The 57671-nt window shown below is 50.7% G+C and carries 52 protein-coding genes, 1 other RNA gene, 5 pseudogenes and 1 riboswitch (1 of these 59 running past the window's edge); of the genes and pseudogenes, 19 read left to right on the forward strand and 39 right to left on the reverse strand.

The features are described 5' to 3' along the window. Window positions 1-409: 409 nt before the first annotated feature. Window positions 410-1538 (reverse strand): annotated as a pseudogene (locus IEW48_RS07620) (UPF0236 family transposase-like protein). Window positions 1539-1750: 212 nt separating this feature from the next. Next, window positions 1751-2032 (reverse strand): type 2 periplasmic-binding domain-containing protein, encoded by a 282-nt coding sequence (locus tag IEW48_RS07625; RefSeq protein WP_188623281.1) that lies wholly within the window; start codon window positions 2030-2032, stop codon window positions 1751-1753. A 375-nt stretch (window positions 2033-2407) separates the two neighbouring features. Here IEW48_RS07625 and IEW48_RS07630 point away from each other — a divergent pair, with 375 nt between their 5' ends. The 8 genes and pseudogenes from IEW48_RS07630 to bioB all read left to right on the forward strand — a co-directional run bounded on the left by IEW48_RS07630 (window position 2408) and on the right by bioB (window position 7900). After that, window positions 2408-2917, forward strand: a complete 510-nt coding sequence (locus IEW48_RS07630; RefSeq protein ID WP_188623282.1) for a hypothetical protein — start codon at window positions 2408-2410, stop codon at window positions 2915-2917. 45 nt (window positions 2918-2962) lie between these two features. Then, window positions 2963-3661: pseudogene (bioW, locus tag IEW48_RS07635) on the forward strand (6-carboxyhexanoate--CoA ligase); the annotation flags it as partial. Window positions 3662-3664: 3 nt separating this feature from the next. Beyond that, window positions 3665-4008, forward strand: a pseudogene (locus tag IEW48_RS07640) (aminotransferase class III-fold pyridoxal phosphate-dependent enzyme); the annotation flags it as partial. 26 nt (window positions 4009-4034) lie between these two features. Then, window positions 4035-4610 (forward strand): annotated as a pseudogene (locus IEW48_RS07645) (RNA-guided endonuclease InsQ/TnpB family protein); the annotation flags it as partial. 121 nt (window positions 4611-4731) lie between these two features. Next, a pseudogene (locus IEW48_RS07650) lies at window positions 4732-5055 on the forward strand (aminotransferase class III-fold pyridoxal phosphate-dependent enzyme); the annotation flags it as partial. Between the two features lie 34 nt (window positions 5056-5089). Then, entirely contained in the window at window positions 5090-6151 is a 1062-nt protein-coding gene (gene bioF / locus IEW48_RS07655) for an 8-amino-7-oxononanoate synthase (protein WP_229703988.1), read from the forward strand. Further along, window positions 6151-6846 carry a dethiobiotin synthase gene (gene bioD, locus IEW48_RS07660; RefSeq protein WP_188623283.1) on the forward strand — a complete coding sequence of 232 codons (696 nt, stop codon included), beginning with the start codon at window positions 6151-6153 and terminating at the stop codon, window positions 6844-6846. Before bioF ends, bioD begins: the two co-directional genes overlap by 1 nt. A 22-nt stretch (window positions 6847-6868) precedes the next feature. Beyond that, window positions 6869-7900 carry a biotin synthase BioB gene (gene bioB, locus IEW48_RS07665; RefSeq protein WP_229703983.1) on the forward strand — a complete coding sequence of 344 codons (1032 nt, stop codon included), beginning with the start codon at window positions 6869-6871 and terminating at the stop codon, window positions 7898-7900. Here bioB and IEW48_RS07670 read toward each other — a convergent pair. From IEW48_RS07670 to IEW48_RS07800, 27 genes are all read right to left on the reverse strand, one after another. After that, window positions 7867-8433 (reverse strand): Uma2 family endonuclease, encoded by a 567-nt coding sequence (locus IEW48_RS07670; protein ID WP_188623284.1) that lies wholly within the window; start codon window positions 8431-8433, stop codon window positions 7867-7869. The genes bioB and IEW48_RS07670 overlap by 34 nt on opposite strands. A gap of 73 nt (window positions 8434-8506) precedes the next feature. Beyond that, window positions 8507-9304, reverse strand: a complete 798-nt coding sequence (locus tag IEW48_RS07675) for an AIR synthase related protein (RefSeq protein WP_229703984.1) — start codon at window positions 9302-9304, stop codon at window positions 8507-8509. A gap of 40 nt (window positions 9305-9344) precedes the next feature. Continuing rightward, window positions 9345-10388: an ABC transporter substrate-binding protein gene (locus tag IEW48_RS07680; protein WP_188623285.1), complete on the reverse strand. Its 1044-nt coding sequence runs from the start codon at window positions 10386-10388 to the stop codon at window positions 9345-9347. Window positions 10389-10505: 117 nt separating this feature from the next. Further along, window positions 10506-11114 carry an urease accessory protein UreH gene (locus IEW48_RS07685; RefSeq protein ID WP_188623286.1) on the reverse strand — a complete coding sequence of 203 codons (609 nt, stop codon included), beginning with the start codon at window positions 11112-11114 and terminating at the stop codon, window positions 10506-10508. 18 nt (window positions 11115-11132) lie between these two features. Further along, window positions 11133-11918 carry a heme ABC transporter ATP-binding protein gene (locus IEW48_RS07690; protein WP_188623287.1) on the reverse strand — a complete coding sequence of 262 codons (786 nt, stop codon included), beginning with the start codon at window positions 11916-11918 and terminating at the stop codon, window positions 11133-11135. Next, window positions 11915-13096 carry a FecCD family ABC transporter permease gene (locus IEW48_RS07695; protein ID WP_229703985.1) on the reverse strand — a complete coding sequence of 394 codons (1182 nt, stop codon included), beginning with the start codon at window positions 13094-13096 and terminating at the stop codon, window positions 11915-11917. Before IEW48_RS07695 ends, IEW48_RS07690 begins: the two co-directional genes overlap by 4 nt. Continuing rightward, window positions 13050-13901, reverse strand: a complete 852-nt coding sequence (gene cobA / locus IEW48_RS07700; RefSeq protein ID WP_188623288.1) for a uroporphyrinogen-III C-methyltransferase — start codon at window positions 13899-13901, stop codon at window positions 13050-13052. The genes IEW48_RS07695 and cobA overlap by 47 nt, the downstream gene beginning before the upstream one ends. A 23-nt stretch (window positions 13902-13924) precedes the next feature. After that, complete coding sequence (locus tag IEW48_RS07705) at window positions 13925-14686, reverse strand: precorrin-2 dehydrogenase/sirohydrochlorin ferrochelatase family protein (protein ID WP_188623289.1); 762 nt, start codon at window positions 14684-14686, stop codon at window positions 13925-13927. Further along, entirely contained in the window at window positions 14683-15552 is an 870-nt protein-coding gene (locus IEW48_RS07710; protein WP_188623290.1) for a nicotinate-nucleotide--dimethylbenzimidazole phosphoribosyltransferase, read from the reverse strand. Before IEW48_RS07710 ends, IEW48_RS07705 begins: the two co-directional genes overlap by 4 nt. Further along, window positions 15537-17180: a cobyric acid synthase gene (locus IEW48_RS07715; protein WP_188623291.1), complete on the reverse strand. Its 1644-nt coding sequence runs from the start codon at window positions 17178-17180 to the stop codon at window positions 15537-15539. The genes IEW48_RS07710 and IEW48_RS07715 overlap by 16 nt, the downstream gene beginning before the upstream one ends. Next, window positions 17173-18546, reverse strand: coding sequence for a cobyrinic acid a,c-diamide synthase CobB (locus IEW48_RS07720; RefSeq protein ID WP_188623292.1), 1374 nt, complete (start codon window positions 18544-18546; stop codon window positions 17173-17175). Before IEW48_RS07720 ends, IEW48_RS07715 begins: the two co-directional genes overlap by 8 nt. 41 nt (window positions 18547-18587) lie before the next feature. Beyond that, window positions 18588-19676, reverse strand: coding sequence for a cobalt-precorrin 5A hydrolase (locus IEW48_RS07725; protein ID WP_188623337.1), 1089 nt, complete (start codon window positions 19674-19676; stop codon window positions 18588-18590). A 50-nt stretch (window positions 19677-19726) separates the two neighbouring features. Further along, complete coding sequence (cobM, locus tag IEW48_RS07730) at window positions 19727-20503, reverse strand: precorrin-4 C(11)-methyltransferase (RefSeq protein WP_188623293.1); 777 nt, start codon at window positions 20501-20503, stop codon at window positions 19727-19729. Next, window positions 20500-21210 carry a precorrin-2 C(20)-methyltransferase gene (gene cobI / locus IEW48_RS07735; protein WP_188623294.1) on the reverse strand — a complete coding sequence of 237 codons (711 nt, stop codon included), beginning with the start codon at window positions 21208-21210 and terminating at the stop codon, window positions 20500-20502. The genes cobM and cobI overlap by 4 nt, the downstream gene beginning before the upstream one ends. After that, a complete protein-coding gene (gene cbiE, locus IEW48_RS07740; RefSeq protein ID WP_188623295.1) occupies window positions 21207-22421 on the reverse strand; it encodes a precorrin-6y C5,15-methyltransferase (decarboxylating) subunit CbiE in 1215 nt (404 codons plus the stop codon). The genes cobI and cbiE overlap by 4 nt, the downstream gene beginning before the upstream one ends. Next, window positions 22405-23484 carry a cobalt-precorrin-5B (C(1))-methyltransferase gene (locus IEW48_RS07745; RefSeq protein ID WP_188623338.1) on the reverse strand — a complete coding sequence of 360 codons (1080 nt, stop codon included), beginning with the start codon at window positions 23482-23484 and terminating at the stop codon, window positions 22405-22407. The genes cbiE and IEW48_RS07745 overlap by 17 nt, the downstream gene beginning before the upstream one ends. 64 nt (window positions 23485-23548) lie before the next feature. Next, window positions 23549-24202, reverse strand: coding sequence for a precorrin-8X methylmutase (locus IEW48_RS07750; protein WP_188623296.1), 654 nt, complete (start codon window positions 24200-24202; stop codon window positions 23549-23551). An 83-nt stretch (window positions 24203-24285) separates the two neighbouring features. Further along, complete coding sequence (cobK, locus tag IEW48_RS07755) at window positions 24286-25065, reverse strand: precorrin-6A reductase (RefSeq protein ID WP_188623339.1); 780 nt, start codon at window positions 25063-25065, stop codon at window positions 24286-24288. Between the two features lie 60 nt (window positions 25066-25125). After that, window positions 25126-26007, reverse strand: coding sequence for a sirohydrochlorin chelatase (locus tag IEW48_RS07760; protein WP_188623297.1), 882 nt, complete (start codon window positions 26005-26007; stop codon window positions 25126-25128). 22 nt (window positions 26008-26029) lie between these two features. Then, window positions 26030-27703 carry a precorrin-3B C(17)-methyltransferase gene (gene cobJ / locus IEW48_RS07765; protein WP_188623298.1) on the reverse strand — a complete coding sequence of 558 codons (1674 nt, stop codon included), beginning with the start codon at window positions 27701-27703 and terminating at the stop codon, window positions 26030-26032. Between the two features lie 245 nt (window positions 27704-27948). Further along, window positions 27949-28142, reverse strand: a riboswitch (cobalamin riboswitch). A 248-nt stretch (window positions 28143-28390) separates the two neighbouring features. Beyond that, a complete protein-coding gene (locus tag IEW48_RS07770) occupies window positions 28391-28546 on the reverse strand; it encodes a DUF1540 domain-containing protein (RefSeq protein WP_188623299.1) in 156 nt (51 codons plus the stop codon). A gap of 195 nt (window positions 28547-28741) precedes the next feature. Further along, entirely contained in the window at window positions 28742-30526 is a 1785-nt protein-coding gene (locus IEW48_RS07775; RefSeq protein ID WP_188623300.1) for an acyl-CoA dehydrogenase FadE, read from the reverse strand. A gap of 30 nt (window positions 30527-30556) precedes the next feature. Continuing rightward, window positions 30557-31738 carry an acetyl-CoA C-acetyltransferase gene (locus tag IEW48_RS07780; protein ID WP_188623301.1) on the reverse strand — a complete coding sequence of 394 codons (1182 nt, stop codon included), beginning with the start codon at window positions 31736-31738 and terminating at the stop codon, window positions 30557-30559. Between the two features lie 52 nt (window positions 31739-31790). After that, complete coding sequence (locus tag IEW48_RS07785; protein WP_188623302.1) at window positions 31791-34190, reverse strand: 3-hydroxyacyl-CoA dehydrogenase/enoyl-CoA hydratase family protein; 2400 nt, start codon at window positions 34188-34190, stop codon at window positions 31791-31793. A 624-nt stretch (window positions 34191-34814) separates the two neighbouring features. Further along, complete coding sequence (locus IEW48_RS07790) at window positions 34815-36815, reverse strand: S9 family peptidase (protein WP_188623303.1); 2001 nt, start codon at window positions 36813-36815, stop codon at window positions 34815-34817. A 212-nt stretch (window positions 36816-37027) separates the two neighbouring features. Then, complete coding sequence (locus IEW48_RS07795) at window positions 37028-37165, reverse strand: EYxxD motif small membrane protein (protein WP_188623304.1); 138 nt, start codon at window positions 37163-37165, stop codon at window positions 37028-37030. A 65-nt stretch (window positions 37166-37230) separates the two neighbouring features. After that, entirely contained in the window at window positions 37231-37512 is a 282-nt protein-coding gene (locus IEW48_RS07800; RefSeq protein ID WP_007506482.1) for a YgaP family membrane protein, read from the reverse strand. Between the two features lie 190 nt (window positions 37513-37702). Here IEW48_RS07800 and hemE point away from each other — a divergent pair, with 190 nt between their 5' ends. The 3 genes from hemE to hemY are packed head-to-tail and all read left to right on the forward strand — an operon-like array spanning window position 37703 to window position 41183. Beyond that, window positions 37703-38767, forward strand: a complete 1065-nt coding sequence (gene hemE, locus IEW48_RS07805; RefSeq protein ID WP_188623305.1) for a uroporphyrinogen decarboxylase — start codon at window positions 37703-37705, stop codon at window positions 38765-38767. Window positions 38768-38802: 35 nt separating this feature from the next. Further along, window positions 38803-39753, forward strand: a complete 951-nt coding sequence (gene hemH / locus IEW48_RS07810; protein WP_188623306.1) for a ferrochelatase — start codon at window positions 38803-38805, stop codon at window positions 39751-39753. A 5-nt stretch (window positions 39754-39758) separates the two neighbouring features. Beyond that, window positions 39759-41183 (forward strand): protoporphyrinogen oxidase, encoded by a 1425-nt coding sequence (gene hemY, locus IEW48_RS07815; RefSeq protein ID WP_188623340.1) that lies wholly within the window; start codon window positions 39759-39761, stop codon window positions 41181-41183. Here the strand turns inward: hemY and IEW48_RS07820 are convergent. Beyond that, entirely contained in the window at window positions 41173-41985 is an 813-nt protein-coding gene (locus tag IEW48_RS07820; protein ID WP_188623307.1) for an OmpA family protein, read from the reverse strand. The two genes, hemY and IEW48_RS07820, sit on opposite strands and share 11 nt — an antisense overlap. Further along, window positions 41982-42794, reverse strand: a complete 813-nt coding sequence (locus IEW48_RS07825) for a MotA/TolQ/ExbB proton channel family protein (protein WP_188623308.1) — start codon at window positions 42792-42794, stop codon at window positions 41982-41984. Before IEW48_RS07825 ends, IEW48_RS07820 begins: the two co-directional genes overlap by 4 nt. 232 nt (window positions 42795-43026) lie before the next feature. On the opposite strand from IEW48_RS07825, the gene hemQ reads away from it, so the two are divergent. From hemQ to IEW48_RS07840, 3 genes are all read left to right on the forward strand, one after another. Continuing rightward, window positions 43027-43776 carry a hydrogen peroxide-dependent heme synthase gene (hemQ, locus tag IEW48_RS07830; RefSeq protein ID WP_188623309.1) on the forward strand — a complete coding sequence of 250 codons (750 nt, stop codon included), beginning with the start codon at window positions 43027-43029 and terminating at the stop codon, window positions 43774-43776. 263 nt (window positions 43777-44039) lie between these two features. Beyond that, window positions 44040-45218, forward strand: a complete 1179-nt coding sequence (locus IEW48_RS07835; RefSeq protein WP_188623310.1) for a KamA family radical SAM protein — start codon at window positions 44040-44042, stop codon at window positions 45216-45218. A gap of 191 nt (window positions 45219-45409) precedes the next feature. Further along, window positions 45410-45781, forward strand: coding sequence for a DUF2512 family protein (locus tag IEW48_RS07840; protein WP_188623311.1), 372 nt, complete (start codon window positions 45410-45412; stop codon window positions 45779-45781). A 101-nt stretch (window positions 45782-45882) separates the two neighbouring features. Here IEW48_RS07840 and IEW48_RS07845 read toward each other — a convergent pair whose 3' ends face one another. Both IEW48_RS07845 and pheA read right to left on the reverse strand, forming a co-directional pair. Beyond that, window positions 45883-47010, reverse strand: a complete 1128-nt coding sequence (locus IEW48_RS07845; RefSeq protein WP_188623312.1) for a mechanosensitive ion channel family protein — start codon at window positions 47008-47010, stop codon at window positions 45883-45885. A gap of 74 nt (window positions 47011-47084) precedes the next feature. After that, complete coding sequence (gene pheA / locus IEW48_RS07850; RefSeq protein WP_229703986.1) at window positions 47085-48005, reverse strand: prephenate dehydratase; 921 nt, start codon at window positions 48003-48005, stop codon at window positions 47085-47087. Between the two features lie 211 nt (window positions 48006-48216). Here pheA and IEW48_RS07855 point away from each other — a divergent pair, with 211 nt between their 5' ends. Beyond that, window positions 48217-48762, forward strand: coding sequence for a stalk domain-containing protein (locus tag IEW48_RS07855; RefSeq protein ID WP_188623314.1), 546 nt, complete (start codon window positions 48217-48219; stop codon window positions 48760-48762). Between the two features lie 80 nt (window positions 48763-48842). Continuing rightward, on the forward strand, window positions 48843-50291 hold the full coding sequence (locus tag IEW48_RS07860; RefSeq protein WP_188623315.1) for a carbon starvation CstA family protein: 1449 nt from the start codon (window positions 48843-48845) through the stop codon (window positions 50289-50291). Between the two features lie 317 nt (window positions 50292-50608). Here IEW48_RS07860 and ssrA read toward each other — a convergent pair. Together ssrA and smpB are read right to left on the reverse strand one after the other, a co-directional pair. After that, window positions 50609-50964, reverse strand: a transfer-messenger RNA (tmRNA) gene (gene ssrA / locus IEW48_RS07865). A gap of 149 nt (window positions 50965-51113) precedes the next feature. Beyond that, window positions 51114-51578, reverse strand: coding sequence for an SsrA-binding protein SmpB (smpB, locus tag IEW48_RS07870; protein ID WP_188623316.1), 465 nt, complete (start codon window positions 51576-51578; stop codon window positions 51114-51116). Window positions 51579-51816: 238 nt separating this feature from the next. On the opposite strand from smpB, the gene IEW48_RS07875 reads away from it, so the two are divergent. Next, a complete protein-coding gene (locus IEW48_RS07875; RefSeq protein ID WP_229703987.1) occupies window positions 51817-52176 on the forward strand; it encodes a c-type cytochrome in 360 nt (119 codons plus the stop codon). An 87-nt stretch (window positions 52177-52263) separates the two neighbouring features. On the opposite strand, the gene rnr is transcribed toward IEW48_RS07875, so the two are convergent. From rnr to secG, 4 genes are all read right to left on the reverse strand, one after another. Then, window positions 52264-54495 carry a ribonuclease R gene (gene rnr, locus IEW48_RS07880; RefSeq protein WP_188623317.1) on the reverse strand — a complete coding sequence of 744 codons (2232 nt, stop codon included), beginning with the start codon at window positions 54493-54495 and terminating at the stop codon, window positions 52264-52266. A gap of 47 nt (window positions 54496-54542) precedes the next feature. Further along, window positions 54543-55310: an alpha/beta hydrolase gene (locus IEW48_RS07885; RefSeq protein ID WP_229703989.1), complete on the reverse strand. Its 768-nt coding sequence runs from the start codon at window positions 55308-55310 to the stop codon at window positions 54543-54545. A 41-nt stretch (window positions 55311-55351) separates the two neighbouring features. Beyond that, entirely contained in the window at window positions 55352-56047 is a 696-nt protein-coding gene (locus IEW48_RS07890; RefSeq protein WP_188623319.1) for an alpha/beta hydrolase, read from the reverse strand. Window positions 56048-56166: 119 nt separating this feature from the next. Continuing rightward, window positions 56167-56400, reverse strand: coding sequence for a preprotein translocase subunit SecG (gene secG / locus IEW48_RS07895; RefSeq protein ID WP_188623320.1), 234 nt, complete (start codon window positions 56398-56400; stop codon window positions 56167-56169). A gap of 277 nt (window positions 56401-56677) precedes the next feature. Here secG and IEW48_RS07900 point away from each other — a divergent pair, with 277 nt between their 5' ends. Both IEW48_RS07900 and IEW48_RS07905 read left to right on the forward strand, forming a co-directional pair. Continuing rightward, window positions 56678-57238 (forward strand): FAD-dependent oxidoreductase, encoded by a 561-nt coding sequence (locus IEW48_RS07900; protein WP_188623321.1) that lies wholly within the window; start codon window positions 56678-56680, stop codon window positions 57236-57238. Window positions 57239-57452: 214 nt separating this feature from the next. After that, window positions 57453-57671 carry the beginning of a thioredoxin family protein gene (locus IEW48_RS07905; protein ID WP_188623322.1) on the forward strand. Its footprint extends 345 nt past the window's final position, so only the first 219 of its 564 coding nucleotides appear in the window; it begins with the start codon at window positions 57453-57455; its stop codon lies beyond the right edge, outside the window.

Raw genomic sequence — 57671 nt, forward strand, 5'->3', positions numbered from 1 at the left:
TTTTGTGTACAATTCATCTGAAGTCCTCCTTGGTATGGTGAGTGATGTGGTTGACACCCCTGCATCATACCAAGAGGGCTTTTTTTGATCAAGTCCCCGGAAAAGCTCCTAACGGGAATGCTCCTTTCACCAAACTTCTTTGATAATAATGGAAGTATGAAGCCGAATGGCAAGAAACCCACTAAATTCCCAACTAGATCCTCAACTTTTCTAAATTAAGTCAACCCCCTAAAATATATTGATATAAATTATAACAACATTTTGGGCAAGGCACAAAAATCAGCATTATAGTTGTGTGAGTCAAGTCATCGTGGGCACCTTTCCAAAATGACTTGAAAAAGTTTTGCCCCTCTCTCGCTTGGTAGCGCTTTCGTTTATCATCCTTTCATTTGCGATTCGTGTTTTTCCTTTAATTTCCTCTTATCAATCCTTTCAATGCCCTCCCTGTCGGACTGCTTTGCATCGGACCCAACAACAAGCGGATCGTCCCGTCTATACACCCTTTCGACTGTCGTTTCACTTCTTGCAACCACTGGCGGATCGTAGTGTTTACAAACGGAAAGTTTTGGCTCGTGTCCCCTTTCAGATTCGTCAAGGGACGTCCTTCCTTGGATTTCATGATTGTTTTTAGCATGGCTCGTACGCCCCGGACACTCCAACTATATCCTCCCCGTTTGGTCCGTTTGGCCATGATGCGCATTTGCGCCTCTGCGCTTCCCATCGGCCTCATTTTGCTCGTGTCTATACCTGCTTTGCGCAATTTGTCCCGGTCATCTCTCAAATGTTCCCGATAATGTTCCAAAAACGCCCGGTACTTTCTCCATTCCTCCCGCCACTCTTCCGCAATCTGCGTTTCCGGAACGGCCGCCAGGGTCTCCAGCAACGTATCGGCATCGAACGAAGCCAATGACTTTCGAATCGCTTTCCATACTTTCGGCAAATGTCCCACATACCGCCTTAGCTCCCGAACGACATGAAACCGGTCCAATGTATAGATGCAACGGGTAAAGTATGAAGTACATTTCCCGATCCAGTCCGCTCCGTCCCCCTTCGCTTTCCCATCCCTCATGCACCACTGCTATACGATTTTCCATCCCGCGGCGTCGCTCTCGTTGCAGTTTGGTATACAGTCCGTCCACTTCCACGAACAATACCCGGACGGGACGCCGTTCCCCTTCCGAAGGTTCTGCACGTTCAGCCTGCACGATGAGTTTGTCCCGACCCTCATATTGCATCATCCGATCCAGCAAAAAGACATGCTTCCCTGTCTTCCGGTCCAGGTACAACCGCCGTTTGAACCGAACTGTGCCAAACAATGTATCGATACTGATCTCCCGTTGGTCTTTGAGGCGAAAACGAGCGGTATCCCGTTGTTCCATGATCCAATCGTCCAGCGCCTCCAAAATCCGGCGCATCCCCTCTGAAAACTGCTCCTGCAATTTCCGAAACAATAAGCCTTCGAGATCTTTTATTGTGGGGATTTTCGTGGTAAGCTTTTGCATAGGGCCTTCTCCTTTCTTGGTGTTGGTTTTTCTCATTTAACACTCTACCAAGGAGAAGAGCCCTTTTTCTATATCCAACGATCATCATTTTAATTCATTTACTCATTCTTCCCTCTGCCCACAAACATTTTACTCTTACCATTATAGTTTAACAAACCTTTACAAAAAAGAGCTGTCCCCACGTCAGTGCATAGTGGGTACAGCCCTTCCACATTATCATAATAGGGTGTAGCCGCAGTCTATTCTCCTTACTCAGCCGCTTGTCTGGCCTGCTCAATCTGTTCAGCGTAACGGTCCAGCGTGCTCTTCACATCCTGACCGTCAATGACAATATCCTGATAAGCATCCAGGATCGCCCGCTCCACTTCAGGCCAATAGGGCACGTTGCCCCGGGGATCAGCATTTTCCAAGGCTTCACTAATCGCTTCAAAATAAGGTTTTTTCCACTCTTCCACTTCACCGTATGCATCGGAACGCACCGGCGGCCAGGCCAAATGGCGGACCAGTTTTTCTTGCACTTCTTTAGACATGAGATACTTAGCAAATTCAATGGCCAGTTCCTTGTTTGGCTCCCTTTCGGGATACCGATCACTTCACCGCCCAGTGCATGGGACATGCCGGCCGGACCGCTCCAACCGCTGTAAGCCTTAATTTCTTCTTTTCCTCCTTGTTCCACAATCACGTTGATGCCAGTGGTGTCCAACAACCTCCAGGGCTACACCCAAGGGAAGAGCTTCCCTTGCGGGGCAGTCTTTTTTTGTCGTTAAAAAATGACAAAAGTCGACATAAACACCCTCTTGACACCACTTGGCCCATGTTGGATATAATTGGCTTATAATGTTAACTTTTTAATTTATATGGTTAACATTTAGAACGCACAGAAACACTGAAAGCAGGATGTCACCATGAAAAAACTCACAGCTTACGATGTAGCCCAAATGGCCCTGCTGGCCAGCATGATTGCTGTCACCGGATCATTTAAACTGCCCACTGGCGTCCCCGGAGCAGAATTTCAGCTTTCGGCACCCTTGGCGGTTGCTATTGCAGCCGTGTTCGGCTTCTGGCGGTACATTACAGCAGGGATCATTGCCAGCTTTATTTTAATGCTGCTCGGTATTCATAACTTCATTAATTTTGAAATTTCAATGGTTTTCCGTCTGGTGGCCGGGGGGTTGGTGGCCATCCTAGGCCCCTCCCTTCCCGTCCTGTTGATGGCCGGCCCCGCCGGAACAGCTGCTGCCCGCTGGGTACTGGCCCTCACCCTGGGCATTGACGCATGGCCCCTCCTTATGGCTGCCCTGACCGGTATGGTGTACACCATGCTGCTTGTCTGGCCCCTCTATAAAACGTTACAGCGGGTCAAAACCATCGTGGAGGCACAATATGGCAAACACAAACACTCCCACTCTGTATAGCATTCGCATGCGTGCAGCCCAAGGGGGCCCCATGAACAGGGTGGCAAACACATTTCCGGGGGTGAAAGGCTGGTCCAGAGCCCAGATGTGAACCAGGCCGTGCTAGAGTTAATGGACAAAGCCAGCAATCACAGCAGAGGTCCGTTTGATTTTCTAAACCTGATTGTTGAAGCGATCCCATGGGAAGCGTTAAAGCTGCTTCCCCCGCTCCCCGTTCAAACGGAACAGGTTGCCTCCGTTGAGGCGGGAAGAGACTTAGCGCTTACTCTGGTGGGCAAGTGCGGTGTGTCTCCGGCAGCCGGCAAGATCGGGTTACAACTGATCCAGTCCATGGGCCATGTGCGGGGGGCGGTCGTGCTCGATGCCCATACAGGGGAACGGCTGGATGACCGGGGAGAAAGGGGAGTCCGCGTCTCCCGCCTCGATTGGCGGCCTGGGAGTTATGAACGCTGGCTAGACCAGCATTCTGGCCTGACCAATCCCAGAACAAAAGAAGCTTTGGCCTTAGCCACCAAAGTAAGCGCCGCTCCAGGTGCCGTGGCTGAGCTGTGCTGGTCCGATGCCCCCGATTACGTGACCGGCTATGTGGCCGCACCTCACTTAGGCTATTGCCGGATTACCAGGCTTAAATCTCCCGGTGAGGAGCATGGCGGGCGAGTCTTCTTTATTCATCGCTCTGTTGACCTGGATGCTTATCTGACTTTCCTGGAACAAACACCCGTTTGGATTGGTTGGGAGGATTGAGAGATGTTTGATCATCAAGCATTGATTGAAAAAAGTAAACAGTATTTGTGGCTGCCTTTTACCCAAATGAAAGATTACGACCAGCATCCGCTGATTATTGCCAGCGGTGAAAGGGTCCGCCTGACTGACACGCAAGGCAATCCTATTATGACGGCTTTTCATCTGTGTGGCTCAATGTGCACGGACACCGCAAAGCAGAACTGGATGAAGCGATCAGAAAGCAGCTTGAGCTCATTGCTCACTCTACTTTGCTGGGCATGATCAATGTCCCTGCCACCCTGCTGGCCGAAAAACTGGTGGACATCACCCCGCCAGGCCTGACGAGAGTCTTCTATTCGGACAGCGGTATGAACACCAACCGGTGCCAAAAGAAATAGAAAACGTTGTTGGGCTCGATTTTTCCATGAATACGCTGTATGTCGATAGCGAGGGTAAGAGAGCCAATTATCCTCGATTCTATCGGCAAGCCTTGGAAAAACTGGCCCGAGCCCAACGGGTGCTGTCACGCCGCAGGAAAGGTTCCAACCGTTGGCACAAACAGCGGCTGAAAGTCGCCCAGTTGCACGAAAAGATTGCCAACCAACGTCAGGACTTTTTGCACAAGACTTCACGACAATTGGCCAACCGGTATGATGCCGTGATGATTGAAGACCTCAACATGAAGGGGATGTCTCAAGCCCTCCATTTCGGTCAAAGCGTCCACGACAACGGCTGGGGCCTGTTCACTACTTTCCTTCAATACAAGTTAGCAGAACAGGGAAAGAAGCTGATCAAAATCGACAAATGGTTCCCCTCATCCAAAACGTGTTCATGTTGTGGTCGAGTGAAGGTGTCTCTATCGCTTTCCGAACGTCTATTTCGTTGTGCATGCGGTTTTGTGGCAGACAGAGACACCAACGCCGCCATCAATATCAAAAAGGAAGGTCTGAAACAGTTAGGGACTGCCTGACTGGATCTCGAACCGTGGGGCACACGGGGATCGCTCGGTCAACTTCCCATCATGAGATGGGATTACCCGAGAAGCCCCCACCTCTAAGCGTTAGCGTAGGTGGTGGGAGTATGTCACAGTCCCTTATCCTTACGTTTACCGTCATCCCAGCCGGGATAGAGAACAGTGCAAGCAGGACTGCTTACAAGCGCTGCATCACGTTTTGAAAGAACACCACCAGCAAGTGGCAGCTCTGATTGTGGAGCCCATGATTCAAGGGGCGGGCGGGATGATCACCATGCCTCCTGGATTTTTGAGCGAAGTGGCCCGCTTGTGCCGTGAATTTGATGTCCTGCTCATTTGTGATGAAGTGGCCACCGGCTTTGGACGCACCGGGCGGATGTTTGCCTGTGAACATGAAGCTGTCCGGCCCGACATTATGACCGTAGCCAAAGGGATTACCGGGTGCAGAGCCCGAGATAGTAGTCGAAGGAAAAAAGCTGTTACTTCTCTCCACTAACAATTATTTAGGCCTGGCGACCCATCCCCGGGTAAAAGCCAAAGCCATCGAAGCAGTCCAACACTTTGGCACAGGCAGCGGTGGTTCCCGTTTGATTACAGGCAATCTCCGCTTGCATGAAGAACTGGAACAAACAATCGCGGCCTGGAAAGGCACTGAGGCGGCCCGGCTGTTCAGCTGCGGTTACTTGGCCAACGTCGGGACCATTTCTGCCCTGGCTGGAAAGGGCGATCTCGTTCTCAGTGACGAGTTGAATCATGCCAGCATGATCGATGGCTGCCGTTTAAGCAAGGCTTCCACCATGGTCTACCGCCATGTGGACATGGACGACCTGCGCCACAAGTTGCGTGACACCCGGGGACAATACCGGCGCACCTTGATTGTAACGGACGGCGTATTCAGCATGGATGGCAACATTGCCCCGCTTCCTGAGCTGGTCTCCCTGGCTGAACAATATGGAGCGTGGCTGATGGTGGATGATGCCCATGGCACCGGCGTGCTGGGAGACACTGGTGCGGGCAGCGTGGAACACTTCGGCTTAAGCGGAAGGGTGCATTTGTCGGTGGGCACCCTGTCCAAAGCCTGTGGGGCAGAGGGCGGTTATGTGGCCGGGTCTCAAACGGTTATCGAATACCTGCTGAACCGGGCTCGCTCTTTCATTTTCCAAACCGCCTTGTCCCCTGGGGTAGTGGCAGCCAGCCTGGAGGCGATCCACATCATTCGTACTGAGCCGGTCCTCCGTCACCAGTTGCTGTCCAATGCCCGCTATCTGCGCGAAGGACTTAAGTCTTATGGCTTCAGGCTGATTGAAGGGGAGACCCCCATTATTGCCGTGTTAATCGGTGAGGCCAAAACCGCTGTCCGGTTCAGCCGAAGACTGGAAGAAGCTGGGGTGTATGCTCCGGCGATCCGGCCACCCACCGTTCCGGAAGGGATGAGCCGCATCCGCTGTACCGTCATGGCCACCCACACCACGGCGCAACTAGACTTTGCTTTGGCTCAGTTTAAACAAGTAGGGCAAGAATTGGGAGTGATCAGCTGATGACAAGAGGGTTCTTTTTTACCGGCACAGACACCGGGGTGGGCAAAACCTTCGTGGCTGCAGCACTTGCCGCTTACCTGAAACAACAGGGGCAGGATGTGGGCGTCTTTAAACCCATGATGAGCGGCATCCAGCGGGAACATCCTCACAGTGACGCTTTTCTGCTTAAAACCATGTCGGGGGATACCAACCCTGTGGAGCAGATTAATCCCTTTCAGTTTGACGAACCCCTCGCACCCTACCTGGCTGCCAAAAGGGCCCAGCGGGAAGTCAGCTTCGTCCAACTGATAGAAGCGTGGCATCAGGTACGTGACAGCCATGCGTTTTTCCTGGTGGAAGGGGCAGGTGGCCTGGCAGTTCCCATGGGTCCCAATTATCTGGTGGCCGATGTGGCCAAACTAATAGATTTGCCCTTGATTGTAGTGGCTCGTCCTAACCTGGGTACCATCAATCACACCCTGCTAACCCTTCATTTTGCTCAAAGCAAAGGGCTTGCTGTGGCTGGCGTGATTTTTAACGGATATGATCCCGAGGCTGGAGACTTAGCCCAAGATACCAACCCATCCCTATTAGAAGAATGGTCAGATGTGCCGGTTTTGGGCATCATTCCCCGTACTGAACACCATTCAGCACAAGCGCTGGCCGCGTTGGTTGCAGAGTGCATTGATGTGGAAGAGCTGTATGCATACTGCTAATACTGTAAAGGAGGCGTGTGGATTGTCAACTTTTTCACAAGCACGGGTTAATGTGTGGGAAGTATATGCTGATAAAGCTTTGCGGGGTGAAGTTTTAACCAAAGATGAAGCGTTTCATATCCTCGGTGCACCAGATGAAGAACTTCTGCCCCTGTTGCAAGCCGCTTACCGGGTCCGTTATCACTACTATGGCAATAAAGTGAAACTCAATATGATCATTAATGCCAAAAGCGGTTTATGTCCTGAGGACTGTGGCTACTGTTCCCAATCCATTGTGTCCAAAGCGCCCATCGAAAAATATCCCTTATTGGATAAAGAAACCCTGATTGAAGGGGCACGGGAAGCGGTAAGACGCAAAGCGGGAACCTATTGTATTGTGGCCAGCGGCCGCGGTGCAACGGACAAGGAGATTGAGCAAGTGGCCGAAGCTGTGAAAACCATCAAGCAGGAAATGCCGCTTAAAATCTGCTGTTGTTTGGGTATTATCTCAGAAGAGCAGGCCCAAAAGCTCCGTGAAGCCGGGGTGGAACGCTACAACCACAACTTAAATACCAGTGCCAGCCATTACAGTCACATCACCACCACGCACACCTACGAAGACCGGGTGCGCACGGTACAGCATGTGAAGCAGGCAGGCATCTCCCCCTGCTCAGGCTGCATCATTGGGATGGGGGAAACCTGGGATGATGTGTATCACCTGGCCCTCAGCCTGAGGGAATTAGATGCAGATTCCATACCTGTCAACTTTTTGCACGCCATTCCGGGGACGCCGCTGGAGAATATGGATGAGTTAAATCCGCGCTACTGTTTGAAAGTACTCGCCCTGTTCCGTTTTATCAACCCTTCTAAAGAGATTCGAATTTCCGGAGGACGGGAAGTCAACCTGCGCTCCCTGCAAGCGCTCGGTCTCTATCCGGCCAATGCCATCTTTGTGGGCGATTATTTAACCACGGAAGGCCAAACAGCCCGGGCTGACCATCAGATGATCGAGGACCTGGGCTTTGAAATCGAGTTAATGCATTATTCTCTAAATATGTCTTCTAATTCTACTTGAAATCCCTTTAGTATTTCTGACTCAACAGTTCCTATTTCTTTCAATATATCCTTTTGTTGATAATGCCCTTTTTCATCTAGGACGTAAATTTGAACTGCGTTTAACATAGGATTGATAATCCAATATTCCTTTACACCGTATTGCATATACAAATTCATTTTAGTCACTAAATCATTTGATTGATTAGATGGACTTAGAATTTCAATAATTAAATCGGGAACTCCAACAAACTTATTTTCTTGTAAGCCTTGCTTATCACAAATGACGGATAAATCAGGCACTAATATTTTAGTTCCCTCTATGCCATCCTTTTTGAGTTCAATGTCATAAGGAGCACTAAATACTTCACAATTGGTGCCTTCTAAAAAATTAAACAATTTTGCTTGTAATCTTCCCGATACTCTTTGATGTTTCGTGGAAGGTGATGGTGTCATCAAAACAATGCCGTCTACGTATTCCAACAAATCGTTTGTTTCCTCTCTCATTTTATAAAATTCTTCGAGACTTATTTTGCTTTTTTGAGGCAAATTCATAGCAACACCACCTTTGCTTACAAGTTTGTTAAGAACATTATACCACGAAACATCTATATATCATTTTTGCTCGTTAGGCCAGTTGGCCTATCACGGTTAACGGTGCCTTTAATTGCCGCTGGAGACGGCCGATCGCCTCTTCTGCCGCTGAAAAAATGACACAAGTGGACGGACCGGCCGATTTCTCAAGATCAAGGGTGGTCCGACCCTTTTGAACTTTCAGTTGAGAAGCGAGTCCGGCACTATTGGCCAGTTCCTGCGCTTCATACAAGATTCCTTTGGAACCAACCGGCAGGATATCATGAACGTCGGGTTGCTGACGCAATATATACAGTTCCTCAATGGACAATATCTGAGGATCATCCAGGCGGACGTCATCATCAGGCGCACTTTTGGGCCAGCCGGCACAAGCCACCCAGTCACCCTGACGTGTAGAGCCCGGAAAAAACCGGGCTTTTTCTGCTTTGCCCAGCACGGTAATACCTACACCAGTTTGTACGGTAGGCACATTCTCCTCTGTACTGCCGGTAAACTGCACGTCCACGTCAAGCCCGGCCTGTTTGGCGTACGCTTTCAATCCTTGGACAATCTCCCTTCCTGCCGGATCCCATTCCACACTGAGCGTGTTGACCACGAGTACAGGGGCAGCACCAGCAGAAATAAGCTCGAACAAAGGCACCCGCAGGGCAAACGCACCGACAACAGCACCGTCTGCCTTTACCTTGTCATGCGGTTTACTGCCAATGCCCCCCACCGAATCACAGGCAACCACCATCACCTCCTGCTCGTTCAGCTCCATGACCGTTAAATCTCTCACTTGGAACATTGTCGAATGTTTGCCCATCCCCACCATGGCTATGCATCCCTCCACACCAAGCGCTGCTCAGATTGTGTTTTTATGTTTTTCTGCTTTATTCTGCCTTCTCCGGATAAAACCCTTTGATCAGTATTTCCAATGCTAAAGGAGCCCGGATGCCTTCGGCAGCAGCCGATAAGGGAACGACGACGAACCGTTCATGCTGGATGGCTGGTACATTGTCCAGCGCTGGATGCCGCAGCAGGAAATCTATTTTTTGTTCAGCCGTCATCTCCCCGTAATCAACAACGACGATGACCTCAGGTGATCGTTCGACTACCTCTTCCCAGTTAACGGACCCCCAATTTTTGTCCAAATCAGCAAAAATGTTTTCTCCCCCAGCTAAGCGAATCAGGGTATTCATATAATTTTGTCCCACGGTAAAAGCCTGATCTTCCCCACTGTCGTAGACAAAGACCCGGATTGGCTCATCCACCTTCCCAATCTGTTCCTGCAAGAGGGCAATATCTGTTTCCATCTGGGCAATCAGCTCCTCAGCCCGCTCTTCCACTCCAAAAATACGGCCGATGTTACGGATATCCTGGTACACATCCTCAATCGTCGGTCCCACGATCGTAGAAGAGTGATGCAAGTAAGCCGTCACACCGAAGGCTTCTAACTCCTCTACGGAACCAACCCCATTTTCACTAAAGGCGCTCTGCCATCCCGCATAAGCAAAATCCGGTTCAACCGAGAGAAACACCTCTTGGGATGGATATCGATCAGCCAGGACAGGGATCTGCTCGTAAGCTTCCTGAAACTGTGGCAAAATCTCATCATCCAAATAGGCGGTGCCCACCATCACCTCTTCCAGTCCCAAAGCCAGCATCACTTCGGTTACATGCTGGTTCAGAGTAACAGCCCTTTGCGGGGGCTTATCAAAGCTGAGTGTGCGTCCGTTATTTTCAATCGTGACCGGCTGGTACCCGCTGGCACCAGCGGGATCAGTCTGCGTCTCCTCACCAGAGGCCTCTCCTTCCGCCACAGTACCGTTCTCTGCCGGTGAGCTGCTGGCCTGTTCAGAGCTGCAGGCAGTCAGCACAAAGACAACTATCATGATAACGATAAGAAGAAGATGGCATTTGGGCAAACGGAACATGTTCTTACCCCTTTCTTCCAGAGCATGTATTTTGGTTTCTTCCAGAGCATGTATTTTGGATTGTTCCCTCACTGGCCAAACCGTTCTGGCTTGTTTGTTTAATATTCAGTCAGGAATCTAGAAGAAAAATAATATGAACCCAAAAGTAATGCTGACCAGTCCCACCCCATAAACCAGACGCCGTTGGAAGAGATCTGATTTGCTTAGTCGCATCGGAAGCGACAAAATCAGGGCAATGACATACATACCTAATACAGACCCAGCACCAAACAGCAGCAGAAAGGACAAACCTTGTCCCACATGTTCAATTTGACTTAACATTAACAGCATCAGAGCGGCACTGCCGGCCAGGCCATGCACCATGCCTGTCAACAGTGAACGATGATAGCCCCGCTTTACTTCCGCTTGCCGTGCAGTAAACTGTCCTTTCCGGGCATCACGGACCGCAGAGATACCCAGATAAATGAGTACCACAGCCACCACCCATTCAAAATAGACGTCATACTGTTCTGAGACGGAAAGATCAAGCAGCAAGACCGCCAGCCCGATGAGCAAAATAGTGATGGTATGGCCAACTCCCCAATAAACGCCGGCAATTCCTGCTTTCCACACATTTTTGTGTCGAGAAGCAATAGTGGAGACTGCAATGACATGGTCGGGATCTAAAGCATGTCTTAAACCAATCACTAATCCAAGCCAAAGTATGGTCCACATGCCAAGTTCCATATTGTTGTCCTCCTTCAATTACTTATGGTTTCTTCCCCTTGTCTCCGTGGGGAAAAACGTAATCACAGGCTTGTTGAATACAGGATGAGGGCGCACTTCGGCCTGCACCTGAAAGACCTCCGCCAAAAGGGATGGGGTGAGGACCTCTTCCGGCGTCCCGTCAGCTACTAGGTGCCCCTCTTTCATCACCAGCAAACGGTCACAATACATGGCGGCCAGATTGAGATCATGCAAGGCGGCCAATACAGTGACTTCCAAGCTTTTGACCAGCTCCAAAATATGCAACTGATGGTGAATGTCTAGATGGTTCGTCGGCTCATCCAAGATCAGATAGTCGGCACCTTGGGCCAAGGCCCGGGCAATCTGCACCCGCTGTTTCTCCCCCCCTGACAAGCCGCTGTAAGGTTCATCCAGCTTATCCTGCAAACCAACCTGTTGTAAGGCCTGTTGCACCATTTCCTCATCAGCGGGAGTATCCGGTTCCAACAAACGCTTATGGGGGAAGCGCCCCATATGGACAATTTCCCGCACTTTGAATTCAAACAGAAGGGGAGCTTCCTGGCTGACAACGGCCATCTTCTTGGCTGTCTCTTTAAGTGGTATACGGCTTAGGGCCTCACCCTCCAATGTGACCAGACCGGCCTGGGGCTTAAGCACACGGTAAATCGTTTTGAGCAGCGTAGATTTGCCGCTTCCGTTTGGTCCTACTAAGCCGACAAACTCTCCTTTGTTGACCGAAGCGGTCACTTGCTGAATAATGGTCTTACCCCCTACCGCTGTCGACAACTCCTCCAGCTTGATCATCCCTGTTCACTTCCCCCAAAGCTATATTGGCGGCTGCGCAAAAGCCAAATGAAAAACGGCCCGCCACACAGTGCAGTGACAATCCCGATCGGCAGCTCTTCCGGAGCCAGGATCATGCGGGCAAACACATCGGCCCAAATCAGAAAGATGGCACCTGCCAAAGCGCTGAAGGGCAACACCAGGCGATGGTCCGCTCCCACCACCAGACGAACCATATGTGGAATCATCAAGCCGACAAAGCCGATTGCTCCGCTGACAGCAACGAGCACTCCAGTGATCAAAGCGGTGACCATAATCAGGATTTTACGAAAACGGTGCACATCCACCCCCAGTGTGGTGGCTGCTTCATCGCCCATTAATAGCGCATTCAGGGTTCTGTACTGGATCAGCAGGTAGAACAAGCCAGCGGCGATGGCCAGAGCAGGAATCGTCAAGTACTCCCACCTGGCCCCAGCCAGGCTGCCCATCATCCAGAACAGGGCGGAGCGGATGGCTTCCTCGCGTGGGGCTGTCATGACGATAAAACTAGTCAGCGCTGAGAGCACCATGGAAATAGCAATGCCGGCCAGAAGCAAGCGGACAATGGAAATGCGGCCGCCTACCTGGGCGATAAAAAACACCAGCATGACAGAGAGCAAGGCCCCGCCAAAGGCAGCCAACGCCAGCGCATATTGGCCCAACAAACCGAATGCCCCGGCTACAATGACAGTTGTTGCGCCCACTGAAGCACCCGAGGAGACTCCCAAAATATACGGGTCAGCCAGGGAATTGCGCACAAGGGCCTGGATCGCAACGCCCACTGTGGCCAAACCGGCGCCAACCAAACAAGCCAAAAGCACCCTGGGTAAGCGGATGTCCCAGACAATATGGCCGTGGGCCGTGCTCCAATCAGCCGTAACCGCTCCCCCAATCCAAGGCAGGTTAGCCAGAATAATCTGCCACACCGTGAGGGGCGGCACAGAGACCGGACCAATCATAACGGCCACTGTCAGGGAGATGACAAAGGTAAGGCCCAACAGAGCCAGTCCTACAACCAGTTTAAACCGCTGTGTTTGATCCCGCTGAAACAAGGGGCGGTTAAAACCTGTTGCCAACGTTATTTTCTTGTTTTGTTCCGTGTTTCCCATTGTTTCAGCCATGCTGCCCACCACCGGATAAGGGAGCCAAAGCTGCAGCATGAAACTCCATACTCTTCGCCAGCCTGTCCCTGATGCGAACCACTTCCCCCACCACGATGACGGCCGGAGAACCGATCCTGCTGTCTTGCACCTGCTGTTCAATTGTCTCCAATGTACCGGTGACTAACTTTTGCCTGGGTGTCGTCGCCCACTGGATCACCGCCACCGGGGTGTCTGGCGCCCTTCCATGGTGAAGCAAAGCATGGCAAATCTCCGACAAACGGTTCATACCCATATAAAACACCAGGGTATCGATTCCTCTGGCCAGCGCAGCCCAGGTCCGTTCACACTCTGCACCATCCTGCCTTCCTTCTGGTGTGCCCGTTTCTTTCGAGTGTGCACAGAAGTCACCTTTTTCCCCGGCATGACCGGTCACCACAGCAAACGAAGAGGCATAGGCCCGGTGCGTGAGGGGGATGCCCGCCGCTGCTGCTGCCCCGGCAGCTGCTGTCACCCCTGGTACAATTTCAAAGGGAACAGCGTGGGCAGCCAGCCATTCAGCCTCTTCCCCCACCCGTCCAAAGACCGAGGGATCGCCTCCCTTTAAGCGGGTGACCACTTTGCCTTCCCGTGCCTTCTCCACCAGCAATTGATTGATCCGTTCCTGGCGCAACGTGTGTTGCCGGGGAGACTTGCCGCAAAAAATCAGCTCTGCTTGGGGAGAGGCATAAGCTAAGAGCTCAGGGCTGGCCAAGCGGTCGTAGATGATCACGTCAGCCTCTTGAATGCATTCCAACCCCCGCACGGTAATAAGCTTGGGGTGGCCAGGTCCTGCTCCGACAAGATATACTTTGCCCGTTCCCATCTGCTCACTCCTTCCTGATCACTTTAAATCTCATCCTCGCTTTGCTGCTGCCCAGATTGCTTCAGAGCAGGGTCAGAGTCACCATCTTGTCCGGCTTCCCTCTCCACTTCTGCTGTAGCACTTCCGGCACCACGACCGGCAGGACTTCCGGCCGCTGTACTTAACAGGCGGCGGTAACGTGCTGACCGTTCTTTCTGTTTACCCTCTCTGGTTAAGCGCAGAAAAACAGGATCCAAAAGGGCAGCAAACAACCTTTGCCTCTGTTTTTGATCCGGCACATGCTGCAATATCTCCAAGCGGCACTGGGCCAGAAAATCGACATAGTCGGCATAGACCTCATCATAGCGTTCAGCCAATTCTGCAGTAATCTGCTTGGCCAATCCCGGACTGGCACCCGAAGTGGAGACACTGATGGAGAGCTTTCCCTGCCGCAATGTCGTAGGAACAACAAAATCACTTAAGTCAGGGCGGTCCACGATATTGATCCACTGGTACGGTTCCAAGGCGTTGTAAACCGCTAAGTTCACCTGGGGATCATTGGTGGCGGCTATCACCAACCGGGCCCCCCGTATATCCCCAGGTTCAAACCGCTTGTCCAGCCACCTGATTTTCCCGTGCCCGGCCCATTCTTGAAGACGAGGGGCCAGATCCGGGCTGACCACCGTCACTTGAGCCCCAGCCTCCAACAGCTTGCCCACTTTCCTGGCCGCTACCGTCCCGCCCCCAACCACCACAACGGGCAGCCCTGCAATGTTTAAAATGACGGGATATCCCGGTTGACTCACCGTTCTCCCCCTTCCGTCACGCCAGCTTCCTGAAAGGTGGCCATTTCCCCGATCATGCGGCAGGCTGCTTCAACAAGGGGGAACGCCACAGCCGCTCCGCTCCCTTCGCCCAGCCGCATGCCTAAATCGAGTAACGGCTCTTTGTCCAATAAGCTGAGGGCAACCTGATGTCCCGGTTCTTGGGAACGATGGCCGGCCAACAGGACATCACTGACACGGGGACACAATTTGACCGCTAACAGGGCAGCTACTGTACAGATAAACCCGTCCGCAATCACGGGGATGCGGTGCTTGGCTGCAGCCAGCATGGCGCTCGATGCGGTGGTGTTGCCAATCCCCATTTCACCTACAATCAGACTTTTAATCCCGCGTTTAATCAGCGCCTCGGCCCGCTCAATGCCCGCTTCAATTGCAGCCACCGCTTCCTCCTGGGACATCGCTGGTTCCTTTAAAAAATTGGCTGTGCCATAACGCACTTTGCGCGAAACCAATCCTGAAGCCTCAAGAGGCTGGGCCACGCCCACATCCACCACTTCAAGCAAAGCACCAATCTGGCGGGCAAATACATTAATAGCGGCTCCCCCTTGCAGAAAGTTACGGACCATTTGTGCCGTCACTTCCTGCGGATAGGCGGACACCCCTTCTTCAGCAACCCCGTGGTCAGCAGCGAAGACAATGATTCCCGGCGGAGACACCCGGGGCTTCACCTGGCCAGTGATGGTGGCCAGCTGCACAGCAATGGCTTCCAGCCGGCCCAGACTGCCCTTAGGCTTTGTTAATGTGTCCAGATAACGGGCTGCCTCCTGACCCACCTGGTGGTCAACGGACGGTATGCTCAGGCAGTAGTGATTCAGGCTTGCTTGCATTGTCCGTTTCTCCTTGTGTGATAGCTTTGCATCAACGCTTCTATCCGTTCCACCTGCACATGTTTTTTAACTTCGTCAGCGAGCACATCAAAGGCTTGTTCACGCAGGCTCAAGTAGGAGACACGCTCGCTGAGCGGTGCCCATCCTTTTTTGAGCCGCAAATGGTCTAACAAGGCCCAGCGGAAGGCATCATTATGGAAAATGCCATGAAAATAGGTTCCCATCACCGCACCGTCAGCTGTGATGAGGCCGTCCGTCCATGGGGCACTTCTGCAGGGGACAGCTTGTGCTGAGATCACCTTTTGACCTTCCCCATCCTTCCCGGTGCAGCCACTCCTGTGCTCCACTTGAATCAAGGGTGAAACATGTCCCTGTTGGGCAAACACCTGGGACTGGCCCATGTGAATCTCATAGCCGCTGACCGCAAACGTTTGCCTGCCAAAGGTTAACCGCCCCCTTGAGCGGACGGTGGTTTTGGTCCGGGTCAGGCGGGTGACAAGGGGTAAGAGGCCCAAACCTTCCGCTTCTTGCAGGTCAGTCTCCACGTGATCGGGATCGGCAATGGAGCGGCCCAGTATCTGGTACCCGCCGCAAATGCCAAACACCACACTTTTTCCCTCGCCGACCAGTTGCTTGATCCTGTTGGCCAGACCTGACTTTTTGACAAAAAGTAAATCTTCAATGGTGTTTTTGCTGCCAGGCAAAATGATCAAATCCGGTTGCCCCAGCTCCCGGGCCGCCGTCACATACCGAACCTGGCAGTCTGTTTCCGCCATGAACGGATCCAGGTCTGTAAAATTGCTGATCATGGGCAGCTTGACTACCGCAATATCCAAAACGTTGTCCTGCTTGTGGTCCGGTTTAAAACGACTGAGCACCACCGAATCCTCTGCCTCAATCCATAACCCGTGAATATACGGCAGCACCCCCAGCACCGGCTTGCCCGTATAGCCTTCAAACCAGTCCAGTCCCGGCTTGAGCAAGCTGAGATCGCCCCGGAACTTATTAATAATCACCCCGATGACCCGTTCCCGGTCTTCCGGTTCCAAAAGTTGGAGGGTCCCGACCAGATTGGCAAACACCCCGCCACGCTCAATGTCAGCCACTAAAATCACTGGCGCATCGGCCATCCTGGCCACCCGCATATTGACCAGCTCCCGGTCATTCAGGTTAATTTCAGCCGGGCTTCCTGCTCCTTCAATGACAATGCGCTCATACTGCCGGGCCAGCCGGGCATACGCTTCTTGGATCACGGCCAGGCCCTGTTCAAAAAACGAGGTGCGATACTCCCCCGCCTTCATATTCTTGAACGGCCGGCCATGGACCACGATCTGAGCTTCCGCTTCCCTGGAAGGCTTGATTAGAATGGGATTCATGTCGGTGGTGGCAGTCACCCCCGCCGCCTCTGCCTGCACCCCCTGGGCACGCCCAATTTCCTTGCCGTCCACGGTGACATAAGAATTGAGGGCCATGTTTTGGGATTTAAAGGGAGCCGTCCGGTACCCCTGCCGGGCAAACAGGCGGCAGAAGGCCGTGACCAGGACGCTTTTGCCCACATCAGAACCCGTCCCCTGAAACATCAAAGGCAGGGCCGTGCCGCGGGAAACGTTTTTTGAACGGCTAGCCATGGTTTTGCCACTCCAGACAAGCCTGGATCCAGCGCTCCACCAAATCTGGAGCTGAAGCAAAGTGCAGATGGGTATACCCGGCAATCAGCCCCTTGTACTGAACCCCTTCTGCCTTCGTCCCCCTCAATCCGGATGTGCGATAAGCCGCCGGAAAGTCTCCTTGCGGTTCATAAACGGAGTAATGAAACTCGTGCCCCTTGGCTGTGGCGCCAGCTGGAAGCAGGTAATTGCCTTCCTCTCCCTTAACCTCCCTGTATCCTAAAGCAGCCAGCTTGTCCTGCATTTTCACCTTGCCCGGGATGATGCCCACCATGTCATGGACTTCCCCCTCGGTGGTTTCAATGGCCTCCGTCAAGTACATAAACCCGCCGCATTCGGCCAGGGCGGGAATGCCCCTTTCAATCGCCTCCTTAACGGATGCTTTGGCCTGTGTTTGCCCGGCCAGCTCCGCGGCAAACTCTTCCGGAAACCCTCCTCCGATATATAAACCGGCACTGCCAGCGGGTACCGGCTCTCCCGCCAAGGGAGAGAAAAAGGCCAGCTTTGCTCCATAAGCCTCCAGCAATTCCAGATTTTCGGGATAATAGAAGTTAAACGCCGCATCCCGGGCTACAGCGATTTGAACCTGCGCCTTTCGCTTCGGTTGAAACAAGCTTGCATCTGCACCAATCAGGGGTTCAGCATCAGCCAAGGCCAGCACCTGCTCCAGATCAACAGTCCGGGACACCCACCCGGCCAGCTGGTCAAAAAAGGCGTCCAGCTCGCCCCGCTCAATGGCCGGCACTAAGCCTAAGTGCCTTTCCGGAATGTGCAAGTCACTGTTCCGCTCCAGATAGCCGGTCACCGGAATGCCACATTCTTGCTCAATGGCTTTTTTCACCAGACGGAAATGGCCAATACTTCCCACTTTGTTAGCCACAACTCCCGCAATGTTGACCGCAGGTTCCAAAGCCTGAAAACCTTTTACAATGGCTGCCGCGCTGCGGGCCATACTGTGACAATTGACCACCAAAAGCACCGGACTTTCCGTAATCAAACTGATCTCCGCCGTACTGCCCCGGTTATTCAACGGGCTTTTGCCATCATAAAAGCCCATGACACCTTCAATAATAGAGATGTCGGCTCCTTCACTTCCCCTGTTCAGAATGGCCTTGACGACCGCTTCGTTAAACATCCAGCTGTCCAGGTTGCGGGAGGGACGTCCCGTCACAGCGGTGTGGTAGGTGGGGTCAATATAGTCCGGGCCACACTTAAACCCTTGGACGGTATATCCTTTTTTTCTCAACGCCGCCATCAAGCCCAGGGTCAAAGTGGTTTTGCCCACCCCGCTGCCTGTTCCGGCAATGACGATTCTCTTTTCTGTCACCTCTGATCCTCCTATCTTCCTATCCGGCTCTTATCTTCACTTCAGGAATGGCGGAGACGGCCAACGGAGATGGTCACATTGCCCGATTTTTTCTTCACCAGATCCAACTGGTTGACACCAGTGTACACTTTGACCGCCGGTTCACTGACGCCATATGCTCCGGTGTACTTGTACACCGCCTCTGAAGGTTGTTCAATAGGAACTGAGTTCAATGTCTGCGGACTGTAGGTGACAAACTCCCAGCCGTATTTTTCCACAACCGCTAAGAGCCCCGGCTCATCCTTTTTTAAATCGATGGTGCATAAGGCTTTCACACTTTTAATGGAAAACTTCAATTCTGCCAGCGTTTCCTTAATGACAGATTCGATTTCTTCCGCGCTGGTCCCTCTGTTACACCCCACGCCTAAGACGATCACTTTGGGCCGGTACAACACCCCGTTCTCCAAAATGACCTCTTCATCCGGGCTGAGCATACGGTGTGTCACCACCAGGGCCGCTTGCGGGTTCATGTCCAAGGCTTCGCTGATGGAATCAAACACGTGAATGTTGGACGGCAAAGGACGTTCATACGTCCACCAGTTCCGCTCCCCTGATTCTTGCACCACCGCCACCTGCTCTTCATTCACCACCGCTGCGCTGACCGGCGTCAGCTTCTCGGGCGATTCCCATTCCCAGCCAAACTGGCGCCCAAACAGATCCACAGCAATGGTTTGTTGCACATCGGACGCGGTGGTCACCACCGGGGTCGCTCCCAGACAAGACGCCACCTCCCGGGTCAGGGCGTTGGCTCCCCCCAGATGCCCGGAAAGCACACTGATGGCAAACTGGCCTTTATCATCGACAACAACAACCGCCGGGTCCGTTTTTTTGTCCTTCAATAGTGGCGCAATCATCCGCACCACGGCGCCCAGGGAAATGATTAATACTAGGCCTCTGTAGGTTTGGAATAAAGCGGGCAAGAGCAGGCGGACACTGCCGTCAAACAGCTGGATGCCTTTTTCCCCTTCGTCCCCCTGTTCAAATTTGGACATGTAATACACATCGGTTTGGGGCATGAGCTTGCCCAGTTCTCTGGCCATGCCCACGCCGTGCTTGGTAATGGCCACGACAGCAAAAACCCCTTTGGCCATGATATTGGGGTCTCTGCCTTCTTTAAGCTGAATCACCGTCTGCCCGTTCATCACTGTTTCACCCCCTGACGGTATCCGTGTGTAAAGGCGGGATCGTACAGCTTGGACCGGTAAGCGGCCAGTCTCTCGTGATCAGGCTCTAAAGCCCAGCCTGCTAAAATCATGGCCTGAGAACGAACCCCGGCCCGGCGCATTGCTTCCGGCAAATCTCGCAAGTTGGTGCGTATCACTTTTTGGTCGGGCCAGCTGGCTTTGTACACCACAGCGACCGGTGTCTCATCACGCCAGCCCGCCTCCTTTAACTCTTGAACCACCTTTTTTGCTAATGTGGCACTGAGAAAGAGCGCCAGGGTGCAGTGATGACGGGCCAAATCCTTTAATTTCTCCCGCTCGGGCATGGGCGTCCGGCCTTCTGTCCGGGTCAAAATGACCGTTTGGGTCAGTTCAGGGATGGTCAGCTCTGCCCCTAACGCTGCGGCTGCCGCAAATACCGAGCTGACTCCGGGAATGATTTCATAGGGAATGCCGTTCTGTTTCAAGCGGATGATCTGCTCCATGACCGCTCCGAACACGGCAGGATCCCCGGTGTGGATGCGGGCCACGACTTTCCCCTGCCGTACAGCGTCAATCATCATAGCCATCATCTCTTCCAAGGTTAGACCAGCGCTTTTAATCACTTCCGCTTCCGGTTTGGCCTCGGCTATCAAGCGCTCACTCACCAGAGAGTCGGTATACATGACCACATCGGCACGGCGTAAAATGTTTAAGCCTTTAACCGTAATCAGTTCCGGATCTCCAGGCCCGGCGCCAATAATGTACACTTTCACCTTTTTCTCACCACCATGAGCGTTAAATACTCCAGTTCCAGCCCGTCTAATCTGTCCACATCCCAAATGACCTCTTCGTCTGAGGTCACTTTGGTCACCACGGAAGCATTGCGGCGCAGGTCAAGTTCATCCAGCACAGACAAGAGCAAATCCAGTACCTTGGCCACTTTCAAGAAAACCACACAATCGTTCTCCTCCAGCACCTTGCGCATTGCTTCCCGGTCATGTGTGGCAGGGACGATGGCCACCCGCTCATCCCCATCGGCCAAATCGATCCCCAATCGCGCGGCGGCGCCATTGATGGAGGAGATGCCAGGCACCGCTTGGATCTTCACTTCAGGATACTGTTCTTGCATCACCCGTTTCATATGAATAAACGTGCTGTACAGCAGGGGATCCCCTTCGGTGACAAAAGCCACATCTTGCCCCCGCCGGAGATATTCCCACAGGGTGGCTGTAGTGTTGTTCCACTCCCGTTCCAGGATGTTTTGGTCTTTGGTCATGGGAAAGACCAGGCCCACCTGCTCCTTTTCCCCAGCTGGAATGAACGCTTCAGCAATCCGGTGGGCGTAGCTTTTGCTTCCTTTTCTTTTTTTGGGATAGGCAATCACGGGCACCTGCTGCAAAATGCGAAAAGCTTTAACGGTAATCAGTTCCGGATCGCCCGGTCCCACTCCGACACCATACAACGTCCCTACCTTGTTCATGTCTTGTCGCTCCCTTCCCTGTAAGCCCGGAGAATAAACACTGGATTAAGGGCTTCAAAGCGGTTCATGTTAAGGATCGGTTTGCTCCTGGACACTTGCACCTGTGTCACCTGGGTGGCAAACCCCAGTGCTTTAAAGACAGACAAGGCTTGGGACAAGGTTTCAATGGTGGCGGCATTCAACACGATCGTTCCGTCAGGTTTGAGCCGGCTGGCACAGGTGTTCAGCAAAACGTCCAAATTGCCCCCTGTTCCCCCGATGAAAATGGCGTCGGGATCGGGAAAATCCTCTAACCCTTCGGGTGCCTTGCCATGTTTTAAAACAAAATCGGTCCGGAAGGTCAACATGTTGCGCCGGCACAGTTCCAGATCGCCTTCATTTTTTTCAATGGCATAGACGGCACCTTCACGGGCCAGCCGAGCTGCCTCAATGGCCACGGATCCCGTGCAGGTGCCAATGTCCCACACCACACTGTCCGTTCTTAAAGCTAACTGGGCTAAGCTGAGCACACGCACTTCCTTCTTTGTAATCAGGCCTTTATCGGGTTTGCGCTGGGCAAAAGCTTCATCATCGATGCCCAGCGGCCATTGGGGCGAAGAACCTGACCGCTTTAAAACCACAACATTAAGAGGAGAAAACGTTTGCTCCATCATCTCGTCCAATGTGTACCAGCCTGTGCGTTCTTCTTCTCCACCTAAGTTTTCGGCGACAAACGCTTTGTACTCGGTCATGCCAAACTTTTTGAGATAGGCGCCAATCGCCCGCGGACTGTTGGTCTCATCCGTCAGCAACACCACTTTGTGGCGTCCGTCAATCCGCTGGGCCAGACCGGTCAGCGGACGGCCGTGCACACTGTGGATATAAGCATCTTGCCAGCTTTCACCCATACGTGCAAAAGCCAGTTGCAACGAGCTGAGGTTGGGATACACTTCAACGGGCATGTGTTTGGCCAGATAGCCCCCAATGCCGTAGAACAATGGATCTCCAGAGGCTAATACCACCGTGGGACGGGTTTCTTCCTTCAAGCGCTGGACCACGTCTTTCAACCCGCCGGCAATCTCCACTTTTTCTCCTTGGTAATCTGGAAAAAACGCTAAATGCCGCTTTCCCCCAACCAGGACCTGACTCTCTTCAATCCAGCGTTCATATTGGGGAAGCAAACTCCGCCTGCCGTCATCCCCAATGCCGATCACCTTAATGGCACCTGTCATTGATAACCGCCCTTCCTAGCAAAACACCTTTAAAGGTAAAAATGACCGTTTCCAACTCAATCCCTCCGTCAACCTCTTTTAATCCGGCACGGCAACAAGCCTGGCACAGCTTTTCAAAAAAGCGGGAGTACCCAAGTTCATGCATCAGATTGCCCACTTCGGCAGCTGTATTAGCCTGTCGCACAGTTTCAACCACCTCTGCCGGGGCCCCGCTTTCTTCCGCCAGTTCAGCTAAAAAATTGAAGTCAACCGGAGCACTCTTGGAATGGACCATCATCACGCCCTGGGCGGCTTTGGAAAATTTACCCATCATTCCGGCCAGGGAGACGCGCCCAATCCCTTGCCGTTTGCATTGCTTAAGGGCAAAACCGACAAAGTCCCCCATTTCGATAAACGCCTCCTCAGGCAGATCAGGATATAACCCCATGGCGTGTTTTTCACTGCGCCCTCCCGTGGTTAACACCAAGTGATCACATCCGTTGGTGCGGGCTACTTTGATGGCCTGGGCCACACTGGCTTTGTATGCGGCGGTGGAAAAGGGAACCACAATGCCCCGCGTCCCTAAAATGGAGATGCCGCCGATGATCCCCAGGCGGGGATTTAAAGTTTTTTCCGCGATTTTTTCCCCTTCGGGAACCGAAATCACCACTTTGACTCCCCGGGAAACGCCGTGTTGCTCCAACACCTCCCGCACCGTGTCCATGATCATTTTGCGGGGCACCGGATTAATCGCCGCCTCCCCCACTGGAACAGGCAAGCCTGGTTTGGTGACTCTGCCCACACCTTGACCGCCGTCCAGCACAATCCCCGGCTCAGCCAGCCAGCTGACTGTGGCCTCAATCAGGGCCCCATGCGTCACATCCGGATCATCCCCGGCATCTTTAATCGTTCCGGCCGTCGCCTGCTGGGGCGAAAAGTGGCAGTGGGCCATCTGAAAGGTGGTCTCTTGGCCGATGGGCAGCCGAATCGTCGCTTCCTGTTGATATTGTTGGGTCAACAAAGCGGTTAAAGCGGCCTTGGCCGCTGCCGTGGCACACGCTCCGGTGGTGTAGCCGCAGCGCATCTTTTTTTCTTGAGCGCCGTTTTCCTGTTTGTCGCTTTCTTGTCCTTTGGTTGCCGGGGCCAAGTTACTCAACCACCTGTCCGGCCAAGAGGGACAGGGCATTCACAGCGGCCACTGTGACCGTGCTGCCACCCTTGCGGCCAATATTGGTGATGTAGGGAATGTCCAGTTTGGCCAGCTCGGCTTTAGACTCCGCTGCAGACACAAACCCGACAGGCAGGCCAACAATGAGTCCCGGTTTGGCTTCTCCCGCCTTAACCAGCCGTATTAATTCCAACAGCGCCGTGGGCGCATTGCCGATGGCAAAGATGCCGCCTTCTGCTTCTTTCACCGCTTTGCGCATGGCCATGATGGCCCGGGTGACATTATGCCGTTTGGCTTCTTCAGCCACATCGGGATCGGAAATATAGACATGGACGCTGCTGCCGTATTTCTCCAAACGGGGCTTATTAATCCCCACTTGAACCATCTGCACATCGGCCACCACCGGCCGGCCCTGGCGGATGGCGCGCACCCCGGCTTCCACTGCCTGAGGATGAAAGACGAGGCTTTTGCCCAGCTCAAAATCGGCTGAGGCATGGACAATGCGCTGTACAACGGCGAATTCGGCTTCTGAATAGTCATGGTCCCCAAACTCTTCCCTGATGATCTCAAAACTTTTACTTTCAATTTCCTGTGGTTGTATGGTGACCGGTTTAAAGCCGCTTGAAAATTCCACGTTCCTCCAACCTCCTATATGTTTTTACCAGCTCAAAATACGAAGCACGGGAACAAATTCATTTGCCGTCAACTGATCAACGTTTATACCTCAACAGGCTGGACATCTAACTGTTTCAGGTGCTGCAAAACTTCCCCGTAGGTGTGATAGCACACTCCATAGTCCACTTTGGGGCGTTTGATCATAATCACCTCTATCCCTTTTTCAAGGGCAGCCTCCACCTTTTCATCCACCGCTCCCGCCTTGCCGCTTTCCTTGGTGACCATCACATTGACGTCATAATGGTCATACAAGGCTAGGTTTAACGCTTTGGAAAAGGGCCCCTGCATGGCCACGATGTGCCGCTGTTCGATGCCCAGCTGTTCACACTTTTCCATATTTTCCTTGCGGGGCAGCAAACGGACCACAAGCGTTACCTCAGGAATCCCCAGCAGCCGGCGGGCAAAGATATCCACTGTTTTGCTCCCGGTGGTGAGCATGATAACCCCCTTTTTTTGAGCGGCTGCTTCAGCGGCTTGTTTGTAATTATCAACCCAGATAATATGAGGATGCTCAAAGTGTTGCTGCTCCCGCTCATAACGTATATAGGGAATGTTGGCTTTTCTCGCCGCCTGGACAGCATTTTGTGAGGCTTGCTCGGCATAGGGATGGCTGCCGTCCACCACAACCCGGCAGCCGTGGCCTTTTATCACTTTGACCATCTCTTCTGCCGTCAGACGGCCAACATGCACCTCGAGCCCCGCTTCACTCAGCCTTTTGGCGGCATTGCCGGTCACCACCGAAGTTAAGACCCGGTACCCTGCCGCCTTGATAGCCAAGGCCAATTCCCGTGCATCACTCGTGCCAGCCAGCATGAAAATCAAGCGCCATCTCTCCCTTCCCAAACAAGTTCCTCCCCGTGGTGTCTGTCACCTGCCGCGGCTTCAACCTTGTTCGTGATGATGATGGTGGTGATGATGATGACCCATATGTTCCAGGGCATAGAGACGATACTGACAATGATCACAGTTCATCCGCGCCTGACCTGCAAATGCTTCCTGAACCCGGTCCAGTACAATGGACTGTAACTGCTCATGATAACCAAAATAGGGGACCATACGAATCTGGCAATCAGGATGCTGTGCGCTGAAACGCTCAACCAGCCGGACCATGCGCTTGATGAGCACACCAGTAAAGAGAAAATAGGGAAGCACTACTATCCGTTTGGCGCCAAGCTGCACGCAGCGCTCAAGGCCCTCCTCCACCAAGGGCTCAGTCACGCCCATAAACGCGGTCTCTACCCATTTCACATTCACCTTTTCCCACAGCAGACGGGCCAGCTTGTACAGTTCACTGTTGGCATCTGGATCGGAACTTCCCCGGCCCACCACAAGGACCGCGGTTTCTTGATCCGTTTTGCTGTCTTCCTCTTCTGTTAACCCGAACCCACTTTCCTCCAATCTGGACAGCAAAATATCCACCGTGTGCGGATGCTGGCCCAGCGGCCGCCCATAGTGAAAGGTGACCTCAGGATATTTGCGGCGGGCTTCATCCAGTTCATGGGGAATATGCAGCTTAGAATGACCGGCAGGCAGCAAAATGATGGGGATTACGGCAATTTCTTGCGCGCCGTCCGCCACACATTGCTCAATGCCCTCCGTAATGGTAGGGGAGGCAAACTCCAGATAACAGAGGTGAACAAAATATTCCCCTAAACGGGGCTTAAGCATGTCCACAAACACGGCCGCTTCCCGGTTGCCTTCAGGATCTTTGCTGCCATGCCCCACAAACAGGACCGCTTTGCGACTTTCTTCCAACCGGTTCATCCGGTTCCCCTCCTTATGTTGTTTAATCTCCGCAAGCCACCGGCTCCACCGTGATTGGCGGCCGCATATCTTGATATTTAAAACCCTCAATTTCTTTGACACGCTTGAAAAACTTATGGAACCGCTCATTGGGATGTCCTTCTTCAGCATAGAAACGGACGATGCGCTCAATCAGGTCAACCAGCTCTTCAGGGGGGATGCCCTCCGCCACAGGCTGTCCCGGATGCGCTGTGCGGCTGATGTTCTTTCCGCCTAAAAACAGGTCGAAACGTCCTTTGCGGTAAACAATGCCGATGTCATCGTTCACTGCTCCGTAGCAGGCCATGCCGCAGCCGTTAAACCCGATTTTTAAGGTTTTGGGGACCGGCAGGCCTCCCAGACGCTTGTGCAGCTCTTCCACATAGGGAATGGAGTCAAACTTTTCCCCGTCGCAAAAGTCACAGGCTTTGATTTGCACCACATCACCCACAGGTTCCACCAACAAACCAACATTTTTTAATTGGTTCACCACCTGCTCCGGATCGCTGGTGGGGATTTCCACCAGCAGCTGGTGGTGGCGGCTGTAGCGGATGGACCCTTTGTCACCAACCACCTCAGCCAACTTGTGCAATTGTTCAGGCTTAAATTGTTTATTGGCCAGGCCAGGGCTGACCGCTGCTTCAAAAATTTCCTCCATTTGCCCATTAAGGGCACCCTGATTGAAAATGGCGTTCCCTTCCGGAATAGTGACGCTCCCTTCCCGTTGGGCCTCGAGTCTTTGCCACGCTTCCATCGCCCACTGGTAAGGCGTTTTCTCTGGTGCTTGTTCACCTGCTTTCTTTTCTGCTGACTTTGTTTCAGGCGCTTTTGCTTGTGCTGGCTTTTCCGGCCCATTTAACGCCCACGGTTCCGCTTCCGGGCGCAGCCGCTCATGGGGAGCAAGCAGCTGTTTTTCCCGGTCCAGCGTGTATTTGCGCTGGTAGCCCCGCGGCGTAATCATTTTTCCGTCGTAGACAAAGGTGGTGGAATTGCCGATAATCACCGTGGTCAGCATGCCAATCTCGTACTCCAGCATCTCCTTCAAGGTGGTCAGCACCACATGTTGCCGCTGGCGATAGGCACTTTTGACCAAGCCCACCGGTGTGTCCGGTGAACGATGGGCCAGCAAAATCTGCTGGGCCTCCACGATTTGGCGGGTCCGCCGTCCGCTTTTGGGATTGTACAAAGCGATGACGAAATCGGCCATGGCCGCCGCTTCAATCCGCTTTTTGATCAACTCCCACGGGGTCAAATGGTCACTGAGGCTGATCGTGCAGGCATCGTGCATCACCGGGGCCCCCAACAGGGAGGCGCAAGAATTAATGGCCGAAATTCCCGGAATGATTTCCACCGGCACGCCTGTTTCTTCCCGCCATCCTTTGGCGATCAGCACTTCATACACCAGTCCGGCCATTCCGTACAAGCCGGCGTCACCGCTGGAGATCACCGCCACTTTCTTCCCTTCTTCCGCTTTTTTAACAGCGGCCTGGGCCCGGGACACTTCCTCTGTCATGCCTGTACTGATAATCTCCTGACCATTGAGAAACGGGCGGATCAAGTCCACATACGTTTTGTAACCGACAATCACGTCGCTTTCTTCTAAAGCTTCCTTGGCCCGGTAAGTCATGTGCTTGACATCCCCCGGACCGAATCCCACAACCATGATTTTGCCCGACATCGCGCTTCCCTCCATGCTTAAAACTTCCTCTCCCATTGACGGATAAAGACGAAAAGCAAATAAAAATGACACCCTTCCCACGCGGAAAGGGTGCCGTTGAAAAGGAACGCTGAGTCAAGTTTTTCCTCACTTGGCCTAAGTATGCCTATACGCATATAGAAGCCCACACGCATATAGGACCCCCACAACGCCTGTAGAGGCGCCAAGGCCTTATTCCCCATCAACTCTCCTATCCTCGTAGGAAGTTGACCAGTGCAGCAGAGGCAGGTCTCCTGACTTATGGTTCATCGATCCCCATCTCCCTTCCCAGGTGAATAACCCAGTGGTTTCATGATGGGTCTCTCCCCAAATACAGTGGCGGGACCGTGCCGGATTCTCACCGGACTTCCCTTTTAAGCCCATTGGACAACCCATGGGCACCTCTGCCGATCCTCTATTCAGTTGTCGTGAATATGACGAATATCCCGGGTATGTTCATCCGGGCAGTTTTAGAGCAGGTGTATGCAATTTTCTTAATTTCTATTAAACAAAAAATGTTCCCCTCTGACAAGCCCTATTTTTCAATATGAACCAGTTTCATAAAAAAAGCGGGCCATAACAAAGAGATGGCCCGCTCTTAAAGATGTTTAAACAGGGGATGAACGGCAAGATTGGACGTCATGTGTTAAAAAGTAATCTCAGCCCGGCTTAAACCTCAGGCTCAAAGGTTTTACAATCGGTTTCTTTTTGGTCAGCAGCCTGGTTGCCAGTGTGGCTGACAATATAAATGGCGTCTGCGGCACATTTGTTTCCTTTTTCCCAATATTTGCAGTTGCTCACTTCACAAAACACATCTCTGGCCATTCAATTCACCTCCCCGTTCCCTTAATTTAATCCTTACCCTTGAAAAAGATACTTGCCATTTTATACACACTAAAAGGTTCTCTCTGCCATGCTTTTTTAAGAACCATACTAAAAAAACGACCGGACACTCTGTTCCGGCCGTTAGACAAAAGAGGAGATTAATGTCGCACACATAAGCTTAAACAGCCCTATTGCTTAAACCACATATTTTTCGGCTTCAATAATACGGTTGGCAATACGCCGTTTGATTTCAATGGTATTGATCGGATTGTGTCGGGTCAGTTTTTTCACAATGGCCAGCATGGTACGCAGGGTGTCCCCTTCTTCCATGGCAGCCAGACTCTCCCTGGCGATCCCTTCCAGGCGCTGCAGGGCTTCCTGGACATAGACGCGGGTATAATCCAGTTTTTGTTGTTCCTTAGCTTCGCCATTTTTAAGCACGGCTTTTTCCGTTCTCAGGATGGCACTTTCCATGGCGTAAATTTCAATGACCATGTCAGCGATGTGGGCCAACAGTTCCTGCTCTTTTTCCAGCTCTTGCTGATACTTTTGCACGCCGGTGCCGGCTACCATCAGGAACAGTTTTTTGGCCATCTCCAGATGCTGTTTTTCTTTAGCCAGCAGTTCATTTTCATCCGGCTCCTGGGGCATCAACATCATCAGCTCTTCCTGCAGGCCGCTGGCTTTGGACAAAAGATCCAGCTCCCCTTTCATCACTTTGCGCATCAGCGTGGCCGGAATGAGCAAACGGTTAATTTCATTGGTGCCCTCAAAGATACGATTAATACGGGAATCACGGTAGGCATTCTCCACCTCGTACTCGCTCATATAGCCGTAACCGCCGTGGATCTGCACTGCTTCATCCACCACATAGTCGAGGGCTTCCGAGCCGTATACTTTGTTAATGGAGCATTCAATGGCGTATTCGGCAATGGATTTGGCCACTTCCAGACCGTTTTCCATTTCTTCTTCACTCAAGCGACCCAGTTTCTCCTCAAATAAGCCAGTGGTACGGTACACCATGCTTTCGTTGACAAACGTGCGGATGGCCATGTTGGCCAATTTGTTTTTAATCAGGTTGAAATTGGCAATCGGCTGTTTAAATTGCTTGCGCTCTTTCGCGTATTTAACCGAAATTTCCAGCAAGTGCTTGGTGGAGCCGACGCAGCCCACAGCCAGCTTGTAGCGTCCAATGTTCAAAATGTTAAAGGCGATCACGTGCCCTTTGCCGATCTCACCCAGCACGTTTTCAACGGGCACTTTAGCTTCATCCAGGATCAAGGTGCGTGTGGATGACCCTTTAATACCCATCTTCTTCTCTTCGGGACCGGTAGAGACACCCTCATAGTCACGCTCAACGATAAAGGCCGTAAATTTCTCCCCGTCCACTTTGGCATAGACGATAAAGACATCGGCGAATCCAGAGTTGGTGATCCATTGCTTCTCACCGGTCAAAATGTAGTATTTACCGCAATCGCTTAATTTAGCCACTGTTTTTGCTCCCAAAGCATCGGAGCCGGAAGAGGGCTCGGTCAGGGCGTAAGCGGCAATTTTTTCGCCTGTGGCCAGGGCCGGCAAATACTTCTTCTTCTGTTCCTCATTGCCGAAGAAAACGATGGGCAAAGTGCCGATGCCCACGTGGGCCCCGAAACTGAGGGCAAAGGACCTTCCCGGGGACAAATATTCAGTAATAAGTGAGGAGCTGATTTTGTCCAAGCCCAATCCGCCATATTTCTCCGGGATATCAGCACCCAAGAGCCCCAGCTCTCCGGCCTTTCTCAACAGGCGCACCGTGTGTTCAAAGTTGTGGTTCTCTATTTCCTCCAGAACCGGTCTGACTTCGTTCAGCACAAATTCTTCCGTTGTTTTGGCAATCATGCGGTGCTCTTCAGTAAATTCTTCCGGGGTCAACACTTGCTCCGGCGTGACATCCTCGATGAGAAAGCCGCCGCCACGGACAAAGGATTTCACATCGCTCATATTGGTTTCCTCCTTATTTCTCCTCAAATTTTATTCACATAATTCAAAGACGCCGGCTGCGCCCATACCGCCGCCGATACACATGGTTACAACGCCAAATCGCTCGCCGCGCCGTCTCATTTCATAGGCCAAGGAAAGGGTCAGTTTGGCCCCTGTGCAGCCCAGCGGATGGCCCAGGGCGATCGCCCCTCCGTTCACATTCACTTTCTCTTCATCCAGCCCCAGATGGCGAATAACCTGAATGGACTGGGAAGCAAAAGCTTCATTCAGTTCCACCAACCCCACATCATCCAGGGTGATGCCAGCCAGCTTGAGGGCTTTCGGCACCGCTTCCACCGGGCCAATCCCCATAATGTCCGGATCAACGCCGCCAACAGCAAAAGCTTTAAAGGCGATGAGCGGTTGAAGCCCCAGCTCCTGAGCCTTTTCGCGGCTCATCACGACCACTGCCGCTGCCCCGTCACTGGTTTGGGAGGCATTGCCGGCGGTTACCGTGCCCTGGGAATGGAACACCGGTTTCAGCGTGGCCAAAATCTCCATGGTGGTGTTGGGACGCACCCCTTCATCGGTGTCAAAAATGAAGCTCTTCTCCTGCACCTTGCCGTTTTCATCCAGATAACGCTCGGTGACAGGCACGGGAACAATTTCCTCCTTGAAGCGCCCTTCCTTGATCGCTGCTGCTGCCCGCTGGTGGCTGCGGACCGCGAAAGCATCCTGTTCTTCACGGCTGACCTTAAAGCGGCGGGCCACCTCTTCAGCGGTATGTCCCATGCTCATGTAGGCTTCAGGCATGTTCTCCATCAGCCAGGGATTGGGGGCCACTTTATGGCCGCCCATAGGGACGCGGGTCATGCTTTCCACCCCGCCGGCAATCATGACGTCAGCATGGCCCAGCATGATTTTTTCCGCCGCAAAAGCGATCGCCTGCAAACCTGAGGAACAAAAACGGTTAATGGTGATACCCGGCGTGGTGGTGGGCAGTCCGGCACGCAAGGCAATGATGCGGGCCAGATTCATGCCCTGCTCCCCTTCAGGGAAAGCACAACCAATTATGATGTCTTCGATTAAGGCCGGATCAAAATCTCCTGCCCGTTTGATCGCTTCCTTGACAACCAGAGCGCCCATATCTTCCGGCCGGACCTGCTTCAACGATCCCTTCTTCGCTTTGCCGACCGGCGTGCGGGCCCCCGCCACAATCACGGCTTCTCTCACGGCACTCTCCTCCTTGTTTGATAGATTGATGGCTTTGGCTGTTTGCCGACGCTTAGTTTCTGAGCGGCTTGCCTTTGGTCAGCATATAGTGCATGCGCTGTTGTGTCTTTGGCTCACCGCACAAGCTTAAGAATGCTTCCCGCTCAATATCCAGCAAATACTGTTCATCCACCAGGGTTCCTTGCGGCAGATCGCCTCCGCTTAAGACGTGGGCCAGTTTCTCGGCAATTTTATAGTCATGGTCGCTGATCTGGCCGCCTTTCTTGAAGGTATAGGCTCCCAACATCAACACCGCTTTTCCTTCCCGTCCAACAACCGGAATCTTTTTGGGCTGGGGCGGACGATAACCTGCCCGGGCCAGCTCCAGCACTTTCTGCTTGGCCTCGTAGATCAAGAAACTTTGATTGATGCTGATCCCGTCTTGGGGCCGGATAAACTGATACTGGCGAGCTTCTTCGGCACTGGTCGACACTTTGGCCATGGCAATGGTTTCAAAAGCAAGGTTGACCAGCTGCTGCAGATCCACATCGGCCTTGTCCGGCACACTGTCATACAGGCGGTACAGCATCTCTTTATTGCCTCCGCCCCCGGGTATCAGGCCCACGCCCACTTCAACCAGACCCATATAGGTTTCGGCGGCTGCCTGAATGCGGGCTGCAGGCAGACAGAACTCAGTTCCGCCACCGAGCGTCATGGCAAACGGAGCGACGACCACCGGTTTTTCACTGTAACGGATCGCTGTGGTCGCTTGCTGGAACTGGCGCACCATGAAATCAATTTCCGGCCAGTTCATTTCCTGGGCTTCCATGAGCAAGAGCATCAAGTTGGCGCCCACACAGAAGTTTTTGCCCTGGTTGCCAATGACCAGTCCTTCATAGTTTCTGGCCACTTCCTCCAGGCTGAAGTGAAGCATGTGGATAATGTCAGCCCCAATGGCATTGTTCGGGGAATGGAACTCTAACAAAGCGACGCCATCACCGATATCAATCAAGCTGGCTCCGGCATTTTTCTTAATGACTTTGCCTTGTTCTTTTAAGGAAGCCAGGGAGATCTCTTCCGGCCGCTCTTCCACCAGCTTATACTCACCATGGCTGATATAGAATGTTTTACCCTGTTCGCGGTTGTAGAATGAGGTTTGCCCCTTGGCCAGCATTGTTTTGATCCATCCGGGCACCTTTTCTCCTTCCTGTTCCATGCGGGCTACCGATTTTTCCAGACCGATGGCATCCCATGTTTCAAACGGGCCCATTTCCCAGCCGAAACCCCATTTCATGGCCCGGTCAATGCTGACAATATCATCGGCAATCTCGCCCAGTTTATCGGCCGAATAGAGCAGCACCCGTTTCATAATGTTCCAGACCAACTCACCGGCCCGGTCCTTGGCATAGACAATCGTTCTAAGCTTTTCGGCCAGATCTTTTTTGCTTTTGCTTTGTTGCACTGAAGGGGCGTTTAACTTCTTACGGGGCACATATTCCATGGTGTTGTAATCCAACTCCAGGATTTCGCTGCCTTTGTCCCCCTTTACTTTTTTGAAAAAGCCTTGCCCTGCTTTCGCACCAATCCAGCCTTTATCCACCATTTGCGCCATAAAATCCGGCAGCCTGAAAACCTCTTGCTCGGCCGGGTCACTCACATTTTCCCGCACGTTATGGGCCACATGGGCAAAGGTATCCAGACCAACCACATCTAAGGTGCGGAAGGTGGCACTTTTGGGGCGCCCGATGACTGGACCCGTGACAGAGTCCACTTCGCCCACACTGTAACCGCCTTTCATCATCTCTTCCACGGTCACCATCAAGCCGTAGCAGCCGATGCGGTTAGCGATAAAATTGGGCGTATCTTTGGCCAGCACTACCCCTTTGCCCAGCACTTTTTCACCAAAATCTTTCATAAATTGGACAACTTCAGGATCCGTTTTGGCGGTCGGAATCACTTCCAACAGCTTCAGATAACGGGGCGGGTTGAAAAAGTGAGTGCCCAGAAAATGCCTGCGGAATTCCTCAGAGCGCCCCTCGCTCATCGCTTCCACTGAAATGCCGGACGTGTTGGTGGAGACAATCGCATTTTCTTTGCGGTAAGGCTCTATTTTGGCCAGAACATCTCGCTTGACATCCAAGCGCTCCACCACCACTTCCACAATCCAGTCCACTTCTTTCAGTTTGTCCAGGTCATCCTCCAGATTGCAGGCGGTAATCAAGTCAATCCGCCTTTTATCAAACAGGGGTGACGGTTTTTGTTTCAACAGCTTTTGCCGGTTCTCTTCGGCAATCCGGTTGCGCACCGCTCTGTCCTCCAGTGTTAACCCCTTTTGCTGCTCTTCTTCTGTCAATGATTGCGGCACAATATCAAACATGTACACCGGTATACCTACATTAGCCAGATGGGCAGCGATGCCGGCACCCATCACACCGGACCCAATGACGGCCGCTTTGTTGATGCGATAAGCCATTGTGGATTCCCCTCCCTGAAAAGTAATGGTGTCTGATGGCTTCAGACTGTACCAAGAAAGTGTTTACTGGCACTATGTACCTTTTGAAAGGATATGCCTAGTAAGTTGAATGAATACTCATTCATTACAGGTGCTGAAAAAACATTCCTAAACAAGATGTGGAATGTAAACGCTTAATAATGATGCCTACTTATACTATAAGACAAAATCATTTTTCTATCAACAGAAAAATTTAAAAATTATCAAGAAGCAGTATTCGCTTTATAGCCATTAACAAAAAACCCCTAAGCTCTAAGCTGGGCTATATCTTTCGGTTAAAAAAAATGTCCAAAGCACTCCCAAGCTTTTTAACGATGTTAAACTTTTTCACCCCTGATGCTGTCGTATTGAATACAAGGGAAAACACCGCTTGGAGCGCCTCATCATGTTGAGGAGCAAACACGTATATTAAAGGCCGCACTTTACCAATTAACACTCCCTCAAGAACCGGGGCAGATTATAGAATTACATCCGTAATCAACAATCAAGGGAACGCTGGTGTGCCAATAACAACACCAGCGTTCTCGTGATAAAGCTCCGTTGTGTCTAACAAGCATTATCCGCTCCAATATGGAATCTCCCCTTTTAATTGCTTTTTCCCCTTTCCCTGTGCTCTTCAAACCAGTTTAAAATATGGTGTAACCGTTCCAGCCGGTGCTTGGGCTTTCCTGAACGGGACAAATCATGATTTTCATCAGGGAAGCGGATCAGTTTGGTTTTGACGCCAAGCCGGCGCAGAGCCACATACCACTGTTCGGCCTGTTCCATCGGACAACGGAGATCTTGCTCACTATGCATGATCAAAACGGGCGTTTTCACATTGCGGGCGTAGCGTATAGGCGAGAAAGCCATGATTTTATCCTCATCTTCCCATAAATCTGCCCCTCCTAACTGCCACTTGCCAAAATAAAATCCGATGTCGCTGGTGCCATAGAAGCTGTACAAGTTGGAGAGACAGCGCTGGGTCACGGCTGCTTTAAACCGGTTGGTTTTGGTCACAATCATGTTGGTCATATACCCACCGTAACTGCCCCCTGTCACAAACAATTGGGCCTCATCAACGAAATCATAGCACTTCAACACATAGTCGACCCCGGCCATGATGTCTTCATAATCTTTACCGGCCCAATCCCCCACACAAGCTTCAACGAATCGTTGGCCGTAACCGTGGCTGCCGCGCGGATTGGTATACAGCACCACATACCCTCTCGCCGCCATCCACTGCATTTCATGATGAAACCCGTTGCCATAGGCGGTATGAGGTCCCCCGTGTATCTGCAGAATGAGCGGATATTTCTTATTCGGGTCAAACCCATAAGGCTTTAAAATCCACCCTTCAATCTTCCACCCATCCACGCTTGTATATTCAATTTTTTCCGGTGTGCTGAGGGCGATCTCGTCCCTTAACAAGGCCCCGTTCCAATCGGTAAGCTGTTTTTGATCTTCTATCTTATCTAAAGATTGAACGACCACATCCCCCGGTGAATGGGGATGGGCTTGAATGAAGACTGCGTGATCATCATCGATCAAATCAAAGGAGGTAATGGTATGCCCAGCAGGACTGTGCGGTCCTGACACCTCGCCGCTCAGGTTGGTCTTAAACAAGCGCACATCTCCTCTGACTGTAGCGACAAAATAAAGGTTGGTCGAGGTGGAATCCCACAGCGGTCTCAGGCGCCCGGTATCATATTTGGCGTCTACGCCAATAACATCTTCGGCCGTATAATCCAAATGTTCGGACACATTACGGGCTTCACCCGTTTGCGTGGATACCACCCACACATTCAGATTAGCTGAACTGATCTCCCCTTTGTCATGCCCAACAAATGCGATCCAGCGCCCGTCAGGAGAGTAAGACAACCCTTGAATCCGGCCCTGGCCTTGATATAAACACTGTTCTTCACCCGTCTTCAAATCGTACAGCCAAATAGCAGGAAGATAATTCCATTCCTGATCTTCTGCTTTAGACCCGATATAGGCCAGTTTCATTCCGTCCGGTGAAAAGACCGGCTCCATAAAATCAAAGCGCTCATCTGTAATCCGCTCATAGTGGCGCGTCTGTAAATCAAAGATGTAGATATGCAGCCGCTTGTCGTCAAAAAGGCCGGTACCGTCTGCTTTATATCTTAGCCGGGCCACCTGTTTCACATCGCTTTTTGTTGTTTCCTCCTGGTCCGTGTTAATATCCCCGCGAATCGAGAGGGCCATCTTCTTCCCATCAGGAGACCAGACAAATTGACGCACACCTTGCGGGACATTGGTCAGGGGCTGGGCTTCTCCTCCCGAAACAGGCATGATCCACACCTGCTCTTTTCCTGTCCGGTTGGACAGAAACGCAAGCAGCTTCCCGTCAGGTGACCACCGGGGATGTTTGTCCTGCACTAAACGTTCCCCGCTATGGTAATGGGTCCACTGTTTCCCTGCATCACGCCAGTCGCTTACATACACTGAAGACGTATAGCCGTCTTTCTCAAGGTCCATTTGGGTTAAGACATAAGCCACTTTGTCACCGCCGGGAGACACTTGGGGATCCCCCACCAGTTTTAATTTAAACAAATCTTCAGCCTCAAGGGGCCGTTTACGCATCTTTCCTTCTCCTCCCCATTTAAAATGCTGTTCATCATTATCATACCATTTCGTGTCCCTAAATAAAATTCTTTCTCTATCACTGCTGACAGACAGCAACTGAAAGCAAGAAAAAAGCGGCAGGAACTCTTTTACCCTTTGCCGCTTGTGTCAAAACCTTAGATTTAAGGGTGTAATCATCAACACTGTTCAGCCTATGGCACCCCTTACATTTAATCGCCAGCTTGTTCCCGGTCTTTCTTCCGCCTGCGATAAACATACAACAGTACACCAATCACGCCCACAATGGTCAAGATCACAAAGGCATAATCATTGGACAGCTCCATAATCATGTGGTCTCTAGGACTCATCACCACTCCCCCTGTCCCGCTTTCATCCGTCAGGTTCCGTGTAAATTTGACGATAGCACAAAACCTTAATTCCCTTTGTAATATCCGGCGTCAGACGCTTCATAGTCCCTGGGTGCTTGCCTTGGTCTGTCCGGGGTCAACATGCGTGTGGAAGTCATGTTCAACATGGCCAGCATCGGGCAATAACGGGTCACACCTTCGGCCACTTTCATCGCTGAAGCCATTGTGACGACCATGGGAAATCCCCGGTTGGGATGACGAACCATTTGGGCAGTTCCCCAAGCTAAACCAGTCAAGCCAAAGGTGATACGCATAATGGCATCAAACGTACCCACATTCTTTTTCATCTCCGATCCTCCCTTTCTCTTGACTTGCAGATTTGTCTTATTATGAGAAAAAACAGCGTAAATCATGTATGGTGGATGACTTATTTGCCAGTGTCAATGATTTGTCAAATCTGCACATAGGGCCAACCTTGATCCTGCTGACAAAAATCGTCATAATGAAAGTTAGTGAGACGAAAAGAGAGGGAAAAACATGACAAAATCCAACACTTTTAATGACACGTTCCTAAAGGCCTGCCGCAAGGAACATGTGTGTCAGCTGCCGGTATGGTATATGCGCCAGGCCGGACGCTATGATCCCGAGTACAGGAAAATTAAAGAAAAGTACTCGCTCCTAGAAATTTGTGCCCAGCCTGAGCTTGCCGCAGAAGTGACCCTGATGCCGGTGCGCAAACTGGGTGTAGACGCCGCCATTTTATATTCGGACATTATGAACCCTGTCGCTTCCATCGGCATTCAATTTGACATTGTCAAAAATGTGGGCCCTGTCATTCATAATCCCGTACGGACCAAAGCGGACATTGAGCGGCTCAAGCCCATTCAGGTGGAAGAAGATCTGGGCCATGTCCTGCAGACGATCCGCATCCTGAAACGGGAGTTATCCGTCCCGTTGATCGGTTTTGCCGGTGCCCCCTTCACCATTGCCAGCTACATTATTGAAGGGCGCCCATCTAAAAATTACCTCCGGACCAAACAGCTCATGTACAGCGAACCGGAACTTTGGCGGCAACTGATGGACAAGCTGGGTCACATGGTCAGCACCTACCTGCGGGCGCAAATCAAAGCCGGTGCGGATGCAGTGCAAGTGTTTGACAGCTGGGTTGGCGCCCTCTCTCCTGCCGATTTCAGCGCTTTTGTACTGCCTGCCATCCAAGGTATTTTTGAACGTTTAGCCGATTTAAACGCCCCCAAAATCTATTTTCCCGGTGTAGCCTCGGGCGAGCTGCTGCCCTATTTGCGACACATCAAAGCCGACGTGATCAGTGTGGACTGGCGGGTGGAGATCAGCGAAGCCCGCAAACGCCTTGGACCAGCATTCGCTGTGCAAGGCAATCTCGATCCCATGGTGTTAACCGCCCCTTGGCCTGTCATTGAACGTTACGCCAAAACGATCATTGATCAGGTGGGCCGCCAACCGGGCTACATTTTTAACCTGGGACACGGTTTATTTCCGGAAGCTCCCCTTGATAAACTGAAACAATTGACTGCGTTTGTCCATGAATATTCCGCGACTCTCTTGCAACAACCGGCGCATTAAAAAAAAAACGAGTTTCAGAAAGCGAGGAATGGTCAATGCCTTCACAAACAATCGGCGTATTCGTCATGTCTTACGGAACCCCGGAAAATATGAAGCAGGTGGAAGAGTACTACACGCACATCCGCCATGGAAATCCTCCATCCGCGGAGCAGTTGCAAGAATTAAAAGACCGCTACGAAGCAATTGGCGGTTTGTTTCCCCTGCGCAGAAACACCAATGCCCAAGTGGAAGCATTGCAGGATAAGCTTGACCAGCTGCAAGGAGCTGAAGGGGTGCAATTTCGATGTTATCAGGGGCTGAAACATGCCCACCCTCTCATAGAAGAAGGCGTGCAACAAATGGCCCGGGACGGCATCAAAGAAGCCGTCGGCATTGTGCTGGCTCCCCATTATTCCATCATGAGCGTAGGCAGCTACATCAAACGGGCCCAAGCTGAAGCAGACAAAGCAGGCATCGCCATGCGGTGTGTGAAAGATTACCATCTCCATCCTTTGTTAATTGAAGCATGGGCGGAACGGGTGCAGGATACCCTTGCCCAGTTTGCCCCTGATGTGCAAAACCGGGTGCGGATCATCTTTACTGCTCACAGCTTGCCAGAAAAAATTAAGGAAATGAACGACCCCTACGTTGAGCAGTTGTTGGAAACATCCAGGGCCATCATGGCTCACACAGGACTTGCCAACCAGTGGCAATTCGCCTGGCAAAGTGCCGGACAAACTCCCGTGCCCTGGCTGGGGCCCGACATCTTAGATGTGTTGCGTCAGCTCCGTCAAGACGAAAATGTTGAACATGTCATGATCTGTCCCATCGGCTTTGTCTCCGACCACCTGGAGATCTTGTATGATATCGACATAGAAGCCCAGAATGTCGCCCGTGAATTAGGCATCGAGCTCAAACGGCCCCCTTCCCTTAATACAGACCCCCGGTATATCGAAGTGCTGGCCGATAAGGTCCTGCGCGCTTACCAAGGAGAAAGTCAGCCATGACCATCATGGACAAGCCCATCAAAAAAGCAGTCATCATCGGGGGAGGGATCAGCGGGCTCAGCGCAGCTTATTACCTGCAGCAAAAAGCAGAGAAAGCCGGCCTGCCCGTAGACATTACCCTCCTGGAAAAAGACAGGCGGCTCGGCGGCAAAATTGACACCCTCCATCAGGATGATTTCATCATCGAGCGCGGCCCCGATTCTTTTCTGGCCCGGAAATGGCCGGTCATCGAGCTGTCCCAGGAACTGGGCCTTGACCAGGAGTGGGTTCCCACCGGTCCCAAAGCCAAAACAACGTTTATCGTTCGCAACAAGAAACTGCATCCCCTGCCACCGGGCTTGATGTTGGGCATTCCCACCCGCTGGACCCCTTTTCTGAAAACAGGGCTCATTTCTCCCTGGGGTAAAGCAAGGGCAGCACTGGATCTGGTTCTGCCTAAGCGCAAAGAGACCACAGACGAGTCACTGGGACACTTTCTGGAACGCCGCCTGGGCAAAGAAGTGGTCAGCCAGCTGGTGGAGCCGTTGCTATCCGGCATCTACGCCGGGGATGCCTATGCCTTAAGCATCCAAGCCACCTTCCCCCAATTTCAGCAGCTGGAGCAAAAATACACCAGCCTTATTAAAGGCATGATGATCACTCAACGGCAGATGAAACAGACTAAACAGCTTCCAGATTTGGCCCAAAAAAGCATGTTTCTCTCCTTTAAAGGAGGTCTCAGCACGCTGGTCAAGGGCTTAGCCTCTGCCTTGAAAAAGGCCCAGCTCCGCACCCAAACTGAGGTCAAAAGGTTATGCAAAACTGGATCAGGCTACCGTGTGCAATTGGATGACGGGCAAAGCCTGGATGCTGATGCCTTGGTTCTGGCCACTCCTGCCTTTGTCACAGCCCGGCTGCTTGAAGATCCTGAACTGCGCCAGTTACTTGCACCCATTCGCTATGTATCGGTGGCTAATGTGGTCCTGACCTTTAACCAAGAGGATGTGAGCATCCCCTTGGCCGGATCAGGCTTCGTCGTCCCCCGGAAAGAAGGGTATACCGTGACAGCCTGCACATGGACCTCTTCCAAATGGCCGCATACGGCACCTGAAGGAAAAGTGCTGGTAAGAGTGTATGTGGGTCGGTCTGGACAAGAGGAAATTGTGGAACGGGATGACGAACACATTTTGGCCGTGGTTTGCAAGGAACTGCAAGATTTAACCGGCTTGGGGGCCAGGCCGATATTTTACGAAGTGAATCGCTGGTTCCACTCGATGCCCCAATACCAGGTCGGGCACATCAAGCGCCTGGAACAACTCACTGAAAAATTGAGCGTCTCCCATCCCGGCCTCTATTTATGCGGAGCCGGATACCGCGGGGTGGGCATTCCCGATTGTATCGGCCAGGCCAAACAAGCCGCCCAAAATGTGATCGCCTACTTTAATCGTTGAACAGAATAACCATGACCACTCGCCTGTTTTGGCGTCTTCCTTCTTCCGTATCGTTACTGGCCACAGGGTGATATTCTCCAAACCCCACCGCTTTAAACCGGTGGGGATCCAGATGATGTTCTTCGATCAGATAGCGGATCACCTGCGTAGCCCTGGCCGCTGACAATTCCCAGTTGGAAGGAAAACGCACATTAGCGATAGGTCTGTTATCCGTATGGCCTTCAACTTCAATCAGATTAGGAATTTCTTGCAACAGGGGCGCCAGATTATCCAGGAAAAGAACTGCCTCCTCAAGCAGGTCGGCTTGGCCTGAAGGGAACAACATCACTTCCGGCAAAACCAGCTCAATGCCCCTTCCTGTCCGTTTGACAATCAATTCTTGCTCCAGCTGGTGTTCATGGGCAAAGTCCTGCACATATTCCAGGACGGCCTTCATATGCTCTTCCCGGGCCAGCAAGTCAGCCAACTGTTCCTGCAAGTCCTGGTCCAAATCAATCGTTTGTTCTTCCTCTTCCCGATATGTCTGTTCATCCGGATGCTCCTCTTGCCCCTGATCCGGAGTCGAGAGGTTTGTATCATCCCCTGGGCTGGCCGGGCCCCGGCCCAGGCTTTCTTCCTCCATCGGCAGACGTTTATTAAAAGAGTCAAGCACGGAGTGAAATTTCTCAATATCGATTTCCGAGTATGAATAAAGCAAAACAAAAGTTACCAACACAATCATCATCAAATCGGCAAAAGTGATCAGCCATCTCAGCTGGGGCTCACGGGAAAACGGTGCTCTTCGCGGAGTGTGGTGATTCATGGGGACACATTTCCCTCCTGATCAAGGGGCTTTAAGCGGCCATACATTTCAGAGGTCAGGAACATTTGCAGTTTTTCCCTGAGCACAACCGGCCCCTCATCATTGCGTATGCTGATCAACGCTTCCACAATAATCTCCTTAATAAAAACTTCTTCTTCGGTCAGCAACATCAACTTGTTGGCAATGGGATTAAACACCAGATTGGCCAACAACACCCCGTACAATGTGGTAATCAAAGCCAAGGCAATCGCCGGCCCAATCGCCTGAGGGTCCTCAATTTGTTGCAACATAAGGACCAATCCGACAATCGTGCCGACCATCCCCCATCCCGGTGACAACTCAGCCGCCTTACTGATCAATTGGTGTCCCCGGGCATGCCGTTTCTGCAAGGCAGCAATGTCCATGGCTAAAATTTGCCTGATGATCTGAGGATCATGGCCATCAATAACCAGTCCCAATCCCTTGCGGACAAAGGGGTCCTTGACCTGCTCAAGCGCCTGTTCCAAGCCTGTCACAATCCCTTCCTGGCGGGCTTTGCGGGCCAGCAGCACCCAAAAATCCATCAATTCTTGAAAATCCACGTTTTTCTTTCTAAATGTCTTATGCAGAACAGAAAACATGTTTTTTACTTCCTGACCGCCAAACCCCACAAACAAAGAGGCAGTCAAACCGCCGACAACCGTCACAAATGAAGAAAGACTGACAAAACCTGAGAGTCCCTCAATGCCCCCGGCAAAATAAATCGCCAGTATAATAATGCCAAACCCCAACAAAATGCCCAGGGGTGTTAACCAGTCTTGCTGTCGCACAGCTAACCCTCCATTCCATATCTCTAGTACAGTGTCATGCCTATTGTCTTGAGTCAAGCACGCTTATTATTTATTTCGGCTAACCGGGTGCACTTTTTCAATGGGCCTTGCCTTGATTTTTTACAGTATAATGACTGCCGTATCCTGTTTTGCCGTCCCGGAAATAAGTATGCTATACTTGAATCGGACGTGTTTTTGATATGTTTAGCATTGCAAAAAGGAGTGGAAAGTGATGAGTGAAGCTGTACATACACTGGAAGGTTGGTTTGTCCACCACGATTTCCGCACCATTGACTGGTCCAGCTGGAAACTATTGTCTCCCGAAGACCGCCAAGCGGCAGTTGACGAAGTTTTGTCCTTAGCGGCTTCTTGGAAGGAAACCGAAAACCAAAAGCAAGGCTCTTCCGGCATGTTTACCATTTTGGGGCATAAGGCAGATCTTTTGTTCCTTCATTTCCGCCCTACATTGGAAGAGTTAATTGAACTGGAAGCCACATTTAACAAGACCAAATTTGCCGATGTCACCCTGCCCAGCTACTCTTATGTTTCAGTCGTTGAATTGAGCAACTACGTGGCTTCTGACAATGTGGATCCTGAAACGGACCCTTACATTCAAAGTCGTTTAAAACCCATGATTCCGGATAACAAAAACATTTGCTTCTATCCCATGAATAAGCGCCGGGAGGCTGGCCAAAACTGGTATACCCTGTCAATGGAAGAGCGCCGGGAAATGATGAGAAGCCATGGTTTAATCGGTCGCAAATATGCTGGTAAAGTCACGCAAATCATCTCCGGCTCTGTCGGGCTGGATGACTGGGAGTGGGGCGTCACACTCTTTGCTGATGACCCGGTCACGTTCAAGAAACTGATTTATGAGATGCGTTTTGATGAAGTGAGCGCCAAGTACAGCGAGTTTGGCACCTTTCTGGTGGGAAATAAACTGAGTGAAGAGGCATTTAAAGCTTACCTTGACGTCGAATAACACCGACAATTGTATTATCTTCGATGCCATCCCCTTATTGCAGTCTCACGCTTGAACTCTCCTGACTGCAAGAAAGGGGATTTTTTGTGCAGCTCTGTCTCAAATACCCGGGGTATGAAGAAAAACTTTCATCAAAAATTTTTCTTGATAAAAATATTCCATTGTTATATAATAAAAATTTTTACATATTTACAATACCTTCTCTTTTTGTTACACTTAATACTACGTCACTGGCAATCTATCTGAAAGGGGAGGGAGAAAGCATGGCTTTACCAAAGTACATTACCAACATTGATCATATTACCCAAATTCCTGAGGAAGAGCGCAAAAAGCTGAAGCAAATCACCGATAAGTTTGTATTTAGGGTCAACGATTATTATCTCAGCCTGATCGATTGGAATGATCCGAACGACCCCATCCGCAAACTGGTCATCCCCAATGAAAAGGAACTGGAAGAGTATGGGCGTTGGGATGCTTCCGATGAAGATACCAACTATGTCGTTCCAGGGTGTCAGCATAAGTACACCACAACAGCGCTCCTGATCTGTTCCGAAGTCTGTGGTGCCTACTGTCGTTACTGTTTCCGCAAGCGGCTGTTCCGCAACGATGTCAAAGAAGCCATGTCTGATGTAGAACCCGGTCTGGAATATATCGCCCAGCATCCGGAGATTAACAACGTCCTTCTTACTGGCGGCGACCCGCTGGTACTGGCCACCAAAAAGCTCCGTTATATTATTGAACGCTTGCGTGCTATCGATCATGTTAAAATCATCCGCATCGGCTCCAAACTGCCAGCTTTCAACCCCATGCGCATTTACGAAGACCAAGAATTACTCGCCCTGTTAAAAGAACACTCCACGCCTGAAAAACGCATTTATGTCATGGCCCACTTCTGTCATCCCCGTGAATTAACGGAGCAGGCGTATAAAGCTGTGCAAGCCCTGCATGAGTCCAATGTGATTGTGGTGAACCAAACGCCTGTATTAAGAGGCATCAATGACAATGCCGATGTGCTGGCTGAACTCTTGGATAAACTGTCCTGGGCCGGTGTGACACCCTACTACTTCTTTGTCAATCGTCCGGTAGCAGGGAACAAAGACTTTGTGCTGACACTAGAAGAAGTATACAATCTGGTGGAAAAGGCCAAGGCCAAAACCTCAGGACTGGGTAAACGGGTGCGCCTGGCTATGAGCCACACGTCCGGAAAAATTGAAATACTGGCCATCGAAAATGGCAAAGCATATTTGAAGTACCATCAAAACCGCGATGGAGAGTACGGCAAGTTCATGATTCTGGACTGTCCGAAGGACGCCACCTGGTTTGATGAACTGCCGGGCAACGAAAAATACTGGACCAAACCAAAAAAGAAAACAGATGCAGTCGTTTCAGTTAACGAATTGCCTGATATGCCTCAGAAACCGAAACCAAAAGTGAAAGCATAACCAGAAAAGCAAAACGGGAGAGCCTTTCCAGCTCTCCCGTTTTGCTTTTTCACATCCCTTCTTCCTACAAGCCTGGCCCGTTCCTCTCCCATATGAAAATATTGGAAGTTCCTTTCGCCCCCATTATATGATTAAAGTCAATGCCGCTTGGTGATTACTAAACATAAACACGGACGAAAGGAGTCTTTTCAATGAAACATGTCTGGGCTTTATTGATTAAAGCCGCTATGGTTTTTGTCGTTTTGTTTATTGTCTTAAACTGGATGAATGATTACCGGGTCGGTCCTACTGTGGCTTTTGCTTTACTTCTGACAGGTCTTTCTTACCTTATCGGTGATCTCGCTATCCTGCCCAATGCCAATAATATTGTGGCCACACTGGCTGATATCGGGTTAAATACATTTGCCATCTGGATTATCGGCCCCTTTTTCTTCGGTGCTTTTGTTCCTTTTTCCACAGCCTTATTAGCTAGCGTCATTATCGGTGTTGGGGAATGGTTCTTCCATCAATATATGGAAAGAGCGGTTTTTCCCAACCGGGAAAAAGAACCGGAACGGGCCTAAACGAATCCGACTTCAAGCAAAGGAAAAAGCCAACAGGGATGCCCTTTAACAGGCATCCCTGTTTGGTAAGTCTTGTAATTTTTTTTGGGCCGACTTATGGATCAAGACTTCCCATGTTCGCCCCGGTTTTGTCCCTGTCCCTCAGGCTGGTTCACAGAGGTTTTTAACGGATTTTCAAAATAGATGCTGCGGCTGGGGAAGGCGATGGATACACCCTCCTCCTCTAAAATCTCCATGATCTTAAAATTAATTTCTTCTTTAATCTGCAGCCATTCCCCCCACACCGTCGTTTTGGTAAAGAAGTACAAAAAGATGTCCAGGCTGCTGTCATTAAAGCGGTCAAAGTGAACAAACAGGGTTTCCTTGCTGATTTCCGGATGGTTTTCCAGCATGTCCCGAATCCGGTCTACACAACGCTTTAACTTTTCTCTAGGCGTGTTATACATCACTCCCAGATGGAAAGTGATACGCCGCCGTCCCATCCGTGTCCAGTTGGTGATTGGTTCGTTGGCCAGCGTAGAGTTGGGCACGGTAACCAATCCCTGGGCAAAGGTGCGGATGCGGGTGCTGCGGATAGAAATATCCTCCACAACCCCTTCCACACTTGGCGTTTCAATCCAATCTCCTAACGAAAAAGGTTTTTCAGTAATAATCACAATGCCGCCAAAAATGTTGCTTAACGTGTCCCTGGCTGCCAGGGAGATGGCTAATCCCCCAAGACCTAGCCCGGCAATAAATCCACCTACCTGATAGTTCCATTGGTCTAAAATGACAACAGCCGCCAGCGCGATAACCAAAACACGCAAGATCTTTGATAAAAACGGAATAAGTATCTGATCCAGTTCAAAATGCAGCTTCTCCCCTATTTTATTCAACAGGACCGAAGAAGTGCCGCTTAAGTTATAAAATCCCCAGGCGATGAGCGCAAACACCACAGACTTATATCCCTTGTGAAGGGTGACAGCATATGGGTCCGTGACAGACAAGAAATTAAGGGCAAAATATATGCCTAAAATGGCAAAAAAAGCATTCAGCGGCTGCTCAAAGGAACGCAGCACACTGTGAATCATCTCAATCCGGTGCGTTTGGGTGTAACGCAGGATCAGTTTAAATGTCCGTTGGGTAAAAAATTTGCGAAACAATAAAAAACCCAAAAAGATCAGCAAGGAAATGCTCCATTCCCACCACCATTGCTCAGTGTCAATAAAGCCCAAATATTGCTCCAACATAGGGATGTCCTCCTTACTGCCGCTTGCCCTGTTTCAATTGCAGCTTATTTATTGTACAGCCGTTAAAGGCATGATCAGGACGTTTTGGATGGCATGGCGGCATAGGCAGGAATAATGCAAGGATAACTGCCCAGCAGCCGCACGTGGCAACCTAGCGCTTCAATCTCAGCGATAGCACCGGGAATAAGGGCCTCATCCATGCCCAGGCCGATATCAATGATAAAGAAATAGCTGCCCAGCTTCTTTTTTGTGGGGCGGGATTCAATACGGGTCAAATTTAGCCTGCGCCAAGCAAACGCACTTAAAACCTGATGCAAGGCACCTGGAAAGTCTTCCTTCAAAGTCACTTGAATGGTCGTCTTGTACTCAAGCTGTTGGCCGTTGGTTAACACAGGCTTGTCACTTAATGGTTCGTACCCTACCAGCACAAAACGGGTGTAGTTGTTAGGATAATCTTCAATATGGGCCGCTTTATCATATAAACCGTATCTTTGTCCCGCCGTGCCAGGACCAATCGCCAGCAGAGATTCTTCTGGATGGCCAGCCACGTATTCAGCCGCTTCCGCCGTGCTTTTAGTGTATTTAATTTTGGCGCCCGGGCAATGGCGGCGAATAAACTGGTGGCACTGGGCAATAGCTTGCGGGTGGGACAAAACGGTTTCGACCTCACTTAAAGGACTGCCTTTCCTCACCGGATGCACAAGGGCATGATGGGAAATCAACAGGGCAATCTCCCCCTGAATCGGGAGTTCCACGTGATGAATAAGCCAATCCATGGTCATGTTCACTGAGCCTTCGATGGAGTTTTCCATCGGCACCATGGCATAATCTGTCTCTTTCCTGCCACAGGCCAGCAAACAATCGGCAATGGTGGGCAAAGGGATAAAAGCAGCCTGTGCCAAGTTGGGATACGCTTGACACATGCCCCGCAATGCTTCTTCAGTAAAAGTTCCCGGTGGTCCAAGATAAGCCACTTTTTTTTCTGTTTCGCTCACTTCTATCTCCACTCCTGAATTTTTTCTTTTCATTGTGCAAAGAGTCAATGATTTTGTCAATAGGCTCCCCATGCCAATCAAAGTTAAAACTTACCCATCGGCCAGGAATAAGGGGCTCAAAAGGAACGGAATAAAAAAACAGACCTTATCAGATGATAGAAGTAGATGTTTATGCTTATACACCTCAACTATATGCGAAAGGAGCCCTCTTATGCCAAAAAAATGGTTGATCATTTTGCTCATCATGATCGGTCTGACCGGTTGCCACCAACTATTTCAAGCTGATAATCTCCAAAATTTTCAAAGTGAAGGGGAAGCTTATTTAAACCAGTTGGGTAAAAAGCGTCCTGAAGATTCGGCAGATCTCATGCTCTATATTAACGGCCAACCCTTGGATGAAGTGACTGTTTATCTCGAAAAAGGGCAAATTTATATCCCCTTGACCCACATCCTGGAATTGATGGACTTTAATATTGCTGAAGATGATGAGCGCATTAGAGCCGGTTTTACTGACATTATTTACGAAGTTAAAAAAGGATCAGCCGAAGCCATATCAGAAGGGGAAGCCATTAACCTGTCCCATGAAGTGGCGACTTATAACGGACAAGCCTACATCACCACAGCGGCCTTACAAGAACTGCTTGGTTGCGAAGTCCGTGTGAACGATCAAGCCCTCATGGTTAACATGGAACAAAAGGATGCTGATTTGCCAAAAGACGAAGACTTAAGCGAAACAGATGACAAAAACCAGGAATAAATTCCCACTTTATCCAGTGCAAAAGCGGATGCTATTATAAATAATGTCGAATGAAAGCGCATACAAAAGGAGAGAACAGCATGATCACGTTTTTGGTTTCCATTGTTTTATTGATTCTGGGATATATCGTGTACGGTCGTTTTGTTGAAAAAGTATTTGGCGTGCAAGAAAACCGGAAAACACCGGCTTATACATTATATGACGGTGTCGATTATGTCCCGATGGGGGAAAAGCGGAATGCCCTTATCCAGTTGTTAAATATTGCTGGCGTTGGCCCGATTTTTGGTCCGATTCTCGGTGCACTGTACGGTCCGGTGGCGTTTCTGTGGATTGTTATTGGCTGCATCTTTGCCGGGGCGGTGCATGATTATTTAACAGGCATGATTTCGATCCGCAACCGCGGAGCCCATTTGCCTGAGCTTGCTGGCAAATTTCTTGGAAAAGCGATGAAGCATGTGATCAATGCTTTTACGGTACTTCTTCTGCTCTTGGTTGGCACCGTGTTTGTAACGGCTCCCGCCGATTTAATTCATAGTTTAACTTCGAACTGGCTGAGTTTAAGCGTCATTATCGGAGCGATTTTTCTATACTATATTATCGCGACCATGCTTCCCATTGATAAAATCATTGGGCGGGTTTATCCAATTTTGGGTGCTTTACTAATAATTAGCGCGGTGGGCATTGGCGTTAGTTTGATTGTGACAGGGGCGCCCATTCCAGAATTGTCACTGACCAATATGCATCCGGAAGAGCTGCCCATCTTTCCACTGTTATTCTTAACCATTACTTGTGGAGCATTATCTGGATTTCATGCGACCCAGTCACCGATTATTTCCCGGACGCTGAAACATGAAAAGCAAGGGCGTCAAGTATTTTACGGCATGATGATAGCTGAGGGTATCATTGCCATGATCTGGGCAGCAGCCGCCATGAGCTTGTTCCACGGTACTGAGCTTCATGAAATCATTCAAAACGGGGGGCCGGCTGCTGTGGTTAGTGAAGTGGCTATGCGTACGCTCGGAGCCATCGGTGGTACACTAGCTGTCATCGGTGTCATTGTGCTTCCGATTACATCTGGGGACACGGCATTCCGCAGCTGCAGGATGATTATCGCTGATTACATTCGAGTTGCCCAGAAGAAAGTAACCCACCGTCTGTGGATTGCATTACCGCTTTTTGTCATCTCTTTTGTATTAACCCAGATCGATTTCTCTTTGCTCTGGCGTTACTTCTCCTGGGCCAATCAGTCGACGGCCGTGCTGGCGCTTTGGGTGGGAACGATGTACCTGTATTTGGCCCGCAAAAATTATTTTATTGCCTTGGTGCCGGCAGTGTTTATGACAATGGTCACGTTGACCTATATCTTGAATGCCGAGATCGGATTTGGGCTGCCGTTGCAGATGGCGTATGTCGTCGGCGCTATGGGAACGGTGTTTGTAATCTTCCTCTTCTATTTTGCCGCTCGGGCAAAACAGAAACAGCCGTTTTCTGTGGATGACGGCTTAGACCGGTTAGACAGGGCGGTCTAGACTAAAAATAATCTCGGACCAAGATCTGAGTCACAGGCCTTACAGCATTGTAAGGCCTTCTTTGTAGGCCCATCTCTAACATCAGCCGGACGTCAAATACCGCTCTTTATAAAAAAAGCAAGCCAGTAGAGAGAGATTTTTGACATAACATGTCTAAAAATCAGGATGACGTGTTAAGTTAAACAAAAAACGAGCCAATTTCAATCCCCTCAGTTAGAATGATGATGACCACACCAAATTCTACTTGAGAGGAGAGATTTTAATTGGCTCCGTACAAGATTTAGGCAGATTCAATTTTTCAAAATCGAGCTTATGTATGGTGGAGGCGGTGGGAATCGAACCCACGTCCGGAGATATCGCCACATTAGCATCTACGAGCGTAGTCGCCGTATTTCCCTTTCACCTGAAGGAACGCCCGGCGACAGGCACACCCTTCAGGCTAACCTGCTAAGCTTAGGCATGTTCCGCAGGTGGAGGAACATGCTGCAGCCCACTTGCGCTGAGCCCTATCTGCCAACGTGGGCGATTGACAGACAGAGCCGCTCCGGATTAAGCAGCCAGAGCGTAGTTTTCATTATTGTTGCCAGTTATTTTTAGGTGTCGTTTTTACGAGGACGACCCCCCGGCTCGCAGCTAATGCTCGATCTATCCCCGTCGAATCCATTACGCCCCCACGGGACATATAATAATAACATGTTTTCACATAAATTGCAAGAGCCAACCCTGTGAAAAAAGCACCAAACCGTGATCTAGCCCGGTTTTTCTATTATGCTTATAATCGCGCTGGTGATAGATCTTTCCTTTTGGCCATAGGACGAACGGCTAGAGTTTCTGCCTTTCACGGAAAGCCCGTTCAATTTCACGCTGGGCATCCCGTTTTTTCATGGCTTCCCGCTTGTCATATAACTTTTTGCCTTTCGCCACAGCCAGATCAATTTTGGCCAGGCCCCGTTTTAGGTAAATTTTGAGCGGAATGAGGGCGTAGCCTTTTTCTTTGGTCAATCCAATCAGCTTGTTAATTTCCCGTTTATGAAGAAGCAGCTTGCGTGTGCGCAACGGATCATGGTTAAAACGGTTGCCTTGTTCATACGGGCTGACATGCATATTCATTAAGAATACTTCCCCGTTTTTAATGCGGGCAAAACTGTCTTTCAAATTGACTTTGCCGGCCCGGATTGACTTAATCTCCGTCCCTGTTAACACAATCCCCGCTTCATAAGTGTCTTCAATATAGTAATCGTGACGTGCTTTTTTGTTTTGGGCCACAACTTTGATTTCATCATCCATCTTTGACCACCTCTCTACAAGAGGAACTGCTGTAACCAGACTCTATTATATCAAGAAATCACAGTCCTTTCCAAGCCATATGGGTGTCAAGTGTTCAGGCCTGCTTCAAAAAACAACAATTTTGTGACAGCAGCAAAGATGTGAGATAAATCACTCCCCTTTTCTGGATTATTCTGCTAAGATGAAATATGTAATGATCCGCACTCTGAACACGGTTATAACCAAGGAGGTAATATGAATGTACAAAAAAATGGGGTTATTGATGTTAATGTTTGGCTTACTGTTCGCTTTGGCTGCCTGTGGAGGCGGAGGAGATTCTGAAGCGCCTGCCGACGATGCCGCCGAAACAGACAATGCTGACAGCCCAGAAGCAGGAGAAGTGTCTCTGGTTGCGGCAGGTGAAGAAGCGTATCAAAAGTCCTGCATCAGCTGCCATGGCGGCAACCTGGAAGGTGGCGCTGGACCGGCATTGACCGACCTCACCTTAAGTAAAGAAGAAATTATAGAAGTGATCAAAAACGGCCAGGGAACAATGCCAGGCGGCCTGGCTCCGGGCAACGAGGAAGCCATTGCTGAGTACTTGTTAAGTCAGCAATAAGCAGTGGCAAACCGCCGGTAGTGAAGAACTTTTCACACCGGCGGTTTTTTTCTCTGTGATATTGCCCACGAGTGTATTTCCGGCGGTTTATCTCCGTTTGTTGCGCTTCTTTTTAGCCTTGGCCTTGTTATTCGTCAGCGCACGCAGCCGTTCGGCTTGGCGGTCATGGCTTTTCTTCGTGCGCTCCCGCCTTCCTTTTACTTCCACCAGCTCAAAATCCACCGACCGTTCATCCAGATTAACCCCGATGACCCGCACTTTGACGCTGTCACCGATGCGGAAAATCCGCCCTGTACGCTCCCCGATCATGGCATAGTGTTTATCATGGAAGTGATAATAATCGTCAGTTAAGTAGCTGACATGGATCAGTCCTTCCACAGTATTGGGCAATTCAACAAACAGGCCGAACGGAGCAACACCGCTGATCACTCCTTCAAATTCCTCGCCAATCTTATCCTGCATAAACTCCGCTTTTTTCAAATCGTCTGTTTCCCGCTCAGCATCAACGGCCAAACGCTCCCGCTGAGAAGATTGTTCGGCAATCAGGGGTAATTTCTCTGCCCAATGAGCCTGAGTTTTTTCGCTCATATTTTGTTCAAACAGATAGGTGCGCATCAGCCGGTGCACGATCAAATCAGGGTAACGGCGGATGGGCGAGGTAAAATGGGTGTAAAATGGCGTGGCCAAGCCAAAATGACCTACGCTTTCCGGAGAATAGCGTGCCTGCTGCATGGAGCGTAACATGACCGTGCTGATCACGGTTTCTTCCGGTGTATCTTTAATCTGCTCCAACAGCTGTTGCAATGAACGGGGATGCACCCGGTTGGCCGAGCCGCGGACCACGTAACCGAAGTTGGTGATAAACTCCAAGAACGCTTGCAGTTTTTCCGGCTTGGGATCCTCATGGATACGATAAATAAACGGCACATTGAGCCAGTGAAAATGTTCAGCCACCGTTTCATTGGCTGCCAGCATAAACTCCTCAATGATCTTCTCGGCAATGGAGCGCTCTTGCAGCACCACATCAACTGGTTTCCCTTCCTCGTCCACCACCACTTTCGCCTCTTTGAAATCAAAATCGATGGCGCCGCGCCGCATACGCTTGTCCCGTAAAATCAAGGCCAGCTCTTTCATCAGATCAAAGAACGGAACCAACGGCTCATAGCGTTTTAACACCTCTTCATCTTCCCGCTCCACGATCTTGCGCACATTGGTATAGGTCATACGCTCAGTCGTGCGGATCACACTGGGGAAAAATTCATGGTGGATCACTTCCCCGTCCGGTGTAATTTCCATTTGGCAAGTCAAGGTGAGCCGGTCCACTTTAGGATTTAAACTGCAAATACCGTTGGACAAGCGGTGGGGCAACATGGGAATCACCCGGTCAACCAGATAGACGCTGTTGCCCCTTCTGAATGCTTCTTCATCCAGCGCCGATCCTTCCTTGACATAGTAGCTGACGTCGGCAATATGTACGCCCAACAAGTAGTTGCCCTCTTTGTTTTTTTTCAAACTGATGGCATCATCCAGATCTTTGGCATCCTCCCCGTCAATGGTAACAATCGTTTCATGACGAAGATCCCGCCGCCGTTCGATTTCAGCCGGATCAATTTCGTCGGGAATCGCTTCCGCCTCTTTCATCACCTCTTCTGGAAATTCTTCTGGCAGCTGGTATTTGCGGATGATGGATAAAATATCAACGCCGGGGTCATTTTTGTGCCCCAGTATTTCAGTCACTTCCCCTTCAGGACTGCGCCGCCCTTCCGGGTATTTCGTGATTTTAACCACCACTTTGTGCCCTTCAACTGCCCCTTTTGTCTTTGCTTTGGGAACAAAAATATCCTGAGCGATATTTTTATCATCAGGAACCACAAAGCCGTAATACTCCTGATCCTGGAAAGTCCCAACCACCTCGGTCAAGCCCCGCTCCAATATGCGGACGACTTCCCCTTCCAGGCCAGGACCCGTGCTTGTCCGGTTCAAGCGAACCAGGACAATGTCCCGGTTCATGGCGCCATTCAAATCTTTCTCAGCAATATAGACATCGGGATCCTCGGGATGCTCGGGAATCAGAAAGGCAAATCCCCGTCCATGCCCTTGGATGCGTCCCTTGATCAGATTCATGCGTTCCGGCACACCGTAACGGTTAGTCCGGGTACGGACAATCCTTCCCTCTTCCTCTAAGAGATTTAAAAGTTTCATTAAGTTTTTAAACTCATCAGCAGACCCGATCTCCAGCATGTCTTGCAGCTCTTGCACGCTAAGCGGCTTGGTGGCTTGTTCTTCAAAAAACTCAAGCAATGCCATTTTGTCGATCATCGCTGTCACTCCTTTCCCGTTAAGTATTCATATGTTGAGTAAAATATTCAAGTGTTGGGGTGCGATCTCGTGGTACTTTCGATGCGCCGGATAAACTGTGTGACTGTCTCATGCAACCTGTCCTGCTCACGATCAAGGGTAATGATGTGACCGGACTGTTCGAACAGCACCAGCTCTTTATCCGCACTGCCGATTTGTTCATAAAGCATCTGTCCGCTCGCAGGATGGACCGTTTCATCTTGTACGGCCTGAATAATCAGGGCAGGTTGCTTAAGGCGGGGGAGCACATACCGGACATTGTGCATCAATTCCTCTAAACTAACCACACAAGATAAAGGAGTCCGCTCATAGACATAGAGATGAGGCTCGATATGATCCGCCTTCCGTCCTCTCCGCTTAGCATAAGGGAACATATATTGCAGGTATCTGGCCAGACTGAGACGAGGATCTCTCACTTTTAGGGGGGCACACAAGGTCACAATCCCCGCCACCGGTTCATGCTGGGCTATTTTTAAAGCCAGCAGCCCACCCATGGACAAGCCAACCACCACAACAAGCTCACACCCCTCCTCCCGCAACAGCCGGTAGCCATCTCTGGCGCTGACAAACCAGTCCACCCATGTGGTACAGCCCATCTCTTCCGGTGTGACTCCATGTCCCTTTAACAAGGGGGCATGCACCGTCCAGCCCGCCGCATGCAAATGCCGCCCAAGGGGCTTTAACTCCAGTGTGGTACCAGTAAAACCATGGATTAAAAGCACACCCGTTGTGCTGCCATCTGCTTTGAACAAAAACGGCGCTGGTTGTGCTTGCATTTGCCTCACCGCTGCCTCCCTATGTCAACCTCAATTTCTTGTCAAGCAGTAGGTATATCAAAAAATTGGCTCACTTTACGGATCACCTGTTCTTGTTCACAATCATGGCAAATGACATGCTTGGATTTTTCCAGCCAAACAATTTCCTTGCTGGGCGATTTCACCTGTTGGTATACATAGTCTGCGCTTCTCGGGTCGGCCAGATCATCTTTTTTGCCATGGATAATCAATACAGGCACATCAACTTTATTGATTTCCGGTGTTAACGTCCGAACCATTTTGCGAAACTGAAGCACCGCCCTGAGCGGTGTCTGCGTGATTTTGGTTTTATATCTTTCCAAGGTAGATATCATTGCCCCGTTGTCTTCCCAGCCTTCCCGCAAAAGATCAGCCACATCCCTGATGATTTGCTGTGGATTGGGAGCATACACAGCCGGGCTTAACAAAACCAATTTTCTTACCGGAAAGCGGTTGGCCAAATATGCTGCGATCAAACTGCCCATGGAAAAACCGACGAGATGCAGCCGCGTACATTGCCGGACAATCCTGCCACATTCCCGCTCGGCAAAGGTGACCCAATCCTGCCAGTTTATATCTTTCAGGCTTTCCCTTGCACCGTGTCCTGGGAGGGTGGGTGTGTGAATCAGCCAATCGGTATGACGCTTCAAGTGTTCAGCAAGCGGCATCACTTCATGGGGGCTGCCGGTAAAACCATGGATCAGCATGCAGCCTTTCACTTGATGTCACTCCCTCGCAAGCAAGTATCCCATGATTTTATCATACCCGTTTTTTTCCTGTTTAAAAATAAAAACAGCAGGAACCCTCCTGCTGCTACCTTATGCTGCTCTGTCTCGTCTTATTGTACAATGTAGGCTACGGCCAGGGTCAGTAAAATGAAAATGGTACCAAACACCACAGTCAATTTGCCCAGCAAGGCATCGATGCCGCGGGCTTTCGTTTTGCCCAGCAGTTGCTCTGAAGCACCGCTGATTGCACCTGACAGTCCGGCGCTCCGTCCAGATTGCAATAAAACGACAGCAATAAGGGCGAGGGATATCAGAATGAGCAATACTTTCAACAAGCCAGTCATCTGTTCCACCTCCACTAGATCACTATTGTACTATAGCACAGATTGGACAGGGTTTCAAATCATTATGATTTGGTTTGCAAAACAACTTTTTGTGCTGCTTGGACCGCTGTTTGACAAAGCAGTTGATAAACATTTCAAGTGTAAATCTGACTTGTGCAGCCATGTCTTCACCTTCCATCGCCGTTATACAAAAAAATATGACATATATCTGGGCAACAAGTTTTACAAACTTTATGCAAAAGATATAAAATATACTTATGAAAGGAGGCGTTATACGATGTACGATATTGCCATTATCGGTGCAGGTCCTGCAGGCGCCAGCGCGGCTCTGTTTACATCAAAAGCGGGAAAGAAAACCATTCTGTTTGACCATGACAAAAGCATCACCAAACGGGCTCGGATCGAAAACCACTACGGAATTATGGAAATCGCAGGGCCTGACTTGGTAGACATTGGCAAAAAACAGGCTGAAAAATTTGGCACCCAACTGGTGAATGAAGAGGTCACCGATATAAACAAACAAGGAGATACCTTTGTCATTCACACGGCTAACGACACATATGAGGCCAAATACATCATCCTAGCCACCGGCCTCTCTACTGACCTGGCCGAGAAGCTTGGTCTGAAAACAAAACCTGGAACCGAGCCGAGAATTAAAACCATTGTTGAAACCGACCCGCAAGGAAAAACAAATGTTGAGAAAGTATGGGCCGCGGGCACAGTCGCCGGTGTCAGCGTACATACCATTATTACTGCCGGTGACGGCGCCAAAGTCGCCATTAATCTCCTCAGCGAAATCAATGGCGAACGGTATGTTGACCATGATGTTTTAAAATAATTCCGCCTATATACGGAGAGGATCCTCTTAACTGAAAGGAGGATCCTTTTACTTTTACCCCGGACCCGTCTTTTTCCAAATTGCTAAAATTATCATACCACATCTGCCTATTGTCAACACGTTTTGAAAAGTCTTGCTCACGCCAAGCACTTTTATTGCTGGACAAGATCAGCCAGTGCTATCATAGAGACAAATGTTTAAGGAGGCAGGCATGATGAGTAAAAATATTGCTCACAAACTTGGACAGGGGATGACACCCCAAGATTTTATTGAGGGAATGACCGTTAATCGCGATAAACTGACTAGCTGGTATGACCGGTTTGTCTGGGCTGAAGACAAAAGGTCTGCCTTTCAACAGTTAAGGAACCGCCGGGATCTGCGCTGTGCCATCATTGCCTCTGACTGGTGCGGAGATGTGGTGCGCAATCTGCCT

Origin of the sequence: Caldalkalibacillus thermarum (genome assembly GCF_014644735.1) — a bacterium.
GTDB lineage: Bacteria > Bacillota > Bacilli > Caldalkalibacillales > Caldalkalibacillaceae > Caldalkalibacillus > Caldalkalibacillus thermarum.

What these genes read in the sequence shown, in the direction of transcription:
- cobI (WP_188623294.1), bottom strand. Translation starts at nt 21,210, where the DNA reads ATGAACAAGGTAGGGACGTTGTATGGTGTCGGAGTGGGACCGGGCGAT.
- IEW48_RS07800 (WP_007506482.1), bottom strand. Translation starts at nt 37,512, where the DNA reads ATGAAAAAGAATGTGGGTACGTTTGATGCCATTATGCGTATCACCTTT.
- bioD (WP_188623283.1), top strand. Translation starts at nt 6,151, where the DNA reads ATGACAAGAGGGTTCTTTTTTACCGGCACAGACACCGGGGTGGGCAAA.
- hemQ (WP_188623309.1), top strand. Translation starts at nt 43,027, where the DNA reads ATGAGTGAAGCTGTACATACACTGGAAGGTTGGTTTGTCCACCACGAT.
- IEW48_RS07745 (WP_188623338.1), bottom strand. Translation starts at nt 23,484, where the DNA reads ATGCGCTGCGGCTACACCACCGGAGCGTGTGCCACGGCAGCGGCCAAG.
- rnr (WP_188623317.1), bottom strand. Translation starts at nt 54,495, where the DNA reads ATGATCGACAAAATGGCATTGCTTGAGTTTTTTGAAGAACAAGCCACC.
- IEW48_RS07690 (WP_188623287.1), bottom strand. Translation starts at nt 11,918, where the DNA reads ATGATCAAGCTGGAGGAGTTGTCGACAGCGGTAGGGGGTAAGACCATT.
- hemH (WP_188623306.1), top strand. Translation starts at nt 38,803, where the DNA reads ATGCCTTCACAAACAATCGGCGTATTCGTCATGTCTTACGGAACCCCG.
- secG (WP_188623320.1), bottom strand. Translation starts at nt 56,400, where the DNA reads ATGACTGGCTTGTTGAAAGTATTGCTCATTCTGATATCCCTCGCCCTT.
- IEW48_RS07680 (WP_188623285.1), bottom strand. Translation starts at nt 10,388, where the DNA reads ATGTTCCGTTTGCCCAAATGCCATCTTCTTCTTATCGTTATCATGATA.
- IEW48_RS07840 (WP_188623311.1), top strand. Translation starts at nt 45,410, where the DNA reads ATGAAACATGTCTGGGCTTTATTGATTAAAGCCGCTATGGTTTTTGTC.
- cobA (WP_188623288.1), bottom strand. Translation starts at nt 13,901, where the DNA reads ATGGGAACGGGCAAAGTATATCTTGTCGGAGCAGGACCTGGCCACCCC.
- IEW48_RS07715 (WP_188623291.1), bottom strand. Translation starts at nt 17,180, where the DNA reads ATGGCTAGCCGTTCAAAAAACGTTTCCCGCGGCACGGCCCTGCCTTTG.
- IEW48_RS07625 (WP_188623281.1), bottom strand. Translation starts at nt 2,032, where the DNA reads ATGTCTAAAGAAGTGCAAGAAAAACTGGTCCGCCATTTGGCCTGGCCG.
- IEW48_RS07845 (WP_188623312.1), bottom strand. Translation starts at nt 47,010, where the DNA reads ATGTTGGAGCAATATTTGGGCTTTATTGACACTGAGCAATGGTGGTGG.
- hemY (WP_188623340.1), top strand. Translation starts at nt 39,759, where the DNA reads ATGGACAAGCCCATCAAAAAAGCAGTCATCATCGGGGGAGGGATCAGC.
- IEW48_RS07775 (WP_188623300.1), bottom strand. Translation starts at nt 30,526, where the DNA reads ATGAGCGATGTGAAATCCTTTGTCCGTGGCGGCGGCTTTCTCATCGAG.
- IEW48_RS07860 (WP_188623315.1), top strand. Translation starts at nt 48,843, where the DNA reads ATGATCACGTTTTTGGTTTCCATTGTTTTATTGATTCTGGGATATATC.
- IEW48_RS07710 (WP_188623290.1), bottom strand. Translation starts at nt 15,552, where the DNA reads ATGCAAGCAAGCCTGAATCACTACTGCCTGAGCATACCGTCCGTTGAC.
- hemE (WP_188623305.1), top strand. Translation starts at nt 37,703, where the DNA reads ATGACAAAATCCAACACTTTTAATGACACGTTCCTAAAGGCCTGCCGC.
- IEW48_RS07795 (WP_188623304.1), bottom strand. Translation starts at nt 37,165, where the DNA reads ATGAGTCCTAGAGACCACATGATTATGGAGCTGTCCAATGATTATGCC.
- IEW48_RS07820 (WP_188623307.1), bottom strand. Translation starts at nt 41,985, where the DNA reads ATGAATCACCACACTCCGCGAAGAGCACCGTTTTCCCGTGAGCCCCAG.
- IEW48_RS07760 (WP_188623297.1), bottom strand. Translation starts at nt 26,007, where the DNA reads ATGAACCGGTTGGAAGAAAGTCGCAAAGCGGTCCTGTTTGTGGGGCAT.
- IEW48_RS07855 (WP_188623314.1), top strand. Translation starts at nt 48,217, where the DNA reads ATGCCAAAAAAATGGTTGATCATTTTGCTCATCATGATCGGTCTGACC.
- IEW48_RS07725 (WP_188623337.1), bottom strand. Translation starts at nt 19,676, where the DNA reads ATGGCCAAAGGGGTTTTTGCTGTCGTGGCCATTACCAAGCACGGCGTG.
- IEW48_RS07630 (WP_188623282.1), top strand. Translation starts at nt 2,408, where the DNA reads ATGAAAAAACTCACAGCTTACGATGTAGCCCAAATGGCCCTGCTGGCC.
- IEW48_RS07670 (WP_188623284.1), bottom strand. Translation starts at nt 8,433, where the DNA reads ATGAATTTGCCTCAAAAAAGCAAAATAAGTCTCGAAGAATTTTATAAA.
- IEW48_RS07875 (WP_229703987.1), top strand. Translation starts at nt 51,817, where the DNA reads ATGTACAAAAAAATGGGGTTATTGATGTTAATGTTTGGCTTACTGTTC.
- IEW48_RS07835 (WP_188623310.1), top strand. Translation starts at nt 44,040, where the DNA reads ATGGCTTTACCAAAGTACATTACCAACATTGATCATATTACCCAAATT.
- IEW48_RS07885 (WP_229703989.1), bottom strand. Translation starts at nt 55,310, where the DNA reads ATGCAAGCACAACCAGCGCCGTTTTTGTTCAAAGCAGATGGCAGCACA.
- smpB (WP_188623316.1), bottom strand. Translation starts at nt 51,578, where the DNA reads ATGGATGATGAAATCAAAGTTGTGGCCCAAAACAAAAAAGCACGTCAC.
- cbiE (WP_188623295.1), bottom strand. Translation starts at nt 22,421, where the DNA reads ATGACAGGTGCCATTAAGGTGATCGGCATTGGGGATGACGGCAGGCGG.
- IEW48_RS07785 (WP_188623302.1), bottom strand. Translation starts at nt 34,190, where the DNA reads ATGGCTTATCGCATCAACAAAGCGGCCGTCATTGGGTCCGGTGTGATG.
- IEW48_RS07685 (WP_188623286.1), bottom strand. Translation starts at nt 11,114, where the DNA reads ATGGAACTTGGCATGTGGACCATACTTTGGCTTGGATTAGTGATTGGT.
- cobJ (WP_188623298.1), bottom strand. Translation starts at nt 27,703, where the DNA reads ATGTCGGGCAAAATCATGGTTGTGGGATTCGGTCCGGGGGATGTCAAG.
- IEW48_RS07900 (WP_188623321.1), top strand. Translation starts at nt 56,678, where the DNA reads ATGTACGATATTGCCATTATCGGTGCAGGTCCTGCAGGCGCCAGCGCG.
- IEW48_RS07770 (WP_188623299.1), bottom strand. Translation starts at nt 28,546, where the DNA reads ATGGCCAGAGATGTGTTTTGTGAAGTGAGCAACTGCAAATATTGGGAA.
- IEW48_RS07790 (WP_188623303.1), bottom strand. Translation starts at nt 36,815, where the DNA reads ATGCGTAAACGGCCCCTTGAGGCTGAAGATTTGTTTAAATTAAAACTG.
- IEW48_RS07695 (WP_229703985.1), bottom strand. Translation starts at nt 13,096, where the DNA reads ATGCTGCAGCTTTGGCTCCCTTATCCGGTGGTGGGCAGCATGGCTGAA.